This is a genomic window from Weissella cibaria KACC 11862 (assembly GCF_000193635.1).
In the GTDB taxonomy this organism is placed as follows: domain Bacteria; phylum Bacillota; class Bacilli; order Lactobacillales; family Lactobacillaceae; genus Weissella; species Weissella cibaria.
Genome location: NZ_AEKT01000028.1, coordinates 57,672 through 115,342, shown reverse-complemented (window position 1 = coordinate 115,342; position 57,671 = coordinate 57,672). Strand labels below are relative to the sequence as shown.

The following is a 57,671-nucleotide window of genomic DNA, read 5'->3' as shown; positions in this document are numbered from 1 at the left end:
TCGCGTGGGACGAAAATAATTTGACCGACTTGCAACATCGTTAAATCAACGTCTGGATTAAGCGCGATAATTGTCTCGACCGGTACACCGATTGTTGTTGCAATGTTCCCTAATGTATCACCGTCTTGAACTGTATAGCGTGTTGCATCAGCCGGACTGGCAGTTGCCGTGGTTGCTTCTGAAACCACAGCCTGCTCGGCCGGCGTGGCTGGTGCACTTGATACCATTGTGCTAGTTTCAGAGGCACTTGGTGCCGTGTAAACATATGATGCAGTCACCGGCGCCGTTGACTGCAAAACGTCATCTGCCACAGACAATGACGTTGGCGTATCTACCTCGCTAGTTGCTGCAATCTCTGCATGACTGTTGGTTTCAAGTACTGGTGCCAATGATGGTTCAACCGGAATTTCATCTGCCACAGCTTCAAATTGTGGCGTAGTTGACGTTGACTGTGCCCTAACAATATCTGACTTCTTCGTAACGCCTCGGTGCGCCGACTTTAATTTTTCAGCATCATTGGCTGTCGACACCCGCTTAACGTGCTTGGTGTCCTGCGTCATATTAGCTAGTTGATCAACGGCTGCTTGAACCATTGGTACTTGTGTCGTCGCAACCACACCTAAGGCGCCCGCGACCCCTGCGATAATTGCTTTTGTTGGTGTTTGTCCCATACAAACAACTCCTCCCGTGAAAAATGACTTTATTTACTTACTAAAAATAAAATAATTAAGAAACTCTTAAATAATTTTTGTACGTATCTATCATACCGTATTTCAAGCGCCATTTTTACGAACAAACGTTCTGTTCGGGAACTCTTCACATTTTCACCAACCAGCATTATCAAGATGCAATTTATATTGGTTAGTTCACCCTACAGTACGTAACATCTGTCACACCCAGTCGCACTCATTGCTACAATAAAAAAGCGCCTACCCAAGCAAACCTGTCACAGGATCGCTTACATGGAGACGCTTAGCAATATACCAACTACATATTAGTTAACATATTTTTGGTTATTAACAATTTACAAAAAAATCACTTTTTAAAGACTAATCCGTTACTGCAAAGGGAACATACGTGCGGCTTTTACCGCACGATGCCACCCTTGGTAAGCTGATTTCATTTCCGTTTGACGATCAGCCATTGGTTGCTTGATATCAGATGCAGTAACATCTGGCAATTGTGCCAAATTCTCCCAGAAGCCAACCCCAAGTCCAGCCAAATAAGCAGCACCAAGGGCCGTTGTTTCAAGTTGTTCTGGACGTCGCACCGGCACGTTAATTAAATCTGCTTGGAATTGATGCAAATAATCATTAGCTGCAGCGCCACCATCAATCACCAAATTAGCAACCTTCAAGTTCGTGTCTTGCTCCATGGCTTCCAACACATCACGCGTTTGATAAGCTAAGGACTCGAGTGTGGCGCGGACAACATCCCCCTTGCTCGTGGCACGGGTCAAACCAAACATGGCCCCACGTGTATTTTGGTCCCAGTAAGGCGCACCAAGGCCCGTGAAGGCCGGCACTAAGAAAATTGGTTCTGGATGTTGCTCACGTGCTAACGTCGCTAAGTCAGCCGTTTCCTTGGCACTATTAATCAATTCTAGGCCATCACGTAACCACTGAATCGCCGCCCCGGCAATAAAGACAGACCCTTCTAATGCATAGGTAACTTCTCCATTCAAGCTGTAGCCAATGGTTGTCAACAAACCATGCTGCGACGTTGAAATGTCCGTGCCAGTGTTCATCACAATAAATGAACCCGTCCCAAAGGTATTCTTCACATCCCCTGGTGTAAACGCCTTATGACCAAAGAGCGCTGCTTGTTGGTCACCGGCAATACCAGCAATTGGCACTTGAATACCGAAAAAGGCATAATCAGCCGTATACCCAAACAATCCCGAAGAGTCTTTCACATCTGGCAACATGCTTGCTGGAATATTAAACTTCTCTAACAACTCCGTATCCCATGATAGGGTGTGGATGTTAAACAGCATCGTGCGTGAGGCATTTGAATAGTCCGTTGCATGCACAGCCCCATTCGTCAGCTTATACAATAGCCAAGAATCGATTGTCCCAAACAACAAATCGCCCGCTTCAGCTCGGTCGCGAGCACCCGGCACATTGTCGAGCAACCACATAATCTTCGTGGCTGAGAAATAGGCGTCAATCCACAAACCTGTCTTCTCATAAACAAAATCAGTTAATCCGGCTGCTTTTAACGATTCAGCAATCGCATCACTTTGCTTTGATTGCCACACAACGGCTGGTGCAATTGGTTCACCCGTAAATCGATCCCAAATAACCGTTGTTTCACGTTGGTTTGTTAGACCGATACCGGCAACTTTATAAGGTGGCACATTGGCCTGAATCACCACTTCAGCCATCACTTGACGCGCATGGTCCCAAATAATCTCCGCATCGTGTTCAACCCAGCCTGGTTGCTTAAAAATTTGTGGCAACTCTTTTTGTGCTGTTGCCACGGCCTTACCATCTGCGTCAAACAAAATCGCGCGAGTACTTGTCGTCCCTTGATCCAACGCCATAATATATTGATCAGCCATACATAGCTCCTAATTATCGTTTTATATCTAACATATTCCCAACAATATGCGAAAAAAGAGGAGTGGTATTTAAATACCACTCCTCTTATTGTACGCAATTACTTTTCAGAACGCAAAGTACCACCGTCCATAAAACGGTCCGCACGCATTTCGTTCACAATCACCTTAATCGCCTCACGTGGGGCACCAGTGTTCTTTTCAACTGCTGCCGTAATATCAGCCATCATTCCCTTTAGTTGCTCATCTGAGCGACCTTCAACCAGTTCTACGTGTACAAAAGGCATTATTCTTTCCTCGTCTCTTCTTTATTACTTATTTAATAGCTTATCAGCCTCGGCATCCAAATTCAATGCATCCGTAATTTGTGCCTGTGCGGCTAACCGTTCACGCCTGATTTGGCTTTGCAAATCTTCGTTCCAGAAATTGTTCGATACGTTAACCGTGTTAACAATATTAATAAAGGCGTCTGGGTCTACTGATTTCGTCAAACGTTCCATTTCAGTCAACTCATACCGTGACAATACCATCATCAGCGTTGAGTTCGGCTCACGCGTGTAGGCACCAACAGATGGCAGAATCGTAATACCGCGAATCAAATCTTCTTGCAAGGCCTTGGTCACTTCGTCGGCTCGACGGGTGACGATAAAGGCCGTCAGCTTTTGGTGACGGGTGTGAATCGAATCAACAGCCACTGACGTCGCGTAGATACCAATGATTGTGTACATGGCATTTTGCCAACCAATGAATGAACCCGCAATAACCACGACAAACCCATTAATAAAGAGATTGATAAATCCAATCGACTTTCCGGTTGTCTTCTGTACAATCATGGCAACAATATCCATACCACCAGTTGAGAAGCCCAACTTAAAAGTGATACCAATTGCCACACCCAATAGCAATCCACCAAACAAGCCAGCCAGAATTGGCTCATGTGCCACTAACGTCTGTTTCGGTAAGACAATCTGCATAAACGACGCGAAGAAATTATTCAAAAATGATAGGATCGTAAATTCGCGTCCTGCATAAATCCATCCGGCAATTGCAAGCGGAATATTAACCGCCATGATAATCGCACCAACTTCAACATGAATGCCGAAAACTGCTTTAAAGAATAAACTAAGCAGTTGTGCAACTCCATTAAATCCACCAGAGAAGATGTTATTTGGAATGAAGAAATTATTCATTGAAATCGCCACCAATACTGATGCCGTTACAAATACAATGGCCTTCAAACCATACTCACGTACACGTGCTAATGTCACAAGTGCCGCCTCCTTTTATGTCTTTTCAAAGCGGCCGTTGGATACCCAAATTTCCACTTTATTTCGTCCCTATATTATCACACACATTTTACACTTACACCACAGCAAATGTCAGGTTTTCTCACTAGTTACGCGCAACAAGAAAGCAACCCCTAATCAACCAAAAAACTCCCCTCTATCCAGTCATAAAACCAAACAGAGGGGAGCTTATTATTTAATCATTTAATGATGCTAAGTAACGAATACTCTTTTCCTCATCAAAGTCCTTTTCAGACTTTGAAATAACGATTGATGCAGCTGAATTACCAACAACGTTAACAACCGTTCGGCCCATATCAACCAATCGGTCAATACCAGCAATGAATGCCAAGCCTTGCACCGGCACGCCAATCGTTGACACCGTGGCCAGCAAGACAACGAATGAGGCACCTGGTACACCAGCCATTCCCTTTGAGGTAATCATCAAGACCACCAGCAAAGTCAACTGATGTTCAATCGTCAAGTGAATGCCATAAGCCTGTGCCATGAATAATGCACCCAGCGCTTGATAAATAGCCGATCCATCTAGGTTAAACGTGTACCCCGTTGGCACAACGAATGATACAACACCTTGGCTAACCCCGAACTTTTCCATCTTTGACACAATACGTGGCAACGTTGCTTCTGATGAGGCCGTTGTAAAAGCCAAGATAATCTCTTCTTTTAATACCTTAATCAAGGTAAAGACGTTGACACCAAAGATGTGCAACACCGCACCCAAAACAACCAAAATAAAGAAAATCATCGTTGCATAGGCAATAAAGATAAAGAAGCCTAATGATCCAAGTGAGCTAACCCCCATCTGAGCTACCGTCGCCCCAATCAATGCACCGACACCAATTGGTGCAACTTGCATGACCCAGTTTGTGACTTTAAACATCACTTCAGCAACCGCATCCAAAAAGTCGATAATGATTTGTCCCTTTGGCCCAATGGCAGCCGTTCCTAATCCAAAGAAAACAGAGAAGAAAATAACCTGCAACATCTTATCATTGGCCAACGATCCGAAGAAGTTCGTTGGAATAATGTCCATAACTGTCGACCAGACACCATGGTCACCCGCCGCTTTGGCCGTCGACAAGTACGAACTGATGTTAGATGCTTGCAAATTATGAATATCCACATGCGCCCCTGGTTGGAACACATTTCCGGCAATCATACCAATTAAAATCGCCACAGTTGATAACAATTCAAAGTAGATAATTGTTTTACCACCGATGCGGCCTAATTTATGCATGTCACCCATCTTCGCAATTCCGGCGGTCAAACTTGTCAAAACAATTGGTAACACGACCATTTGAATTAGACCGATGAACATCGTCCCGATATTTTGCATCGCGGTAATCGCCGTCTTATTTTGATAGAAGATAACACCCAAAATAATACCAACGACAAGGCCAAACAAGATGCGCCAACCGAGACCAACACTATGCTTTTCTTTCTTGGTCTTTTTTTCAACCATGAATACTCTACCTATCCCTAACTTTTAAAAATAACACTTGTTCTAGTTTACACTATTTCATAATAAAAAAAAGACTTATTTATGAGTCGAACGCTCATAAATTAATCATTATCTAATGAAACGTTTTACCTAAATAACAGAAAAAGGCTGATTCCAAATGGAATCAGCCTTTTCGAAGCTTAATGACGAAATGTCATTAGGCACGGCGTGCTTCGCGGATACGAGCAGCCTTACCGTGCAATGCACGCAAGTAGTACAACTTAGCGCGACGTACACGACCGTGACGAGTCACTTCAATCTTATCAACACGTGGTGAGTGCAATGGGAAAGTACGCTCAACACCAACACCGTTAGAAATCTTACGAACAGTGTAAGTAGCTTGGATACCAGTACCCTTACGCTTGATAACAACACCTTCAAACAATTGCACACGCTCACGTGAACCTTCAACGATTCGAGCGTATACACGAACTGAATCACCGGCACGGAACTCAGGAATGTCCGTACGCAATTGATCAGCAACCAACTTTTCTAGCAAAGCGTTTTGACGCATATCAAATCTCCTAGTCGATAATCGATACACCACCCGGCCAGCGGATTATCGGGTTTATTTTTGGTGAATAAAACACCAGAAATAATAATATCATCTCTGGTGTTTATAAACAAGTCTTTATATTTCGTTTGCTTCTTCCGCTTTGATTTCCTTTAACAACTGACGCTCTTCTTTAGTAAAGTCATAATCAGTTAGCAAATCAGGCCGGCGCAAGTATGTCCGCCGCAATGCTTCTTTGCGCTTCCATGTCGCAATGTTAGCGTGGTGCCCTGACATCAAGACATCTGGCACCTTCATCCCCCGGAAATCAGCCGGCCGCGTATACTGTGGGTACTCCAATAAGCCCGTTGAAAACGAATCATCAACGGCTGACATTTGGTCACCCAAAGCCTCATCAAGCAAGCGCACCGTCGCATCAATCACGACCATCGCCCCCAGTTCACCACCAGTAAGCACAAAATCACCCAACGAAATTTCGTCAGTCACAAGATTACGAATTCGTTCATCATAGCCCTCGTAGTGACCAGCGATAAAGGTCAAGTGTTCTTCTTGGGCTAATTCTTCAGCCATCGCTTGATTGAAGGTTTTACCAGCCGGATCCATTAGAATCACACGCCCACGTGAACCAGCTTCCGCCTCAATCGCATCCATTGCGTCAAAGATTGGCTGTGGCATCAGCAACATGCCTTGGCCGCCACCGTAAATTTCATCATCAACCTTGTTGTGCTTATTATCAGTATAATCGCGAAAGTAAGTGACCTGAAAGTCAACTAGGCCCCGTTCAATCGTTTTACCAATAATTGATTCACGCATCGGCGTAAACATATTTGGGAATAGACTTAATACATCAATGCGCATGGTTAAATTTCCTCTAACATATCAACCTTGGCTACCCCAGCATCCAAGTCGATTTCCGTGACAACATTTTCAATATATGGAATGAACAAATCATCCTGGCCCTTAGCCTTAACCACCCACACATCATTGGCAGGCAATTCCATAATTTCAGCAACCTTGCCCAAAACTTGACCAGTTGCATTATCAATGACATCTAAGCCCACAATTTCATGGTAGTAAAATTCATCTTCTGCTAAATCTTGTAGTGCCTCTTCAGGCACCATCAAATCGTGCGTCTTGTATTGCTCAACCAAATTGATATTTTGCAAATCCTTAAATGACAACAACACAAATTGCTTGTGATTACGCACCGTTGCAATCTCAACTTCAACAGGTGACTTGCCATCAATAATCAACTTATTTCCCTTTGCAAAACGCTCTTCTGGAAAGTCAGTCGTGGCGATGACACGGACTTCACCACGAATGCCGTGGGTGTTCACAATTGTGCCTACTTTATACAAAGCCATATTTTTTGTATCCTCTTAAGTTTATTCAGTTTCACGCGTATCGTGAAAAATTTCAGTTAATTTGCTAACTTCTAGTATACCGTAAATATTGTCCCAACTAAACAAGAATTATCTGAGTAACTTTGATACACTTAAGGCATCAAGATTGGGGGATAAAAACATGAGTATTACTGTCTATATGGTTCGACACGGGCAAACCTATTTAAACAAATATCGACGCATGCAAGGCTGGACAAATGCACCGCTAACCGAAAAAGGAATAGCGGACGGCCAGGCAGCCGGCGAACGGTTACGCTATGTGCATTTTGATGGGGCCTATTCGTCTGATTTAGCGCGGGCCGCTGAGACAGCGCGGTTTGTTTTAGACGCGAACCTCACCTCAGACAGCCAAGACTTGGTCGAGTTACCCGACTTCCGAGAACAATTTTTCGGTTCGTTCGATGGTCTGACAGGGGTTGAAGCTGGTGAAGCCCTCGCCGGCGTACTTGGCTTACCTGCCGATACAACCTATGGCGATTTAATCGGATCACTTGACGGTGATCAACTGATGGATGCCTTTCGTCAAGCTGACCCAGCCGGGGACGCTGAAGATAGCCAGATGTTCTGGTCGCGCCTAAATAACGGGTTAGACACCTTGCTAACAAAGCATCAAGATGGTGATCGCGTTCTACTAGTCGTCCATGGAATCTTACTGATTAATTTGGTTAATCGCTTTGCCGGGGATGCTTACAAGGGTATTGAACCAGAAAACGGTTCCATTACGACTTGGCAACTTGATGAAAACGGTTTGCAGCTGGAAACCTTCAACGATACAACCGCTGAATGGTAACAAAAAAAGAAGCACCGCGGTGCTTCTTTTTTATGCCTAAACATCATCGTCGTCATGATGTTTGGGGTGCGCTTGGTCTGCTTTGTATGACTGATACGCTTTATAGCTCAAATAACCTACGATAATGATCGCAAGTGCTAATAAAATTCGGAAGATAAAGAAACCCATGCTTAGTTCCCCTTCGCATCAACCATCGCATCATTCGTTTGCACCGTTACCCAGCCGTGCTTCAAACGTGCTTGCGCTTCCATGTAGGCAATCGTTTGGTCATTAATTGACGCGTTAATTTTATTATTTGCTTCCGCTTCAGCATTCGCTGCTGTAATCTTGGCATCGGCGTCAGCCTTAGCCTGCGTTTCCTTCGTCTTAGCTTCTAGTTCGGCCTTCTTATTATCTTGACCAGCCTTAATAATGTCATCAATTGACTTTTGGGTTTGTTCATCAATTGACGGCGTTCCAAATGACAAATCTTCGACAACAAAGCCGTATGGTTCAGCGGCTTGTTGGAAACTCTTCAAAATACCAGCTTGCGCCTTAGTTGAATCTGTTCCAACCACTTCGAGCAACGTAAACTTTGCCATTGATTCACGTGAGGCCTTTTGCAATTTTTGCGCTAGCCAGCCGGTTTCAATGGCATGGATATCTGCAGAACCGAACTTCTTATAGATTGCCACCGCTTTCGATGGATCAACGTGGTATGAATAACTAATTTTGACGTCCGTTTTCTTACCATCCGATGTTGCCACTGCAACTCGTTGCTTAATCGATTGTGTCTTAATCGGATACTGCGTGACATAGTCTAGTCCCACGAAGTGAATCCCTTGTGACAATGCCTTATCACGGACACCGCCAGAAATCGCATACCGAATCCCGACATTTCCATTTTCCACGCGATCAAAAAACTTGAACCCACCCAAGATGGCTAAAATGACAACAACAACCCCTAATCCAATAAACTTAACCTGTTTACCCATGCAACCCCCCCGTATTATTTATGATAAAAGAAATTTTTAGTTACAAGAAACAGTTTATCGTACTTTTGCAGTCCTGAACAGAGGAAAAAAATAAGTCGTTACAACCAACTTGGCTATAACGACTTCATCTTGTTACTTTTTAAATTCACGGCGCGCTTGCACCCGCGCGACAATTATCGAGGCTGCAATCGCCACCACCAATAAACTCACAATCACAATTAACGAAGCTATGTTTGAGATTTCGAATGACCACCCAAACATATTACCACCTTCATTAATCAACATCTTCGCGCCGATAAATGCCAGCACAATTGCCAACGCATACTTAATGTAACGGAACATCGGCAATAATTTCGATAAGGCAAAGTATAGCGAACGTAGCCCCATGATGGCGAAAATGTTCGACGTCACGACGATAAACGTATCCGTCGTCACTGCTAAAACCGCTGGAATTGAATCAACAGCAAACAATAAATCTGAGGCTTCGATAAAAATCAAAGCGATTAAAAATTGTGTTGCATACCGTTTGCCATTTTCCTTCACGATAAAATGAGGCTCGGTAACGTCATCCTTAATCGGCAAAACCTTGCGTAGCCACTTAATAATTGGGCTGTCATCCAAATTTTGATTGGCCTCTTTTTCAAACAGCATTTTCAGCCCCGTATAAACCAAGAAAATACCGAAAATATACATTAGCCACTCAAAACGATGCAGCAAGGCCGCCCCACCTAAAATAAAGAGCACACGCATCACCAAGGCACCGAAGACACCCCAGAACAAAATCCGGTGTTGGTACTTTGATGCGATGCCAAAAAAGCTAAAGACCAAGATGAAGATAAACAAATTATCTACACTTAGTGATTCTTCCAATAGATATCCCGTTACGAAATCTATCGCATGATTAGCCCCTGCAAATAGCCAAATACCAACGGCAAAGACAAAGGCCAACCCTACCCAGATACCAGTCATTAATAACGACTTTTTGAATGATGGTGTCACATTTTCTTTATTAAAGACACCCAAATCCAGCGCCAGCATGACCACCACAAAGGCAAAAAATGCGACCCAGATCCATAAACTAACTTCCATGAATGTTTAGCTTCTTTCTATTAAGGTTAATAGACATAACCCGTCTACTTTCAATATGCAATGATAGTCATCTCAGTCACAAAATGCAAACACTAGCCCTAGTTCGTAACGCGACTATAACCATTTCACCGCAGAAAAAAGAGCCAACCCGGATAGGTTGGCTCTTTTAAGAAATTCAAAACTGAATACCCAAATTACTTTGAGAACTTAGCTTCGTGGAACTTCTTCATGATGCCTGCGTTAGACAACAAGTTCTTTACAGTATCTGATGGTTGAGCACCGTTGTTCAACCATGACAATACCAATTCTTCGTTCAACTTAACTTCGGCAGGCTCAACCAATGGGTTGTACGTACCAACAGTTTCGATGAATCGACCATCACGTGGTGAACGTGAGTCAGCAACTACCACACGGTAGAATGGGCGCTTCTTTGAACCCATGCGCTTCAAACGAATCTTAACAGCCATGTTTATTTTCCTCCAGTTGTTTTTCTACAAGTAATAATATACCAAATAACCAACTGCCTGTAAAGTGTTTTTCCTTTACACGTTGAAAATTATTCAAATGCAACGTTTTTAGCGGGGTTTTGGTATATTATCGCTCACATAAGTTTATATTTTAGCGCATTCCTAACAAAAACAAAACCAGAATGACGAATTCTGGTTTTGCTAAGTTAGTTTAATTTGTTCACATAGTTGTTTATAGGCCACCGTCTGATGTAAGTTTTGGTAAGCTTGACCAACATTGACTTTAGTCGTTTCTTTTGTGATTGGATTATAAACCAATCGATCGTAACCGGAAATAATGGACACGACTGCTAACACCTCATCCGTGGCTGCAATCATAACATCGGTATCACCATTTCCCTGCCCCCTTATAATCAGAGTTTGACCGATTGGTAGTTCGATATCACTCGCTAACATAATCAAAGCCATACGCTCTTCAACCGTTAAATGGGTAATAGCCGGATCAGCCGTCATCTTACTGACTTGACTCATCGTAGCTGATTGCGTCGTTTGATTTTTGGCGTGCTGGCGAGCCTGTTCAGATGCTGTACGTGATGCTGAAATTTCTTTGGCAACCGATAACGAACGGGCCACCGCCGCATCTTCAACTTGACGCTGATGTGTCCAAACTTGCATCGTCAGTGCCACACCTAATAAACCAATAATAAAACCAAAACCGGTAAACGTCAGTATCCGCTTATGTCGTTGTCTCATTAAGCGCCTACCTCCATCTTACTCAGCTACAACTGGTTCCGCAGTAACCTTCGTCGTCGACACAGTCGTGACGATATGCGTATCCCGTTGCGCGAGCGACTGTTCGGCGTTAGCTGTCGTCTCCAACGCCGTAACTAAACCTGCTAACAAAAGCAACCCAAAAACCAATACCAACAACTTTGCCGTGATGCGTGTTCGCTTCATTCTCGTTACTCGTGATTCCATACGTCATATCCTCCTTAAATGTGTCCTTTTCTTATTGTTACATTTAGTTTACAACAAGTTATCGAATATTACTTTAAACAAAAGTTAAGGTCACGTCAAGAATATATGAAGTTTTGAAAACGCTTACAGAAAAAAGAACTCACTCACTGTTCGTACCAAAGTTTTCCAACAGCAAATGAGTTCCTCTTATGGACAAAGAGCCCGAACAAGTCACCGTCGCGACTATTCAGGCTCTTTGCATATTGTGATCACAACAAGTGAAACGCCCCCGTGCACAGGCTTGTTTCGATGCTAGCAGGTGATCGATGGTTATATTATGGCGGGTTAACTTGAGGAATTTGTTAAAAATCTGTAAATTAAAAACGCCATTCACAATCGAATGACGCTTTTAAGCTTATTTTTGCTTACGCTTCGCTAACATTTGTTCACGGAGCATTGCAACTTTATCGGCCTTTGACACAGCACCTTTCTTTTCTGACTGGTACTTAACGTTCATAGCCTTTGTCTTATCATCTAGTAAATAACGACCCATAATTTTAACGACGCTTCTTCTTGTTTTTTTGAATCTTGCGAGCCATTTGCTTCATCGCCATGTTAGCCATCTTGCCTTTAATACCGCCGCCCATTCCAGGGAAGCCACCAGGCATACCGGGCATGTTGCCACCACCCATCGCATTCATCATTTGCTCCATACCGCCCATGTTACCATTCATCATCCCGCTCATCATCTTCTTCATCTCGTTGAATTGCTTGATCATGCGGTTAACTTCGACAATTGGACGTCCGGCACCCGCTGCCAAACGGCGACGGCGTGACGGATTCAGCAAATCTGGATTTTCACGTTCGGCTGGTGTCATTGACATCACAATGGCCTTCAAATGGGCCATATCCTTTGGATCAACCTTAACGTTAGCCAAGGCTGGATTATTTGCCATCCCTGGAATCATCTTCAATAAATCTTCAATTGGGCCCATATTTTGTACTTGGTCCATTTGATCAATGAAGTCATTGAAGTCAAATGTGTTTGACTTCATCTTTTCCATCGTCTCAGCAGCTTGCTTCTCATCAAAGTCCTTTTGGGCCTTCTCAATCAACGTTAGCAAGTCACCCATACCCAAGATACGGCTAGCCATACGGTCTGGATAGAAAATATCCAAATCCGTCATCTTTTCACCTTGTCCGACGAACTTAATTGGCTTACCCGTTACAGCACGAATTGACAAAGCTGCTCCACCACGGGTATCACCATCCAACTTAGTCAGGACGACACCGGTAACGTCTAACCGCTCATTAAAGCCTTCAGCCGTTTCAACAGCGTTTTGTCCAGTCATGGCATCGACAACCAGTAGGATTTCATCTGGTTGTGCAATTTCCTTAACATCAGCCAATTCTTGCATTAAGGCTTCGTCAATTTGTAGACGACCAGCCGCGTCAATGAAGACATAGTCTGACTTCAATTCCGCTGCCTTAGCTAACCCTTGGCGAACAATATCACGTGGGTCTGCATCAGTCCCCATCTCAAAGACCGGCACATCAATTTGCTCACCCAATGTCTTCAACTGATCAATGGCCGCTGGACGATAAACGTCGGCCGCAATCATCAATGGTCGGGCGTTCTGCTCAGACTTCAACTTCAAGGCCAGCTTACCAGCCGTCGTCGTCTTACCAGCACCTTGCAAACCAACCATCATGATAACCGTTGGAATCTTGTCAGAAACGTTCAATGGCACCTCTGACTCACCCATCATCGCCGTCAATTCATCGTTAACGATTGAGACGATTTGTTGGGCAGGATTCAATCCTTCCAACACCTTGGCACCAGCCGCCTTTTCACGAACGTTACGGACAAAGTCCTTAACAACCGTAAAGTTAACGTCGGCTTCCAACAATGCCAAACGAATCTCACGCATCGTCTCGCGTAAGTCCGCATCTGTCACCTTCCCCTTACGACGCAACCCGCTCAATGCGTTTTGCAATCGCTCAGTCAAACCTTCAAAGGCCATGCTTTACTCCTCTTCTAATGTCACCAGACGTTCAGCTAATCGCGTTAGCTCAGCGTCATTGGGATACTTTTCTTGAATATAATCATTTAATTGTGCGGCCACACTTTGTCGTTGCAAATAATCTGCAAACAAGTGGAGCTTTGCTTCGTAATCTTCCAATAACTGGGTACTACGCTTTAAATTATCATACACGGCTTGGCGTGATACCTCAAATTCTTCGGCAATTTCGCCAAGTGAGTAATCATCCGCGTAGTACAATTGCAAGTAATCATTTTGCTTTGACGTCAGTAACGGTTGATAGAAATCAAACAAGGCATTCAAGCGCGTGTTTTTCTCTAATTCCATTACTTGTCATCTCCAATCAATAGGCTACCAAACAAGCTCTTAGCGAAATCATCCGCATCAAATGGCTGTAAGTCACCAACCTGTTCACCCAAACCAACCCACTTAACTGGCAGGTGTAGCTCGTTACGAATTGGCAAGATAATACCACCCTTGGCAGTTCCGTCAAGTTTCGTCAAAACAATTCCCGTCACATCTGTCGAGTCCTTAAACAGACGTGCTTGTTGGAGCGCGTTCTGACCAGTAGTTGCATCCAAAGCCAACAACACTTCCTGCGGTTCGTTTGGCAGCTCACGCGTAATAATACGCTTCATCTTCGCCAATTCTTGCATCAAATTAACATTATTTTGCAAACGGCCAGCCGTATCGACGAAGAGAATATCCGCGTTAGTTTCAATCGCCGTCTTCACACCGTCATAGACCACCGATGCTGGGTCAGCGTTAGCAGCGCCAGCCACAACCGGAATACCATTGCGCTCACCCCAGGCTTGCAATTGTTGCGTGGCACCGGCACGGAACGTGTCCGCCGCCGCTAGCACAACCTGCTTACCTTCAGCCTTGTATCGTGCTGACATCTTACCGATTGTCGTTGTCTTACCAACCCCATTAACCCCAACAAACAAAATCACTGTTGGTCCCTCAGGTGCAAAATGCATTGACGCATCTTCGTTAACGCCTTGGCTACGGTAGTGTTCAACCAACTTATCAATAATGACGCGTGAAATGTCAGCCTTGCTTTTCGCATTTTGTAGCTTAACTTCATTGCGCAACTCATCCGTTAATTGCAACGCTGTTTGCGCGCCAACATCGGCACCAATCAGTGTTTCTTCAAGTTCTTCAAAGAAATCCTCATCAACTGAGCGGAAGTTCGCCATAAACGCATTCCAACGTTCAGACCACGTCTTCCGTGTTTTCGTCAAACCTTCATCCAAGTTCGTCTCTGATGTTACCGCTGTTTCTGTTTCTGTTTCTGTTTCTGTTTCTGTTTCTGTTTCTGTTTCTACAGTCTCAACAACTTCAGCAACTGGTGCAACGTCCTCGGCAGCGATATGGCTTGGTACTTGAATTTCAACTGCCTCACCAGGTGTTGGTTGTAACACTTCCGCGGCGAGAACTGTTGGTTCAACAGGTGCCTCGCTATTTTCCCATGTCTGTGGGTAAAGCACTTCCACAACAACCTTTGGCGCTGCTGGCTTTTTCTTAAAAAAATCAAACAATCCCATTGTTTTATCCCCATTAATTTTCTGATGTCATCTCATCGAGTGCCATCAAGTTTACTGAAACCATCGTTGAAACACCTGGTTCTTGCATTGTCACCCCATACAGAACGTCGGCATTTGTCATTGTTCCCTTACGGTGCGTAATTACAATAAACTGTGTCCGATCATTCACATCATGCAAATAACGTGAGAATCGATCAACGTTCGCTTCATCCAACGCCGCTTCAGTCTCATCAAGTACCGCAAATGGTACGGGCCGGACCTCCAAAATAGCAAAAAGCAAGCTGATTGCTGTCAACGCCTTTTCACCACCCGACAACAAACTCATTTGTTGGAATTTTTTGCCAGGTGGCTGGGCCTTAATATCAACCCCAGTTGTTAGCAAATTCGTCGGATCCGTCAGTTCTAACTTTGCCTGACCGCCCCCAAACATCTTAACGAAAATGCCAGCAAAATGTTCTGCAACAGCGTCAAACGTTTCCTTGAAGCGGGTTTCGACTTCTTCATCCATTTCCGACATCGTTTGGCGTAAGTTATCCCGGGCCGCAACCAGGTCATCTTGTTGCTGCGTCAAGAAATCAAAACGTTCTTTCACTTCCACATATTCATCAATCGCCGTTAAATTAACGTTGCCAATTTCTGACAAAGTCACCTTCAACGCCTGTAATTCCGTTCGGATATCTGCAATTGGCATTACCGACAGCTGCGACTTGGCGTATTCGAACGACGTATCATATGTTTCTTCCAAAGTCCGTTCACCGGCTTGAATGGCACTACGTAATTCACCCTGTCGACCGCTCAAACGGCTCAAATTTGTCATCGCTTCAGTTTGTGCTTCTTGCGCTTGCACAAGCTCGCCTTCAGCTAAGGCGATTTCTTGTCGCAATTCCTCTAACTCAGTTGCCAAATCTGTCAACTCGTCTTCGGTTGCTTCCTTATCCGCCAACGTACCAGTTAAGTCGTTAGCCAGTCGTTGTTGGACATCACCCTGATCCGCCGTCAAATCAGTCATCTGCTGCTGATAAGCTGCTAAGCGCTGTTCTTCCGCCTGAATTTGTTCCACAACATCTTCGTGACGAACAGAAGCCGCTTGCACATTAGCTTGAGCTGTGGCGAGTTGTGCTTGCAAAGCCGTCAATTCTTGATCAACTGTCGCCATTTTGTCGCTCAACGTCGTTTGCTCAGCCAATAAACTCGTTAACTGGGCCTGCTGGGCTGCTTGTTGCTCAGACAACGTCGCAATGTCGTGCTGATTGTCAGCCACCAATGACGCATGGTCAACCGTACCTGATGATGACACACTGAATTCATATGTTAAGGCCGACTTTTCTTTTTGTGCTTGGGCCAAGCGTTCTTCAGCCACCTGTAATTGTGCCGTCGCTGCCTGTGCCGCTTCATTAGCCACTAATACCTGATCTTGTGCCTCGCCAAAGGCCGTCGTTGTTGCTTTCAGTTCGTCATCTAACTCACGAACCTGTCGTTCCAACTGTTCCGTCTGCGTGTGCAACGTCGCAACCTGTGCCGTCAATGATTCTACTTCACTTTGTTGTGACAACAAACCATTACCTTGATTACGACTGGCACCACCAGTCATCGACCCACCTGCGTTCATGACTTGCCCATCAAGGGTCACAATCCGAACGCGATGTTGTAAGGCGCGCGCCATGGGCACAGCCTCATCCATGTTCGTGACAATGACAGTTGTCCCGAGCAAACTTTGTACAACAGGGCGATACGCACTATCTGTCTTCACTAAATCTGCTGCGACACCAACAAAGCCAGCTTGGCCTTGGGCAGTCTGAATTTGTGCCGGTTGCAACTCACGCTTACGAATCGTTGTTAATGGCAAAAATGTCACACGTCCCAAACGGTGCTGCGTCAAATAACTAATCGCCGTCTTACCAACTTGTTCATCCGCAACAACCACGTTTTGTAAAGCACCACCCAACGCCGTTTCGATGGCCGTTTGATGCGTTGACGCAACTGAAATTAACTCAGCCAGTACACCGTGAATGCCGGGAAAATTCTCTTTGGCCTTCATGAGGTTACGCACACCTTGGAAATAACCCTCATAATTTTCAGATAGACGACTCAACGACTGCAAACGCGTTGACAGTCGCTGATCCTCTTCCATCTTGCTAAACCATTCTTGGCGGCGGGCTTGACTTTGTTCCTCTAACTGTTTACCCAACTGTTGCAAGCGCGTAAATTCAGCTTGCGCACTCGCCAAAGTGGCCGTCGTTTCAGCTACGGCGGTTTGTGCCGTTGCGACCGTGGCTTCGGCATTAGTCATTTGTAACGTTAATTGATTCTGACGTTGCGCCAACCGCTCGCTCTCAGCGTCATTCCGCTCATTTTCTTGCGCTAAGAATTGCTGTTGATTTTTAGCGGTCGTTAACAATTGCATCGTCTCAACTAAGGTTGCCCGTAATTGTTCAATATCCGTCGTTACCTGAGTCAACTGTTGGCGGGGGTGTGACGCCTGTAACGTCGCAATGTTGGCTTCTAGTGTTGTTACCTGGTCAGCCGCCGCCGTCATCGTTTCCTGACGGTTCGCCGCCGTTACGCGTAGTTCCGTCAAGCGATCTTCAACTTGGGCCAATTGTGCTTCCAGTTCACGGGTCACATTTGATCGATTGGTAGAACGCTCAGCCTGCAATTTTTGTTCCCCAACCAATTGTTCCGCACGCGTCGTCAATCGCAATAATTCAGCTTGTGCTTGTTGCTGCTTTTCTTCAGCTTCCGTCCGAGCTTGCTTCATCGCTGCTAACGCGTCAGTATGCGTCTTAACCGATTCCGCATGTGTTTCATTCTCATCCTCAGCCCGACTTAATTGGGCCTTGATATCTGCTTGCTCAGTGTACCAGTCCGTTAATTCCAAGACTAAGCGTGATTGATCTAACTGATCAAACCGTGCTTTGGTCGTCAAATACGTCTGTGCCTTTGCCGATTGCTCAGCTAATGGGGTCACGCGATTTTCCAACTCGTACAAAATATCTTGCACCCGGTTTAAGTTATCTTGCACACCAGTCAGCTCTTTTTCAGCCTTGTCCTTATTTTGTTTATACTTATAAACCCCAGCCACATCTTCAATGATTGACCGACGCTCCTCTGGTTTCGCACTGAAGATACTTTCAACACGCCCTTGTGAAATAATTGAAAAGCTTTCGCGTCCCAACCCAGAATCCATAAACAATTCATGAATATCTTTCAAGCGAACCGTTGTCCCATTAATTTGGTACTTTGAATCGCCATTCCGATATAAGGCACGCGTAATCCGAATCTCAGAGTAGTCGGAGTTCAAATAACGATCGGTATTATCGAATGTGATTGAAACTTCAGCGCGATTCAGTGGCGCACGCTGTGATGTCCCGCCGAAAATCACGTCCGACATTTTGTCACCACGTAGCCCTTTGGCGGATTGTTCACCCATTACCCAGCGAATGGCTTCGATAATATTTGATTTACCGGAACCATTTGGTCCTACAACTCCAGTGATACCTGGCATAAATTCTATCTTGGTGCGATCAGCAAATGACTTAAAGCCGCTAATCTCCAATGTTTTTAGTTTCATACCAATTCCCTAGTTTTTCGTCAATGTTTGGTATGCTGCCCGTGCAGCTACCTTTTCTGCTTCCTTTGTTGATTTTCCTTCGCCTGTTGCCAATACTTGATCATTCACGGCAACCTGCACTGTAAAAATTTGTTCATTATTTTCGACAGGTCGCTCGCCTAACTTGGTGTACGTAATTTTGACACTACCATGACGTTGCAAGTGCTCCTGCAATTTTGATTTGTAATCCACGAAACGATCGTAGAATCCTTCATCAATCTTGTTAAACATGATGTCACCTAGGAAATGCATCACGACATCTTGACCTTGATCCAAGAATAATGCACCGATAAATGCTTCCCATAAGTCTTCTAACAGTGAATCACGATTACGGGCGCCCGATAATTCCTCACCACGGCCCAATTGCACATATTGATCGAGATGCAACTCACGTGACAAAGCTGCAAACGCCCGGGTTTGGACCATCGAAATCCGCAACTCTGTCAATCGACCTTCATCCCACTCTGGGTAACGCTTAAATAGATAGACGGCGGTTGATTGTTGCATCACGGCGTCACCTAAAAATTCAAGACGTTGGTAATCATTTCCCGTGTAGTTTGGATGTTCATTAATATAATTGGCTTGCGTTAATGCCTCCTCCAACAATGACACATCGTTAAAGTGGATATTATAGGATAATGCAAGTTCTGCTTGTAGTTGTTTAAACATAAGACTTCCTTTCTAGATATACTGTTTAATTATACCAGAGAAAACCGTGTTATATTACGGTTCTTCAGAGTTTGTTAACCAGCGCACGCAAATTTTCCCAACACACAAAAATCCCAGCAACTGCTAAACCACGATGGCTACATTGCTGGGATTTATGATTAATTTTTAACTATTAGTTAAACGCGTGCGGCAATATAATCTACCGTGTCGTTGATGGTAATCAACTTTTCAGCGTCTTCGTCAGAGATTTCTGCACCAAATTCGTCTTCCATCTCCAATACCAATTCAACAAAATCAATTGAATCGGCATCGATGTCTGTCAAAAAGTTTAATTCACCAGTCACCTTAGCTGGGTCCAACTCAAAGTGGTCCGCAACTAGTTCAATGACCTTGTTTAAGATTTCTTGTCGTTCCATGATTCCGTTTCCTATTCGAATATTTAACTCTACCTAGTTTAACGCTATTCAGCGGCGCCGTCCACATCATTCTCTGGACGTGCAGCCAAATCTTCCTTGTGATCGGCAACAAACGCTTGCACCTTGGCCACCAAATCAGCTTCTAGCATTGTGTGAATTTGCTTCATCGTGTTTGCAACTGCATCTGGTCCAGCAGAACCGTGCGTCTTAACAACCGGTGCGTTAACCCCGATAACAACGGCGCCACCGTGCTGTGAGTAGTCCAACTTTGCTTGAACGCCCTTCAACGCAGGCTTCAACATCGCACCAGCCATCTTTGTCTTAAGACTACCATTCATAATCGTATCCTTAAGCAACTTCAACAATGACAAGGCCGTTCCTTCAATTGACTTCAACGTGGCATTCCCTGAGAAACCATCGGCAATCACAACATCAGCAGGTCCTTGCAAAACTTCACGTGCTTCAACATTACCCACGAAGTTCAACAAATTGTGTTCAGAACCATAACGCAACAATTGGTGCGCTTCCTTGTGGACTTGGTCACCCTTGTCTTCTTCAGTTCCGTTGTTCAACAACCCAACACGTGGGGCATCATAACCCAAGATCTCGTGTGCGTAGAATGAACCCAAAATACCGTATTGGTACAAGTGTGCCGGACGATTTTCCGCATTGGCACCCATATCCATCATCACGAAAGCATCGTGCGGACCATCAAACGCTGGCAAAGCCGTCATCAAAGCTGGACGATCAATTCCCTTGATTCGGCCAACAATGAAGATACCGGCAGCCAACAAGGCACCCGTGTTCCCGGCTGAGAAAATGGCATCCGCGTCACCGTTCTTAACCGCTTGCGCGGCCAAAACTAATGAACTTTGCTTCTTGCGACGAATTGACTTCACTGGCTCATCAGCCATCGCAATGACTTCATCTGCTTGCACCAAAGTCAAGCGCTCTTCATTCTTAACGAAAGGCTTCACCTTGTCCAATTGACCAAACAACAAAAACTCTGTGTCAGGCATTTGGTCACGCGCTAGCTCAACACCAGCAACGATTGCTTCTGGGGCGTTATCCCCTCCCATTGCATCAATGGCAATCTTAAACATAATTACATTTCCTCTCGGATTCAAAAAATAACTTAAATAAATGCTAGAACAAATCTAACATACTTTTAGGACTGGGTAAAAGTAAAAGGCGCCAATTTTTTAATCAAAATTACGATAACGAGCCATGGTTTCTGACAGCATATCCGCCAGTGGTGCTAGCTCAGGGTCTTTGTCCCAATCCGGTTTTGACACAATTTCAATGGCTTCTTCTTGCGCCACCGTCATCATCGCCAAATCCGCAATCGGGTCACCGACGCGGAACTCTGGCACACCAGACTGACGATTGCCTAAGATGTCACCGGCACCACGTAACTCCAAATCCTTTTGTGCCAAGACAAATCCGTCCGTCGTGGCAACCATTGCTTCCATGCGATCAATACCATATTGCGTCTTTGGATCACTAATTAAGAACGTATAGGATTGGCGACTTCCTCGACCAACACGACCACGCAATTGGTGAAGTTGTGATAGTCCAAAACGATCAGCATCCAAAATAAGCATCACCGTCGAATTTGGCACATCCACACCGACTTCAATAACCGTTGTAGAAACTAACACTTGGAACTCATTTGCCTTAAAAGCCGCCATGACATCTTCTTTTTCTTGATTCGATAGCCGACCATGTAACAAACCGACCCGATACGTGGGTGCGAAATATTCCGACAACTCAGCATAGACAGCTTCGGCATTTTGGACATCGAGTGTTTCGGACTCCTCAATCAACGGCGTCACAACGTATGCCTGCGCGCCTTCCTGGAGTTGGGACCTAATAAAGGCAATTGTTTTTTCCATCTCATTACTACGCAACCAATACGTCTTAATTTGTTTACGACCGGCTGGTAATTGATCAATGATCGACACGTCCATTTCGCCGTACGCTGTGATAGCTAACGTTCGTGGAATTGGCGTGGCTGTCATCGCTAAGATATCCGGATTCATACCGATTTCTCGAAGTGTCGCGCGCTGCTGCACACCGAACCGATGCTGCTCATCGATAACCGCTAACCCAAGATTACGGAACGCAATATCAGGTTGAATCAACGCATGTGTGCCAATCAAAATATCCACTTCGCCGTTTGCAACATCTTCCAAAATTTGGCGTCGAGCCGCTGTTTTTGTTGAACCCGTTAACAACTCAACTCGCACTTTATCTGGATCAAAAAAGTTGCCAATTGTTTTAGCGTGTTGCTGGGCCAAAATTTCAGTTGGGGCCATTAAAGTTGCCTGCATCCCAGCGGTAATGGCGGCATACATGGCCAACGCAGCCACAACCGTTTTTCCAGACCCTACATCTCCTTGCAAAAGACGATTCATATGAATTGGGCGTCGCATGTCACGCACGATTTCATTCACGACGCGTTTTTGCGCATCCGTGAGTTCAAACGGCAATGTGGCAATAAACGCCTTCAATTCATCATTGTTGAAATTAATTGACCGACCACGATTATCACGATCCATTGACTTAATCACTTGCAGACGCATTTGAAAAACGAAAAATTCCTCAAACGACGCGCTACGCCGTGCTTCGGTCGCAACTTGGCCATCCGTTGGTGCATGCATCCCAAAGACTGTATCGTGGTGGTTCATCAACTTATAACGTGTTCGTAAATAAGCAGGCACGATATCCGTCCGTAACAGTTCGCCATACTTGCCCAATGCTTGAATAATTAAATCTTTAATTGTCTTTGCTTTGATTTCTTTTGAAGATGGATAAACGGCTTCCATCTCATCATCGCCATTTCGCGACATTAACTTAATGCCAGACATGCCTTGCCGTGTCTTGTCGTAGGTACCGTGGACGGCCACTTCCTGACCAAGCTCCAAGTTTTTCCCTACCCATGGTTGATTAAAAAATGACACCATAATCGTGTCATGTTCCACTGTCAACCGGAAACTAGTCCGTGTTTTCTTATACCCGAAGCGATTAACCACGGGTGGTGACGTGATAACGCCCTTAAACGTTACCTTCTCACCGTCTTGCGTTTCAGCAGGCGTTTTCATCGCTAAGTCGTTATAGCGCATTGGATAGTAGCCGAGTAAGTCATCGATTGTGTAGATACCAAGTTTATTGAGTGCTTGAACCCGCTTTGGTCCAACACCATCGAGATCATCGACTAAATCTAATAAACTAGCCAAGTTAAACACCTCCCTTTCTGAGGTATCATTATAACGCAAAATTAGGTTTTACTGAACAAAAATAACGTGTACTTTGGTTTGTGGTGGCGGTCGACGCGTTGCGTCGGGACATGGTGGGCGGGGCGTGACTACGGCAAAGATTGGTCGGGGTAAACTCCGCCGGCGCGATCACCGGCTAGCGCCCAAATAATTGTGCGAAGAGTCAAGGTCCGTAACGTCTTATCTAACCGGCGGTCGGCCAAACTTGTGAGTTCACCCCGACCAATCGCTACGTCACACCCCACCCACCATGCCAGCAATCAAGATATTCTCGGTTTGCTTGATAGTCATTGTTGGCCTTATGCCATCACACCACAGAACATTGACATTCGAAGATTATAGAGAACCACTCGGTTGCTCGTGCGATAGCACGACCCGCACTAAAAAACACCGACCAATAAGTCGGTGTTTCTATTAGCCTAGATATCGTAAAATTTCGATGTCTTGTGTATCAAAAATATCTTGGCAGGCTTTGGTTAAGTAATCTGTTTCGTTCGCATAGAGTTTGCCGTCATAGAGAAAGCTCAGGCTGACTGGTTGTTGACTGTCGCCATCATAGTTATAAAGCTTCTTCACCGACTTACCATTATTTTGGGTTAAACGAATCATGATGGTGCGCAAGCGTTCGTCACGAATCCAGCGCTTAATAACCGCTGCCCGTTCGCCAACCAAGTCAAATTGCCAGTTAGAGCCAGCCACCATGTATTTAATGGCGCGGACCGTTTGTTTCTGCCAATCGATTAATTGCAACGTGGCAATTTCTTGCCCCATATCCGTCACTCGTAACTCACCCTGTGGCGTATAAGACATGGCATAATCCGGTGCAAACGGCAACTCATTCAACGTGGTCGCTGGGCGTTGACGCGCCCCAGCGACTCGGTACAGTACGTATTCACCGGCTTGCCGTGCCACATACTGTTCATCCTCCGTGACGTTCACAATCTGCACGTGGTGGTAGCGCCGCTTCAACTGGTTAAACGTCTCAATCACATGGTCTGTTTTTTCATTAATCAGCATTATTTTCATCGCAATGCTCCAATTCTGCAATTAAGTCTGCCCACTTGGCTGTAATGTGTGGCGCATCATACTGCGTCGCCTGTTGTCGTGCTGCCTCACTAGCTTGCTCGCGCCAGTGGCGATCAGCCAGACCCATCACTAACGCATTCGCTAACAGGTCAACCCGACCATCTGATACCAACTTGCCTCCCTTACCAATCACAGCGCGCGGACCGTAATCAATATCGTATGACACAACTGGCGTGCCAGCGGCTAACGCTTCAAGTAACGTCCGACCAAAGCCTTCCGTGCGAGAAGTGAACACCGTCAATTGGCCAGTCTGGAAGGTCGCGACCGCATCCGTTGTTGGCCCATTAAATGTAATGTAATTAGACGCATGGGCATCCGTGACTTGTTTTTGCAGTTGCGTGTAATAAGCTTGGTCTGTAATTGTGCCATACAGTTGCAAATTGATATCGCGATTTTGTTGATGGGCCTGCACCACCGCTGCGATCATATCCTCAACCCGTTTAATGCGATCGAATCTAGTCACGACCACCACTGACATAGCTCGGCGGTCTGCCAGAGCCGTCACTGACTTAGGCACGTTAATCGACGCGGGGGCAATATCTGCTGTCCGACACTGCCATTCCGTCTGGACATCAACAGCCTGATTGTGGGTCCCGGTAACAATCCAATCAAATTGACGCGAACGTAGTAAATTGCGGAACCCGACTAAAATTTGATGTTGACCAACGTGATGGTCAGCATGAATATAGGCGACCTTTGCCACTGCATTGCTTACCCCAAGATAGGCTTGCGTCATTTCTTCTTCCAGCACATCGGCATAAATAACGCTCGGTTCCTGGGCCGTTATTTCCTGCAAAAACTGACGAACCAAAGCCGTGAAACTCATCACCTGCAACTGGCCGGCTTGCCAAAAATGAACTTGGGCCACTTTATTTTGTTGATATAACAGCCGGATTCGCTCGGAACCATCAGTGTTATAAAGAATGGCCACCCGCCGCGAAACCGTCTTATTATCCAGGCCATAATAAATTTCACCAACCAGGCGATCACTTTGATTAAACACACGGTCAACCAATGTCACCTGCTGATGATCATGTAGTCTTTCAACCCGCACACCGCCAGCAATTGCATCCCCCTGATAATACGCCATCATATTTAAATGGGTTGCCTCTAAATCCGGGGCAACCGCCTGCCAAATGTCATTGTATTGTGGATTGTAGTCAAACGTGACCAATCGCACATTTTTCTGCAATGCTTTGAACACACGCACGCGTTCAGTCACAGCATACGATCGGCCGCTCTGTCCTCGACCAAAAAACTCCATTAAAAATAAGTGTTGCATTAGAACCTCCCCGTTTGTTCAAACGCTTTCTTTAAGTATAACAACAAAACGTGGGCTTTTTTTGAAGGATTCCTAGTAAAAAACGAGAGTGGGTCAAATGGCGTTATATTAAGGGTTCAGCCTTTCGGAACACGTTTAAAAGCCGCCAATCCTCCGATTTTAAATCGGGAGATTGGCGGCTTTTGAGGATGAGACAGAGACTTCTGTCCCAGCCTCGTCTATTTATCTTAACTAACGATCTTCATGATGCTTCGTCGTCTCATCTGATTCATCCTTGCGCTTACGACGCTTGAACAAACCGAGGAACAAACCAAACAACATAGCCAATCCGGTTGCTTTGGCCCCTTCTTGGTCATCCTGACCTGTATAAGGCAAAACACCTGAATGCTTGGTTGGCGTTTCATTCGCCACATCTGTCGGTTCAGTCGTTGCAGCCGACGACGCTGTGTAGGCTAATGATCCACCACTCTTTGTCAATTGACTGGCTGCGCTAACTTCAGCAGTTGGCAAAACTACATCGCTATCTAGCACAACATCGTCACTAACTGGTGCTTGATGATCGACAGCAACTGCTGAATCGCTTGGCGCTGGTGTCGCATCATCTGGCGTTACCTGGTCAGTCACAATCTGAACATACGTAATTGGCGTATCTTGAGTTGGGTCTGCAACCGCAGGTGGCCAATAACCCTGACGCGGATCATTTGGATCTACCGGTTGTAATGGCTTACCATCCGGACCAACTGGGACATAACCTGGTACGTGTGGCAAAACCGGACTACCAGGTTCACCTGGTGTGAGAATACCGCTTGGGTCATTTGGATTCGTGACATAATCAACCGGTACGCCTCCTGGCACCTGTGGTACATATGAGCCAACCGCGTGATAACGAACCGTCTCGACCCAGTCACCTTGACCAGCTTGAACCGTTGCTGATGCAACCGTTGGGCGATCGACAATGTAACCCGCTAGACGTGGTGACGTAATGGCTGCCATCTCAGCTGACTGAATCGATTGCCATGGACCATACGTGACTTGTCCGGTCACCAGGTCAACTGTTGCCGTTCGTGTAAACGTAACAGTTTGCGTTTGCGCTTCTGCAACAGTCTGCCCAGCATCATTCAAGTAACGTACAATTCGCTCCACTTCATCAGTCAAGTTGGCCTTATCCGTACCTGCCGGCCACTTTGGACCGGTCGGATTATTCGGATCGATTGGCGTGCCTGGTACGCCAGGGTGATTTGGATCAACCGTTGTCGTACCGTGAGCTAGCGTTACCACAAAGGTTTGGTTATGGGCGGAATCGGCATCAAATGTCATACCGCCTGCTGGATAACCATCCCGTACTAGGACATACCCTTGTGCCAGATAACCCGCAATTTGATTAGTCGTCGTATAAGTCGACTTGCTATAACTATCACCGGTCAATTGTTCGACGTGTAGCACCTGCTTCGTATTTTGATCGATGAAGTTAACCGTTGCACGTTGCTGGTCAACCCGATAAACAATCGTTGTATCAGTCGTTGGATCATTTGGCACAGTCGGTGGCCAGTAACCCTGGCTTGGATCCTTTGGGTCAACTGGCTGTAGTGGCGTCCCATCTGGACCTTGTGGCGTAAAGCCTGGTACATATGGGATGACTGGATAACCTGGTGAATTTGGATCAGCCGTCTTCGTTGGGTCATCCGGATCATTTGGATACGTCACATCAGCCGGTGTCTTAACCCCCGGTACTTGTGGCACACTTGGTACCCAAGAACCAAGTTGACGATAAACAACTTGCTGGATGTCATCTTCACTGGTTTCATCCATATCAGCTACTTCTTCGACCACCAATCGGTCAGCGATATAGCCTGGAATAACTGGCGAGGTCTTCGCATCAAACTTATCATCGCCGTTCACTGCCTGCCAATCAGAGTAAACAATCGGACTCGCCGTGGCAGCACGTGCCAGACGGGCTTGTGGTTGCGCACTCTGCTGTGCAGCGATGACGTTAATCGTAATCGTCCGTGTGAAGACAACCTGATCAGTAACCGTCTTAGCCGCTGTTGAACCATCCTTTTCATAAATATACGTAATCGTTTGGTTCACTTCTTCACGCAAATCTGCTGCCGTTACGCCATCTGGCCAAACTGGCGGCTGTGGCCAAGTTGGTGAATCGGGATCATCCGGATCGACCGGCGTACCCGGCTCACCAAGTGGATCTGGGAACGTTGGCGAATCAGGATCGTTCGGATCAATCAAATCACCTGGTTGGTAAATTGGCTCACCTGGTACCTTTGGATCATCTGGTGTAACCGTGATTGTCGCGCCTTCGAAATGAACTTCAAAGGCCTGATCAACTGACTCATCACGATCAAACGTAAAGTGACTTGGGTACCCATTGCTTACTAACATCATACCAGCCAACTTGTAAACCATAATGCGGTTATAAGGTGAGTACGAACTCGTTTCCGCCGAACCACCCATAATCGTATCAACCGCCAAAATGCGACCAGTTTCATCATCAATATACGTAATCGTCGCCGTTTGCTTATTGGCCGTGTAGGTAATCGTCGTGTCTTCAGTTGGCGTCTCGCTTGGCGCTGGTGGCCAGTAACCTGCACTTGGGTTGTTTGGATCCACTGGTTGCAACGGACCATCTGGACCTTGCGGCGTAAAGCCGGGTACATACGGCATCGTTGGATTATCAGGTGTTCCCGGTGTGGCTGGATTATCCTCACCCGGCGTATCCGTTGTGGTTGGATCATCGGGGTTATTTGGATAATCAATTGGCGTGCTTGGCACATCCGTTACACCACTTGGGAATGCTGGTACGTACTGACCAATTGGTGCGTACACGACCTTTTCTGACATATCCGCTGACGTTGCCGTCAAATCACTCAAAGCAGCGACCGTTTGGCGATCAGCCACATAACCAGCAATTACCGGCGAATCAACGGCATCCATTGACGTTACCGTCGTTGGCTCCCACGCACTATACGTGTATGCACCGGTTACCGTATCAAGGGTCGCCGTGCGCGTAAAGTGAATGGTTTCCTTAACCGCTGTCGCCATCGCCTTGCCAGCTTGATCCACATACGTAATCGTCCGCGTCACTGACTCATTCAAATCAGTTGACTTCAAACCGTCTGGATACTTTGTTCCATCAGGGTTATCCGGATTAATTGGCGTGCCTGGCGTCTTTGGATCGTTGGGGTTAATCGTTTGCGAACCGTGCGTTAAGGTTACCGTATAAGCTTGCGTGACCGCCGTATCACGATCAAATGTGAAGTTCGTTGGGTAGCCATCTGAAACCAACTCATAACCGCTCGCCAGGTAAGCTGCCAATCGGTTAGCCGTTGTGTAGGCATGCGATTCATCCGAGCCCCCCTTAATGTGGTCGACACCTAATATCTCATTTGTCACCGCATCAACATACGTAATTGTGGCTGCTTGTTCATCCGCCGTGTAGGTGATTGTCGTGTCAGTCGTTGGGTCACTTGGCAAAGTTGGTGGCCAGTAACCTGAACTTGGGTTAGCTGGATCAACTGGTTGCAATGGGCCATCTGGTCCTTGTGGCGTAAAGCCTGGCACGAACGGCAAGGTTGGATTAGCTGGGTCACCTGGATCATTTTCATTTTCCGGTCCAGGTGCCAGAGGCTCCGTTGGATCATTTGGATCGTTTGGATACGTCATCGGATCACTTGGTACATCGGTCGTGCCCGATGGGAACGATGGTACCCATTGGCCCATCTGGTTGTACACAACCGTAATTGTTGTGTCCGCATCCTTAGCGGCAATCCCCGTCACTTCAGCAATCGTCTGCTTATCCGCAACATACCCGGTAATCACTGGTGACGTCACCGCGTCAAAGGTCGTATCACCATTGCTTGCAATCCAATCACCGTACGTCACCTCGCCCGTTACCGCATCAACTGTCGCAGTACGACTGAACGTTACCGTATCTGTTGCATCATCCGCTGCCGTTGTACCGTCCGCATACGTGTACGTGATGGTTTGGGTCACAGACTCATTCAAATCAGCTGTTTCCACACCGGCTGGGTACGTTGGCGTTGGTGTCTCACCAGGGTTAACTGGATAAGTTGGGCTCGTTGGATCATCCGGATCAACTGGACCACCCGGCGTGAAGATTGGTGAACTTGGCGTCTTTGGATCATTTGGATCAACTGTGATGACAGCGTGTTCCAAAATGACCTCATACGTTTGGTCATAATCATCTTCACGATCGAAGGTGAAGTTGGCACCTGGATAACCATCGGAAACCAAGACATAACCGGCTGCCTCGTACGCGGCAATCTTATCAGCCGTCGTGTAGGTTGATGACTCATCAGAGTGACCCGTAATCGGATCCAGTGCCAATTGCTTACCAGTTGTCTTGTCAATGTAGGCAATCGTTGCTTGCTGCTCATTCGCCACATACGTAATCGTCGTATCTTGGGTCGGATCAGTCGGCGTTGCTGGTGGCACGTAGCCCTTACTTGGGTCACTTGGATCAACCGGTTGCAATGGACCATCTGGGCCTTGTGGCGTGAAACCTGGTACATCCGGAATGACCGGATAATTTGGCGCCGTTAGATCAGCTGGTTGCGTTGGATCAGCTGGGTCATTTGGATACGTCATCGGATCCGTTGGTACATCAGTCGTACCAGCTGGATATGATGGTACCCATTGTCCCATCGCCGTGTAAATGACAACTGGATCCGTATCAGCATCAGTCGCCTTAATGCCCGTTACCTCAGCCAACGTCTGCTTATCCGCAACATAGCCAGTAATCACTGGTGAAACAACCGCATCAAACGTGGTATCACTATTTGCTGCAATCCACTCACCATACGTTACCGCTCCCGTGACCGGATCAAGCGTCGCCGTACGGCTAAACGTTACCGTGTCCGTCTTTGGATTACTTGCCTCTTGACCGTCGGCGTACACGTACGTGATGGTTTGCGTGACTGATTCATTCAAATCAGTTTCAGTCAAACCAGCTGGGTACGTTGGCGTCGCTGGCCAAGTTGGACCGCTTGGGTTATCTGGGTCGAGTGGGTCACCTGGATTGCCTGGTTCTTCTGGGTACGTTGGGCTATCTGGGTCACTCGGATCGACCGGATCACCTGGGTTGTAAATCGGCTGACTCGGCGTCTTCGGATCACTTGGCGTAATCGTAATCGTTGCGTGCTTCAAGTGCACTTCATACGCTTGCGTCTGACTGTCATCACGGTCAAACGTGAAGTCAGTTGGATAACCATCAGAAACGAGCGTGTAACCTTGGGCCAAGTAAGCTTGAATGCGCTCAGCCGTGGTATACGTTGACGTTGCATCAGATACACCCGTAATCGTGTCAACTGTCAAGTCCGTCTTCGTCGTATCATCGATAAACGTAATCGTAGCTATTTGCTCATTGGCAACGTAATTAATTGTCGTGTCTTCACCTGGATTGTCCGTCGGTGTTGCCGGTGGCACATAACCCTTGCTTGGATCAGTCGGATCAACTGGTTGCAATGGACCATCCGGTCCTGCTGGCGTAAAGCCTGGTACGTATGGGATGACTGGATAATCTGGCGCACCCGGTTCAAGCGGTTGCGTTGGATCATCCGGATTGTTTGGATACGTAATTGGATCCGTTGGCACACTTGGTGTATTCGCTGGGAACGACGGTACCCATTGTCCCATTTGCTTATACGTGACCTTAACGTTTTCATCCCCACTATCAGCTGTCAAACCTGCCGTTTCATCAACTTGGGTCAAATCTGCATAATAGCCAGTAATCACCGGCGATTCAACCGCATCAAAGGTTGTATCACCATTCGTCGCAACCCAATCACCATAGGTCACAGTTCCCGTCACTACGTCATACTCAGCCGTACGCGTGAACTGGACGTTATCCGTCACCGTCTTCGCAGCTTCACTTCCATCCTCGTAAACATACGTAATCGTCCGATCAACCGTCTCATTCAAATCAGTCGTCTTCAAACCATCAGGATACGTTGGTGTCGCTGGCCAAGTTGGGCCACTTGGGTTATTTGGATCGATTGGCTCGCCTGGCGTACCAGGTTCAGCAGGATATGTTGGACCATCTGGATCATCCGGATCAACTGGGTCACCTGGTGTGTAAACCGGTGAACTTGGTGTCTTCGGATCATCTGGGTCAACCGTAATCGTCGCGTGCTTCAAATGAACTTCGAAGGCTTGCGTCGTATCATCATCCGTGTCGAACACGAAGTCAGCTGGCCAACCATCATTCACGAGACTGTAACCTTGCGCTTGCAAAGCTGCAATCCGATCAGCCGTCGTGTATGTCGTCGTGCCATCAGATTGGCCGGTAATGTCATCCATGACAATCGTTTGTTGCGTATTGTCATCAATATACGTAATTGTTGCATGTTGCTCATTCGCAACGTAACGCACTTCAATCGACGTATCTGCATCTGTTGCCGCAACGCCGGTCGCTTCCGCAACTGACGCGCGGTTTGCCGTGTATCCAGCAATCGTTGGTGATGTCACCTCATCAAAGGTGGTATCACTATCAGCCGCAATCCATTCACCATACGTAATCTCGCCACTAACCGTATCAAGCGTCGCCGTACGCGTAAACGTCAACGTTTCCGTTGCTGTTGTCGCAGCTTCTGAACCATCACGGTCGTATACATAAGTGACTTCACGCGTAACCGTTTGATTCAAATCATCATGCGTCAAACCGGCTGGATAAGTCGGCGTGGCTGGCCAAGTTGGGCCACTTGGATTATCTGGATCAATTGGTTCACCTGGCGTACCAGGTTGTTCAGGATACGTAGGGCTTGATGGATCACTTGGGTCCACCGGATCACCCGGCGTAAAGATTGGTGAGCTTGGCGTCTTTGGATCATCTGGCGTAATCGTTTGCGTAATACGCTCAAGTTGTACGATGTACGCTTGATCAGTTGCCGTATCACGATCGAACGTGAATTTCGTACCTGGATAACCATCAGCGACCAAACGGTAACCTTGTTGCTCATACATCGCAATACGTTGTGCAGTGGTGTATGAACTTGTTTCATCAGAATGACCAGCAATCGTATCAACCGACAAATCAGTATCAGTCGTCACATCGTGGTACGTAATCGTTGCCTTTTGTTCATCCGCAACATAAGTCACAACCGTATCACCACCTGGGTTATCGGTTGGTGTTGCTGGTGGCCAATAACCACCTTCCGGCGAACCTGGTGTTACCGGTTCAAGTGGCGTGCCATCTGGACCTTGTGGCGTAAAGCCTGGTACATATGGCATTGTTGGATTATCTGGCGTTCCTGGTACATTCGTATTTGAATCACCTGGTTCAAGTGGCGTATCAGCATGAGCTGGGTCATTTGGATACGTCGTTGGATCAGATGGCACGTTTTCAGTGCCGGCTGGGAATGATGGTACCCATTGTCCCATTGGCTTGTAGACAACTTGGACGTTTTCATCCCCCGTTGTTGCCGTCAAACCAGTGGTTTCAGCAACAACTTCCTTATCAGCATAGTAACCAGTCTTAACTGGTGAGTTCACTGCGTCAAACGTTGTGTCACCACCAGTTGCAACCCACGCACCGTAAGTGACTTCACCCGTCACCGCATCAACTGTCGCCGTGCGTGTGAAGCTAACCTTGTCCGTTGCCTCTGCAAAGACCGTTTCGCCCTTGTCGTCAACATACGTAATCGTGCGGTTAACTGTCTCGTTCAAGTCGGTCGTCGTCACGCCATCTGGGTACGTTGGCACCGCTGGCCAAGTTGGCCCACTTGGATTATCCGGATCAATTGGGTCTCCAGGCGTACCTGGTTCCGCTGGATACGTTGGACTCTCTGGGTCACTTGGATCAACCGGGTCACCCGGTGTGTAAATTGGCGTTGATGGGTTCTTTGGATCATCTGGCGTCACGGTAATCGCAGCGTGCTTCAAGTGAACCTCGAACGTTTCAACGTTGCCATCGACACGGTCAAACGCAAAGTCGGCTGGATAGTCATCACTGACCAACGTGTAACCTTGGGCGTAGTAAGCAGCCAAACGGTCCGCCGTCGTATACGTCGACTTCTCATCCGAGACACCATCGATATCATCAGTTGCCAATGTCGTGCCGGTTGTATCATCAATGAAGACAATTCGCGCAGTTTGTTCATTAGCTGTATAGGTAATATCTTGGCTCTGCTTAGGATCATCCGGAATAACCGGTGGCCAGTATCCTTCGCTTGGATTGCTTGGGTTAACTGGCTCCAACGGCTGACCATCCGGTCCTTGTGGCGTAAAGCCAGGCACGTATGGCAAGGTTGGATTGTCGGTCGTGCCAGGATCGGCCGGATTATCCGGACCAGGATCCGCTGGATTCGTTGGGTCATCCGGGTTGTTTGGATAGTTGATTGGGTCACTTGGGACATTCTCGGTTCCCGGTGGGAAATGTGGCACCCATTGACCAACCGCTGTATACGTTACAACCACTGATGTTGGCTCAGTCGCACCATTGACGTCCACAAATTCAACCGACGCCTTGTCTGCCATGTAGCCGACAATCATTGGCGAATCAACTTGCTGCCAATCGACGTCATCGCCAACTGCCGTCCACTCGCCATATGTGACCGCTCCCGTCACGGCGTTAACCGTGGCCGTCCGTTCAAAGACAACATTGTCCGTCACTGTTGTCTCAGCTTCAGAACCATCCTCATAAACATACGTCACTGTCCGTGTGACCGTCTTGTTCAAATCTTGTGCCGTCACCCCAGCTGGATACGTTGGCGTCGCTGGCCACGTTGGTCCGCTTGGATTATTTGGATCAATCGGATCACCTGGCGTACCAGGTTCCTCAGGATACGTTGGGCTTGATGGATCACTTGGGTCCACCGGATCACCCGGCGTAAAGATTGGGTCACTAGGATTCTTTGGATCATCCGGCGTCACAACCACCGTTGCTTGCTTTAACGTGACCGTGAAGTCTTGTGACTTGGCCGTATCACTGTCGAACATAAAGTCAGTTGGATAGTCATCCGATACCAGAACATATCCCATCGCCTCATATTGCTTAATGCGGTCGGCAGTTACGTACGTGCCCGGCTCATCTGACTTACCAGCCAGTGAATCAACCACTAGCGTTTCACCTGTTGTCTGATCAACATACGTTACCGAACCAACTTGATCAGCTGGTACGTAGGTAATCACCGTATCGTCACCCGGATTAGTTGGGTTTGGTGGCAAGTAGCCTGACGATGGGTTGCTTGGATCAGCCGGTGTTAACGGCTCACCATCTGGCCCTTCTGGCGTGTAACCTGGCACGTAAGGTAACGTTGGGTTCTCTGGCGTACCTGGTTCGCTTGGATTCTCAGCCGGATCCGTTGGTACCGTTGGATCACTTGGATCATTTGGATAATCAATTGGATCCGTCGGTGCACTTGGCGTCGTGGCTGGGAATGATGGCACCCATTGTCCCAGCTTCTTGTACGTCACAGTCTCAGTCACATCATCGTCTGTCGCTGCAACTGTCACCGCGGTACTGTATGCCTTGTCAGCATAGTAACCATCAACAACTGGCGACTTATAGGTATCCAACAAATCGTCATCATCAACCGCTACCCAATCTGAATACGTCACCTCACCCGTCACTGTGTCTAGCGTTGCCGTGCGCGTAAAGTGCACCGCATCCCTGTGTGGGTCGTGAGCAACCGTCGTACCATCTTCGTAAACATAGTTAACCGTCAAGTTAACCGTTTGATTCAAATCTTCAGCCGTCAATCCCGCTGGGTATGTTGGTGTCTCCGGCCAAGTTGGGCCACTTGGGTTTGCCGGATCAATTGGCTCACCTGGCGTACCTGGTTCGGCTGGATACGTTGGGCTTGATGGATCACTTGGGTCCACCGGCTCACCTGGCGTAAAGATTGGGTCATTTGGCGTGCGTGGGTCATCTGGTGTAATCACCAAAACCGTGCGCTTCAAATGCACCTCGAACTTTTGTTCCGTTGCGTCATCACGATCGAATTGGAACTCATCCTCTGGGAAGTCATTTGAAACCAACGTGTATCCTTGTGCTTCGTAAGACTTAATGCGGTCAGCTGTTGTATACGTTGATGTATCGCTTGATTCACCAGCAATCGTATCAACTGCCAATTCAAGGCCTGTGTCATCATCAATATACGTAATCCGAGCTGCTTGATCGTTGGCAACATAGTGAATAACCGTGTTATCACCCGGCTTATCCGCTGGTGTCTCTGGTGGCCAGTAACCCGCACTTGGATTATCTGGATCAACCGGCGTCAACGGCGTCCCATCTGGTCCTTCCGGTGTATAACCTGGCACATATGGCAACGTTGGGTTGGCCGGCGTACCTGGATCGTTTGGATTGTCCTCACCCGGCTCTAGCGGCGCCGTTGGGTCACTTGGGTTGTTTGGATAATCAATTGGATCACTCGGCACATTCTCATCATCGGCTGATGGTGGGAATGATGGCACCCATTGACCAAGCTTGGTATACGTGATTGCAACAGTTTTATCGTCGGCCATCGCGTCAACGTTTGTCTCTTCGTCAACCAGTAGTTGACTAGCCACGTAACCCGAAATCAACGGCGAATCAACCTTATCAAGGGTTGAATCAGTCGTCTGCCAATTACCATACGTCACCGCCCCAGTCACCGCATTAACTGTCGCTGTACGACTGTACGTCAACGTTTCAGTAACCGTTTCAGATGCCTTTTCGCCATTACTTGCATACGTGTACGTAATCGTACGCGTAACTGTCTGGTTCAAATCATCCTTGGTGACACCACTTGGGTACGTTGGCGTTGCTGGCCATGTCGGACCACTTGGATTATCTGGATCAACCGGTGTCCCTGGGTCGCCTGGTGTATCAGGTACCGTCGGTCCATCTGGCTGATCCGGATAAACGGGGTCACCTGGCGTGTATGGGCTTTCTGGATATGTTGGACTGCTTGGGTCATTCGGATCAACTGGGTCACCTGGCGTAAAGATATCTGTTCCCGAGTCCTTTGGATCATTCGGCTCAACCGTAATCGTGACTTGCTTCAAGTGCACTGTGAACGGTTGGTCTTCATCATCAACACGGTCATAAACCACACCATCCATTGGATAATCATCACTCACAAGGACATATCCGGCACGTTCGTACGTCGCAATGTCAGTTGCTGTACGATAGGCATCCGTTTTGTCCGACTTACCCGTCAAATCAACAACTTGCAGCGTATCACCCGTCGTATCGTCAATGAACGTCACGGTCGCCTTTTGCTCATTCGCTGTGTAGGTAATCGTCGTGTCGCCACCCGGATTATCGGTTGGCGTTTTCGGTGGCCAGTAACCCGCACTTGGATTGTCTGGGTCAACTGGCTCCAAAGGCGTGCCATCTGGACCTTGTGGCGTAAAGCCAGGCACATATGGCACCGTTGGATTATCTGTGTCACCTGGCGTATCTGGCGTTCCTTGACCTGGTTCCAAAGGATTACCCGGATTATCTGGGTCATTTGGGTACGTAATTGGATCACTTGGCACATTTTCAGTACCTTCAGGGAATACCGGTACGTACTGTCCCATTGGGTAGTACGTCACCATGTAACTACGATCAAAATCGCCTGGTGCAATCGTTACCGCCAAAATATCTGAGATATCAGCATAGTAACCTTCCTTCACTGGACTCGGCGTCTCTGGCCAGTCATCATCACCAGCCGTCACCACCCAGTCCGTCGTTGAAATTTGCTCGCCAGTTACCGCATCCAGTGTAATTGACCGTTCGAACGTCACTGTACGTGTGACATCTGGAAAGACTTCATCCCCATTAGCATACTGATAACTAATAACGCCATTAACCGTTTGCTTAACGCCATCAATATCCGTCCCTACTGGCCAAGTGGGCGTATCTGGCACATCTGGATACATTGGGCTACCGGGGTCACCTGGGTTGTCCGGCGTTACGACAACCGTCCCGTGGTCCAGGTAAACCTTGGCAAATTGCGTCACGTTATCCGCGTTATCATACTTCCCTTCAGTTGCTGTTGCATCTTGCTTAACTAAAACGTAACCTCGCGCAGCATAATCTGACAAGGTATTTGTATAGGCCGCGTTCGTTGTACCGGTTAACGTTTGTTGGAGTTCAGTCACTTCGACTTCAGCGCCTGTTGAAATATCGACGTACACAACCACCAGCGTTTGGGGATGCGCCACGTAATAAATCGGCGTGTCTGCAGCTGCGTTATCCGGCACCGTTGGTGGGTAGTAACCCTTCGTCACATCATTTGGATCAATTTGCTCCAATGGAATGCTGCTACCGTCAGTCGTTGGTGTATACCCTGGGATATATGGTACCGGCACTTCAACATAGTTTGGATCATCACGCGTCCAAACCTTTGACGCGTCATTTGGGTCATTTGGATAGACACGCGTCTTCAACTGCTCCTCTTCAGGTAAATCAGGAACATGTGGAATCCAAGAACCCAGCTTCGTGTAGGTAACAGTTTCTTCACGGTTGGCATCGTTATAGTCCACAGCGTCACCAGCAACTGAACCTTCACTAGCAAAATAACCATCAATCACTGGCGTTTGCACATCGTCAAAGTTTTGCGACTCAGCTGGCCATACAATGGACAGCACTTCACCAGTGACTGCGTCATAGGTAACCGAGGCCGTAAAATTCTTTTCCTGTACGCTATCAGGCTTAGCTTCGGTTTGATCTGTTTCATAAACGTAATGCACTGTTGAAGTCACCGTTGATGTATAACTATCGTGGTTCGGATCGTTCTCACGACCCCCATCAACAACCACCGTACCGTGTGTCAAGTGAACCAAGTAAACCTGGGTCTTTGAATCATCACGATCATACGTTCCGGCGGACGCCCCAGCATCGGCGGAAACAAATGTATAACCAAGGGCTGCATAATCAGCGAGTGTGTTTGTATACGCCTGGTCAGTCTCTCCTGAGAATGTTTGCCGTAAATCAGGCACTTCCAAGTTGGTTGTGTCATCGATATACCGAACAATAATTTGTTGTGTATTCCGCGTGTAATTAATCGTCGTATCGCCAGTTGGATCTGTCGGTGCTGGTGGAATATAACCAGCTGATGGATTTTCTGGATCAACCGGCTTTAGTGGCGTACCATCTGGTCCTGCCGGCGTATAACCTGGTACATATGGAATCACTGGATCATCTGGTTCAGCCGGATCGTGTGGCGTTTCATTGTCCGTTGGATTATTCGGATCGTTTGGATATTGAATTGGATCACTCGGCACATTTTCAGTATTCGGTGGGAAACTTGGCGTCCAGCTTCCCATTGGCTTGTATGTCACCGTATACGTCGTGTCTGTATCAGTGTGGTCAATATTATCCGCATCGACTTGCGTCACATCTGCTACATACCCTGTAATGACCGGACTCTTAACCGTTGCAAATGTGGCCGCATCATTTGGCCATTCAACCGAAACCGGTACATTTGAGTCAACCTTATAGGTCACTGTCGCAGTGAACGTATGCCTCATAATGCGATCTGGCACAGGATCTCCGTTTGCATCGACCATCTGGTTACCAGCTTGGTCGACGTAATGAATCGTGCGCGTCACTGTCTTCGTATAATCGCTTTGGTTTGGATCATCGTCCTTACCACCTGGGACAGATTCAGTTCCAATTGCCAAAATAACATTAAAGACTTGCGTCTCGTCATCGTCAGCATCAAATACACCACTTTCAGCACCCGCATCCTTAGACACCAGCACATATGATTGGTCTGGATTATTTTCGTAATCCCACAATTCATGCGTATAAGCTGCATTCGATTTACCCGTGAACGATTCTGACTTAACCGTTGTACGAGTTCCGTCGTCAGCGACATAAATATAGTTAACTGTCACCGTCTGTTCGTTGGCATGATAAACAATGGTTGTATCAGCCGTCGGATCTGTTGGCACATCTGGTGGCAAATAACCACCGCTTGGGTCATTTGGATTGACTGGCGTCAGTGGTCCATTTGGTCCTTCTGGTGTATAACCTGGCACATATGGTACAACCGGCACCGATGGATTTGACCGATCAGGTTGCGTTGGATCGTTAGGATCATTGGGATACGTAATATCTGATGGTGGATTATCTGGTGTCGTATCTGGGAAGCTTGGCGTCCAAGCTCCCAATGCCTTATACGTCACAATTGCCGCAATTCCTGCGGATGTGTAGGTGACGGTTGCCGCCCCGGCCTCTAGTTTGTCCGCAATATACCCCTGAATAACCGGTGACTCTACGTCATCAAACGTGTACGTCTCCGTCTCCCACGTAACCGCCAGTTCCTCACCGGTTACGGCATCATACGTAACAGTGGCCAAGAATTCCGTCGTGCGTACATTAGCGCTCGCGGCATTGGTACCATCCTCAAAGCGATAACGCACTGTTGACCTAACCGTCCAGCGCGCATTGCCTTCCTTACCACCTTCTACATCTACGGTGTTGTGCTTCAAGTAAACATAGTAAGTTTGATCCGTGGCTGTATCATTATCAAATGTTCCTGCCGTTGCTCCGGCATCTTGCGCCACAATGACATATCCACTTTGTGAAACAGACCCGAGCGCATTTGTATAGGTCTTACCTGTCGCACCGTTAACGGTTTGCACCCAATCCGTGATTTCAGTACCATCGGCCGCTGTCCAACCCGTTTCCTTGGTTGACCCGTTGACGTCGATATAACGTACCTTAACCGTTTGTGTGTCCGCGACTAAGGTAATTGTCATCGTCTGCAAACTGCTATCTGTCGCACTCAAACTGTTGTTCGTCGTATCATACGTTCCCGAAACAGTTGTACCAGAAAGTGTCATTGCCGGCGAACCGGTAGTCGTCGTTTTTGTTGTGTCGATATGGTAACCAGCAGGAATACTACTTGCAATATCGCTTGATAATGATTCACCTGTTTTACCTGTCAGATTAACATTAGCCGGCGCTGTTGTACCATCCGCCATCACAAACTTAATTTGCGCCTGCTGCGTGTCCTTCACATAGTACAGGACAATCGCATCAGCAGCAGAATCGGTCAATGCCGTACCGCTTTTTGATGTACCCGCCGTGGCATTGTACTTTGTTGCCGCACTTTCACTTGGCAAAGCATAAGTACCATCGGTCTTCTTGGCCGACTGTAAAGCACCACCGTTCAGGGTAAATCCGACGTATGTATACCCTGGCACGTTTGTATTTATTTTGCTCCAATCGTTATTTGGCGATGCCGTCGTTTTCACACCAATCTGTCCACCGGTCACACCTTGTAGGGCTGAATTAGTTTGACCGGCAGTCGCATTATTATAATTTGAGATACCAGCCGTATTGGCAATCGCTGTTGAATTAGCTAACGAGAACGTTCCATCGGCATTTTGCACCGCAGTTTGGAGACCAACTGTGGCCAATTGTGGCGCCGCGACATAGTAAAATTTAACGCCTGATTCACTAGGCAGCAACGGTTGAATATAACCGCCCAAATTACCAAGTCCCGTACCACCAAATCCTAAGAAACTACCGCCGTCAATCGAACCATTTCGATCTTCATCGGCCCAATCTGGTGTTGAAATAACTGCGTTCGCATTGCCAAAAGCGTCTGTAGCTGACAATGTGTACTTACCATCACTTGTCTTGTACAAATCACCGGTGATTTTAGCGTACGACATCCCACTCGTAGTTGGCTGCGATGTTGCTGCCACAACACTTGTTGCCCCAGTTGTCGCGTTTGTCGCCAAATAGAATGTCAACGGTTTATCAGGAATGGTGTACGTATTCACCAAATTAGGTGAGACGGTCGTTGCACCGGCCGTCTGCATCGTAAATGTGATGACATTCGTGTTCCCACTCCACGTAATTTGGGTCATTGACGTGACATTACCATTGGCATCCACCGCCGGCCAATAAATGATTACCGTGTAATTAGCTGGATTAGTTTGGTTGGTAAATTTACGAATAACTGCATCTTTTGGCACTGCAGATACGTCAAATCCATAGGCCCGGACCAGTGCCAAATTGAATGGATTATTCGGGTCCATAATGGCTGACTTAGAACGCGAATCAGCAATCGTATAGACATCCGTACTCATGTTGGTAAACGCACCCGTAACCGTCTGCTTCGTAGTCGTCCCACTGCCACTCGTTGTTGTACTTTTTTGCGATGATACTTGTGTTAATGATGGTACCAGTTGGTAGCCAGGTAGGACATCTGATGTGATGGTAAATTCATCATCATAACCGCCACCAGTTCCACCAATTAATTGGTTAACCTTGGCATCTGCCCCTTCGCCTGCACTTGGATTTTCCGGAATACGATCTGTCGTACGCGTATATGTCCCATCGCCGTTATCAATGGCATAGTAATAGTTTGCATCCGCTGCTTTCGCAAAGACATTGATACCGGTCATTCGCCAATTCGTATTTGTTGTTGACCCATCTCTTCGACCACTCGTAACCTCGTAGTCTCCAGTACCATTGGTTATATTGTTTTTAAATGTTGTTCCCCCAACAATCAACGTGCCACCGCTGGCAACATACTGACGACCCGTAATCCCGCTATCGTTATAACTCGTCAACATCACAGTACTTCCAGAAACGACCTTTTGGCTCCACGGATCACTAGTAACGTTTCGTGCCACACCAACTAACCACTTCGTTCCTGTCGTATCGGTGAAACCACCTGCATAGTAATAGAACGTCAACAAATTCGTATCTTTTTGGAAATATGTTGGCAAGTTTGAACTATTTGCGACTGAATCTCCGGCTGGTAAAGTCTGTCCCTGCGTACGACGCCATGCTTCAGAAGCAACCGCCCAATCCAAGCCGTTTGTTTCAGCCCACACCCGAATGTCATCGTGATCAACTGAATCAAACGTTGCACTAGCCTCGGTTGAATCGGGCCAATAGACAATCACCGTACCGTTATCATTCATCACTTCAGTTGCAGGTAGCAAATTGAACGCATCTTTGTTAAACATGTCAAACGTCGCTTGCTGCGCCTCAGTTAATCCCGTCGTGGTGTCTTTCGCTTGTTCACCAGCTTGCAGGAATGAAATCACCATTCTGTTACGCACAGCATAGGCTTTCAGGGCATCCATATCAATACTGTTCAAATTATAAACAGCTGGTAAATTAATCCACAAATACTTGTCGGCATACGTGACTGTGACCGTACTACTCAAGCCATAATCTGCGCCTGTAAAACTTTCCTTGTTAGGCACCGTAATCGGCGTGTCAATTGACACGGTCACACCCGCTGGCGCCGTGGTCGTTGCTTCTGGTTCATCACCTAAAACAGTCGCCGTTGGGGCGTTCGTTTCTCCTAATACAGTCGCATTTTGATCACTGGCCGTCTCAGATGACCCTGTGGCAACTGACGTGGCCTCTGAAGACGCTTCACTAGTTGCCTGCCCTGCATCGGTCGACGAAGCATCGCTATCCGTCGCTTCAGTCGTAACGTCGACGCTGGTTGCTTCATCTTGATCCCCCGTTGTTTCATCAGTCACGTCACCCGTTGTCGATTCAGTCGGCGTCACCGTATTTTCATCTTGGTTTGAAACTGTTTCAGTTGGTAGTACCTCATCAGTTTGAACCGCATCCGAATCTGACACAGAATCGACTGTTGCTTCTGCAGTTTCGGCTGGTTGATTCTCATCATTAATTGCTGTTGTCGTCGCTGTACTAGGTGTTGACGTCGCTGATTCCGCCACCTCTGAAACTGTCGATGGAGTAAGCGTAGTGTCACTATCGGCAACCGATTCAGCTTCTGTAACTGGCGCTTCTGCAACCACCGTCGTCGGCGTCACTGTCGTTGAAACTGTCTCCGTTGGCGTCTCAACCACATTGTCAGTTGACGATTCAACCGTTGCCGTCTCCTCAGCAGGTACAACAATTGGGTCAGCCGGCGTTTCTGCCACGGCGGTTGTCTCTTCACCTTCAGTTGGGCTTGACGTCGTACCACTATCGTTAACCATCGTTGGATCACTTGGATTAGTTGGTATTGGTTGGTATTGGTTGGCCCGTTTCATCATCTAGGCCATCACCGTCAACATCTCGATTATCTGAATCTGTATTTTGACTGTCATCTTCGCCTGTTTTCGTTGATGTTGGATCAATATCCGTCGTCGTTGGATCTTCTGCTGCCATGGCTTGGCCGGTTGCACCAGCACCTAAGCCCATCGCCACAATTAAAGAGGTTGTGCCGTACCGCAACCATTGCTTATTCTTCTTCTTTTTATACGTTGTATTTTCTATCGCCATAGACTTTTATCCTCACTTCCAGTCTACTTCTCTGTGTTTCCCCGTTACGTACAACCAAAATGCATACTCTGGCCATCTTCTGCATTGTATCGATAAAATGCACCCAATCCACGGCAACGTTACGATTAATCCCCCAACATTTTCCGACGAACTATTTGTGCTTTTGCTTAAATTTTAACCATTTACTCATTTTTATGCTCGAATAAGCCCTCATTTGGGGATAGGTGTGATTTTTGTGCAAAAAAACGCCAACACATTCGAACTAGCGAACGTGTTGGCGTTTTTCATATTTACATTAAATTATTCAACTGACATCAAGATTGGGTAAAGTGGTTGGCCACCATCGTGGATTTCAAATTCCAAATCCTCATCAAGTACCAAGCCAGCTTCTTCAAGCTTGTTTGCGTCATCCTCAGTTGCTTCTTGACCGTAGTAAACCGTCACAAGCTCTGAATCGTCGTCAATCATCTTGCCCAGCAATTCAACCGCAGCTTGATGGATATCAGCATCTGGTACTGCCACGACGATTTCACCATCGAACAAACCAATTGCATCACCAGCATGAATCTCCAAGCCATTAAGCGTCGTGTCACGAACAGACGTCGTCACGGCACCAGACTTAACATCACCCAAGGCTGCTGTCATCGCTTCAGCATTGTCGTCAAGCGTTCCTTCTGGGTTGTAGCCCAAAACCAACGCCGTCAAACCTTGTTGAATCGTACGCGTACGAACAACCTTAACTGGCACGTCTGCGATTTCAACTGCTTGATCTGCTGCCATAAAGATATTGCTATCGTTTGGCAAAATCAACGCTTCCTTCGCACCGCTATCCTTAACCGCATTAACCAAGTCTTGCGTTGAAGGTGCTTGCTCAGAATCAATCACAACCGTTGCTCCTGAAGAAGCAAACAATTCCTTAATTCCTGCACCAGCCGCCGTTGTGATAACTGCCAAATCTACAGCAGGCTTTTCAGCCGCTGCTGCAGCATCAGCTTCACGTTGGGCTTCAGCTGCGGCAGCCGCCTCAGCTTGTTGGTCACGCATGTTATCAACCTTAACCTTACGCAATGAACCGAAGTGCGTTCCCCAGTTAATCACTTCACCAGGGTCTTCAGTGTGCACGTGCACCTTAACAACTTCGTCATCGTTGATAACCAACAATGAGTCACCCATTTCAGCTAGGTGTTGGTAGAATGTATCATAATCAAATTCCTGATCATAGGTCGTTCCCTTGGCGATATCCACCATGATTTCCGTGCAGTAACCATAAGTGATATCTTCAGGGTTCAAATCACCTTGTACACCGGCATTGTGCAAAGCCATTACCATGGCATCCAAAGCCGCATTATCAATTTCAGTCGTCACTTCTTCACCAGACAAAACTGTGTAGAAGGCTTCCAAAACAATTACAAGACCCTGTCCACCTGAATCAACAACCCCCACTTCTTTCAAAACGGGCAATAAGTCAGGTGTTGATGCCAAAGCCTTTTCCGCTGCATCCAACGTTGCCTTCATCACAACAACTGCATCGTCAGACTCCTTAGCCGTCCGATTAGCGGCCGCAGCGGCTTCACGGATAACAGTTAGGATAGTTCCTTCGGTTGGCTTCATAACGGCCTTATACGCCGTCTCAGCACCGCCCATCAAGGCGTCAGCCAAATCACGGGCTGTCAAAGTTTCCTTATCAGCAATCTTTCCGGCAAAACCGCGGAAAATTTGAGACAAGATAACACCTGAGTTACCACGAGCACCCATCAACAAGCCCTTCGACGTTGCTTGCGCCAAAGCACCCAAGTGGGTATCCGTTTCATTACGTTCGTACTCGGCACCACTGGCCATTGACAACGTCATGTTTGTTCCCGTATCACCATCAGGTACTGGGAACACATTTAATTTATTAATCTTTTCCGCGTTATTCTTCAGCGCATCGGCTGCCGCGTTGATCATCTTACCAAACTCGACGTTGGTAATCGTCGTTACAACTTCCACAGTTCTCAACTCCTTATAACTAGGTTTTAGTCGCCTAGCATGCGCACACCTTGTACCGTCACATTTACTTCACTAGCCACGATACCGAGCATGACATTCAAATCGTTTTTTACACGCGCTTGCACGCTCTTTGAAATTTCAGAAATCTTCATACCATACCCGACAATAATGTGAACATCAACTGCCACACCATTCTCTTGTTGGCGAACGACAACTCCCTTAGCGAAGTTATCGCCATTCAAAATTTGGTTGACCCCATCGCGAAGTGGGTTTTGGCTGGCCATACCAACAACACCATAGTTATCAGTAGCTGCACCCCCAACAATCGTCGCAATGACATCATTTTCGATCTCAATCGCACCTTGCGTTGTTTGAATCTTAACTGCCATCTGTATGACCTCCGTATAAAACTATTTCTATTTTACCATAGGATAGGCCAGAAACAGTTTTTTTGAAGAACTTGTTTACTTTTCAACAAGTCCCGTAAAAAAGAAAAAAGCCACCGTAGACGGTAGCTTTATCTATTAAACACGCTCAATTGAACCGTTCTTCAAACCAGCCTTCAAAGTACGAGCTGACAAGTACACCTTCTTAGGTGCTGAACCGTTAATCTTAACCGTCACCTTTTGCAAGTTTGGCTTCCAGCTACGACGGCTTGAGTTAAGGGCGTGTGAACGTTGGTTACCGAAGCGAGTACGCTTTCCGTTGACTGCATCAACTGCCATATGTTTACCCTCCAATCTTAAGCTCTTTAATTCAGTGCTTTTATTTACTTGAACAATAATATCAAACCCTTACCAGTTGTGCAAGGGTTTTGTGTAAAGTATTTTTACTTTACACGAATATCACAAGGTGATATTTTGGCAAACCCCCGACTTAGTCGCTTGTCTGCCCATTTAAGTCACGACTTTGAATCACCGCAACCATGCCGGAAGTAAATTCGAAATGATTCACCTCACCCGCAAATTCGTTTGACGAAAATGAAAAGGGGTTCCCTGACCAATCCGTCAAACGATATTTTTCATCAACTAACGTTAGCCCCGTGACTGGTGTCAGTGGCATAAACCCTAGATAGGTCATCCCCAGTGTATGCGTAATTGTGTGCTGGCCTGGCAGATAAAACGAAATTTCATTTGTCCGATCAATGAGCACAATTTTGGTTGCTAACGTTTGAAAACGTGGTTGCGTAAAAATCCAAATATTTGACAGTAACTGATCGATCCGGCCACCAGTGGCCCCGTATATTTCAATGCGGTCCGGCTGATAGTCTTGTTCAATCAGTGATAGTAACAGCTCTGTGTCCGTCTCATCCTTTTCAGGTTGTGCACTCACGACCCGTGGCAACTTCGCCAAGGTCGTTTCACGTTCAGTCGCTGTCATCGAATCAAAGTCGCCCACTGTTAGTAGTGGCACTTGATTCATGGCTAATAATCGTAATGCGCCTCGGTCAGCCGCTGCCCATGGGCCGTCTAACTGACCTGCGTGCAACGCATCCGGCCACTCAGATAGTGGGCCCCCGACTAACACACGCATCCGTTTCATTAGTCTGACGTTACTTCCTTCAAACGCGCAATCTTAGCCGCTGGGTCAACCTTGTCAAAGACATATGAACCAGCAACTGCAACGGTTGCACCGGCTTCATAAGCTAACTTGGTCGTCTCATCATTAGCACCACCATCGATTTCAATATCGAAGTCGTAGCCCTTTTCACGCTTAATTTCAGCCAAACGGGCAATCTTCTCCAACGTCTCTGGCAAGAACTTTTGACCACCGAAACCAGGGTTAACCGTCATGACCAAAACTTGATCAACCATGTGCAAAACCGGCTCAATTGCCGCAACTGAAGTACCAGGGTTAATAACAACCTCAGCCTTAATACCGTGGTTCTTAATTTGTTGCAAAGCACGGTGAATGTGTGGCGTGGCCTCATAGTGGACACCAATAATGTCTGAACCAGCCTCTGCAAATACGTCAATGTAACGTTCTGGTTGTTCTACCATCAAGTGAACATCCAAAACCATGTTGGTCACTGGGCGCAAGGCTTTTACCCAAGCTGGACCGTATGAGATAGATGGCACAAACATCCCATCCATCACGTCGATGTGAACAAATTCCGCACCTGCAGCTTCAATCAACTCAATATCCTTTTGCAAGTTGATGTAATCTGCAGACAAAATTGAAGGTGCTACCTTAATCGTCATGTCTAAACCTCTTTTGTCTAATCTCAAAAATTAGTGTTTCTTGTCATGTTTATTATAAACCGGGCGTCGGCCTTCAATCAAATCGTAAAATAGCTTGTAGTTATCATAACGAGATTGCATGATTGTACCGGCTTCCAAAGCATCCTTCACAGCGCAACCTGGCTCGTTTAAGTGCACGCACCCACGGAAGCGGCAGTTAGGGGCTAAGGCATTAAATTCACGGAAGTAATGTGTTAAATCACGCGCTTCCATGTCAAAGACTTCAAAAGCTGAGAATCCTGGCGTATCCGCGACAAAGCCACCAAACAGTTGCACAAGCCCAACCTGGCGGGTTGTGTGGCGACCACGGCTCAAAGCTTGCGACACCTCACCAGTGGCTAAATCTAGCTCTGGGGCCAAATGATTCAACAGGGTGCTTTTTCCAGCCCCAGTTTGTCCCATCACGACCGATAATTTATCAGCTAACAAGTCCTTCACTGCCAGCAAACTTGGTTCATCAAACGCAACCGCTGGCAAAATCACTTGGTAACCAGCCGCACGGTACCCGTCTGCAACTTTAATCATGTCAGCCATTTCTGTGGCGTTTAACAAATCCGTTTTTGTGAAGTAAATGACCGGTTCAATGTCTTTCTCTTCCAACGCAACCAATTGACGATCAAGCAAATTGCTTGACCAATCGGGCATTTTGACCGCCGTCACCACAATTGCTTGATCAACGTTTGCAACTGGTGGCCGTACTAAACTGTTTTCACGTTCATCGATATCCAAGATATAACCTTCATCCTTGGTCTCGGCACTGAACGTTACCCAATCACCAACGAGGGGCTTCATATCGCGCTTGCGGAAATTACCACGTGCACGAGTTCGAAAAAGTTCACCCTCGTCAGTCAGGACATCATAAAAGCCAGCCAAGGCTAATTGAATTTGTCCATGATAATCTGCCATATTTTCTCCTATTTAATTTGAGCTACTCTTGCTACTTGTCGCTGATGACTTGCTACTTGAACTGCTTGCTGGCGTACTCGTAGAGCTGCTTGGCACACTATCGTCACCGTCAACAGATGAGGCTGGCGTATTAGAGGTGTCCTTGGCAGCTTCTTTTGCGGCCTCTGAGGCAGCTTTAGATGATTCCTTTGCAGACAATGAGGCTGCTTCAGAATCGGCAATTGATTGCGACTCCGCTATCGATGCAGAGACACTTGATTCACGGGCTGCTTCGCTAGCAGCCTTTGCTTCAGGATTTTCACCCTTTGATAGGGTGACCATCAGCATATCGTTCGTCGTAATTTTTGATCCCGGCGTAATCGATTGTGATACCACTTCATCTACCGCAATGCTATCTGAATACACTGAATTGTACGTCACGGAAATACCGTTTTCAGCAGCCCAGGAAGCCACTTCTGAGCGGTCCTTGCCACTAAAATCAGGTACCGCATAGCGTTTTGGTCCAGTCGACACCTTAAAGCGAACTGTTGTCTCGCCTGGAATAACCCGGTCTTCAGCATCTAGATTCTGCGAAATAATATATCCCGCCGGAATTGAACTATTAGCTGTTTCAGTCTGTTCAACCGTAAAGCCCTTCGCCTTCAACTTGTCAGCCACCGTCGTATACTTCTCGTTGACGTAATCGCCGAAGCGGACTTTCGCAGGCCCTTTGGACACAATCAGGTCAACTTCGGCACCTGCCTTGATACTTTTGCCACGGGCTGGCGTTGTTCGAACCACCTTACCGCGATCAATTGTGCTCGAGCTGGTCGTTGTCACATCCCCGACTTCCAATTTAAGACGTTCCAAAGCCTGTGAAGCATTGGCTTGCGTCATCCCACTAACATCTGGCACCCGCACCAATGCTGGTCGCGTTGCCCCGTAGACACCTAACCCAATCACTAAGGCTGCGACAATGCCCAAGGTTACCCAGATCCACCGCCACTTCGACTTAGGATTATCGGGGGTTACAGCCGTTGGTTCAGCTGTAACCGCTGATGACGTCGCCGCCTCACTAGCAGCTTCCGTACTTGCCATCTCATGAATCGGCGCCAATGGAATAACCTTTGTCACCGTATCATCAACGGCTTCATTCGGATCTTCCCACCGCGCTTCATTAACCCGATTGGGAGATAATGCGGTTGCTAAATCAGCTGCCATCTCATGCGCCGAGGCATACCGACTCATCGGATTTTTTGCTGTCGCTTTCAAAATAACATTTTCAAGCGCTTGTGGCATGCGTGGATCGATATCCCGGATTGACGGCATCGGCTCTTGCGTATGCTTAACCGCAACGGCAACCGCTGTTTCCCCATCAAATGGCACATGCCCAGTCAGCATCTCAAACAGCATAACCCCCAATGAATAAATGTCACTGCGGACAGTTGCTACCTCACCCTTAACTTGCTCTGGCGCCATGTAGTGAACCGAACCAATCGCTGTGTTCGTTTGCGTCATACCAAATGACGTTTGCGCACGTGCAATCCCGAAATCAGTAATTTTAGCCTCACCATTTTGATTAATCAAAATATTTTGCGGCTTTAAATCTCGGTGGACAATGCCAGCTTTGTGCGCTTCACCAACCCCTGCCAGAATTTCACTCATGATGTCGATGACACGTGTCACTGGAATTGGTTGTCGTTCAGCAATATACCGCTTCAAATCCATACCGGAAACGTATTCACTCACCAAATATTGCGACCCGCCATCTTCACCATAGTCATAAACCTGAATGATATTCGGATGGATTAACGCCGACGTTGCCGCAATTTCATTTTCAAACCGTCTGCGCACTGACTCGTTATCACGCATATCTAAGCGCATTAACTTCAATGACACATCCCGATCCAAAATAATATCGTGTGCCCGATAAACATTGGCCATACCACCTTCACCCAGTGGTTCAATAATGCGGTAACGATCGCCAATTAGTTGATTAATCTGCATTTAGCGATCCTCACTTTCTTGTTGGCCAATTAGAACAGTCACATTATCAGACCCACCCGCGTCATTCGTTTGGGCAATAAGTGACGCCACCGCATCTGTCAAATTATCAGATGCTAAAATTGTTGCCAATACTTTGGCATCCGAGACGTGTTTCGGCATGCCATCTGTTGTTAATACTAATAAATCACCTGGCCGAGTTGCAAATTCAAATACATCCGGATTCGCTTCTTCAGTCACACCCAATTGTCGTGTAATCACATGACGCCCCGGGTGTGCAACTGCCTCATCGGCTGTAATGGCACCACGTTGCAATAGTTCGCTAGCTAAATTGTGATCAACCGTGAGTTGTCGCATTTCGTCATCACGAATTAAGTAGGCACGTGAGTCACCTAAATTCGCAATCACAACTTGTTCAGCCAAGATAACGGCCACAACCAGTGTTGTCGCCATACCACGCAGTGTCCGGTAACGATTTGCTTTTTTTAAAATTGTTTCATTCTCTTGTGCCGTTTGCTGGAGCATCCAATCTTTGGCCGCCCAAATATCGTGAACATCAGTTTGTTGCCATTCATTACCAATATGTGAAACCGCCATTGTCGCCGCAACATCTCCACCGTTTTCACCACCAACACCGTCTGCGACAATCGCTAATTGCGCCCCTGTTTGGTTAATAAAAACACCCACGTAATCCTGATTGTCGGCACGAACACGTCCAGTATCGGACGCATACGCAATTTTCATAAGGTTGCCTTCCTTTCAGTTGTTACCGTCTGATTTTTAAGCTTTCTTTTGCAACGTTGCAATAAAGAAACCATCTGACTCGAAATCATCTGGGAACATGTGCACCATCCCACGATCATCTTGCGCCTCAAGATCATACGCCGTGTACGTTGGTACTAACTCAAAGTCAGGGTGTTCAGCCAAGAATTGATCAACCACATCTTCGTTTTCTGATTGCAGAATCGTGCAAGTACCATAGACCATGCGGCCACCAGCCTTCAACTTAGGTGCGGCCGCTTCCAGGATACCTAATTGAATCTTCTGCAAGCTTAAACTATCTGCCATTGTTTTGTCATAGCGAATTTCAGGCTTACGACGTAGCAAGCCAAATCCCGAACAAGGCGCATCAACCAAAATGCGATCAAATTGTTCATCCGCAAAGGCTTCATCTACCTTGCGAGCATCCAATGTGCGCGCATGAACACGGTCGGCCACATGAAGGCGTTCTGCGTTCTGATTAATCAAACCAACCTTATGATCATGAATATCTAAAGCCTCGACAATACCACCTTCAGTTGCGTTCAAGTATGTCGCAATTTGCGTCGTCTTACCACCAGGTGCAGCGGCAGCATCAAGCACTTGCATGTCAGGATGGATATCCAAACTTGGCGCCATCAGCATGGCTGATTCATCTTGTAAGGTAACCAAGCCATCTTTAAATGCTTGCGAGCTTGCAACGTGACCGCCCGACAACAACAAGGCATCTGGCGTAACCTTAGACGGCGTAACCGTAAAGCCTTCTGCCTCCAAAATGTCCGTGGCTTCAGCGACTGTTGTGACAGCCAAATTAACCCGGGCGGATTGGGCTGGCGCATCGTTAATCGCCATTGCAATCCGTGATGCCTTTTCCCAACCTAATTCCGTCGTTAATTGATTAATCAACCACTCTGGCAATGATGCCTCGATTGACAAACGTTCAACCTTATCAGTAATTTCATCAAATGAGCGGACACCTTCACGATCGATTGCGTGTAGGACACCTGTCACAAACTTGCGGACGCCATCGTGACCACGACGCTTAGCGATATTGATTGCCTCATCAAAGATTGCATGTGTCGGAACCTTGTCCAAGAACTTCATTTGGAAAAGTGAGATGTATAGCAACTCACGTACCCAGGCGTCCAACTTTTCAGGCTTTTTCACGAATGGCGTCAACCAGTATTCCAACGTCATCCGGCGCTGAATTACCCCGTAAACCATCGTGGTCATCAAGTGCACATCGCGCTCATCTAATTCCGCTTGCTTGACCGTATTATTTAATTGCAAATTTGAGTACGCGCCATTGCGAATTTTTTCCAACGTGCGGACTGCCATGGCACGCGCATTATGTAGTTCCCATTCAGCGACCTTATTGCTAGTTCCCTTGCTCATCGGTAATCACCATCTCTCCTTCTTCAAACTTAGCGTGACCATTCAAGTACGCCGTCACGGTCATCTTAGGCTTACCCGCCGGTTGTAACTCATCAATCGCAATAATGTGACCATCACCAGCTGCCAACCACAAATCATGCTTGCCCTTTTTAACAACTGTTCCGGCAGGCGCATCGGTCGTTTCATCAACCAAGTGTGTTTGTTGAATCTTTGTCCGGACCCCGTTAATCGTCGTGTGCGCGATTGGGAATGGATACAAGCCACGCACGTGATTATGAATCTCGCGCGCAGAACGAGTAAAGTCTAACACCTCTTGTTCTGGCGTAATGTTTGGTGAGAACGTGACATCATCCTCATTCTGTGGCTCAGGCGTCACGTTCCCAGCAATTAAGTCTGGCAACGTTTGCAACAACAAATCACGTCCCAACAGGCTTAACTTATCGAACAACGTTCCTGTATTATCATCATCCAAAATCGGCAACGTCGCCCGCGAAATAACATCGCCGGCGTCCATGGCCTTAATCATATACATAATTGAGACACCTGTTTCAGCATCACCATTCAAGACAGCGTAGTGAATTGGTGCGCCACCGCGGTACTTTGGTAGCAATGACGCGTGCACATTGATGGCTGCAATTTGCGCTGCTTGCAACAACTTGGTTGGCAAGAACTGCCCATAAGCTGCCGTAATCAACAAATCCGGCGCCATCGCAATAACCTCGGCCATTTCTTCTGAACCAGATAACTTTTCTGGTTGCAACACGCGAATACCTGCAGCAACTGCCGCTTCCTTAACCGGTGTTGGCGTCAATACACGCTTACGACCAACCGGCCGGTCAGGCTGTGTCATAACCGCCAAGACATCATAGTTATCGTCGGCAATCAACGCATTCAAAATTGGTACTGAAAAATTCGGTGTTCCCATAAATACAATTTTCGTTGTCATGTTCCTGCTCCTCTTTTTTGCCTATGTATGGTCGCTATCGCTAGCGACCGTTAGTTTAAATAAAGTTGACTGGGTCACGATCAATTGTCAGCACAACCCCTTGCTTTTGCAAACGTTGACCGGCTGAAACTAGCTCTGTTAACGCCGCTTCCAAACCATCATCGTGCTTAAATTTAATGACCATTCGATAATAGTACTTGTTTTTCAAACGGGTAATCGCACCCGTTGACGGTCCCAACAACACAGAATCAGACGCAAGATGCTTCTTCAACCAGTTAGCGGTTTGATACGCAACTTTAGCAGCCTCATCCTGGCGTTCATGCGCGATTTTAATCTGAACTGTGTAATAATATGGGGCATATTGCCATGTGTGGCGCAAGTTCATTTCTTGCCGGTAAAATGCTTCGTAATCTTGGGTTTTCGCTAATTGAATAGCGTAGTGATCTGGATTGAAGGTCTGAATCACCACTTCCCCTTCTTTATCAGCACGACCGGCACGACCAGCCACCTGCGTTAGCAACTGGAACGTTCGTTCAGAAGCGCGATAATCCGGTAGGCCCAAGGTTGTATCGGCATTCAGTACACCCACCAACGTGACATCTGGAAAATCAAGTCCCTTCGCAATCATCTGCGTTCCCAGCAAGATATCAGCTTTTTTGTCGCCAAAATCTGCCAACATCTTGTCCGTTGCTCCTTTACGACGAGTCGTATCAACATCCATACGAATAATGCGCGCATCCGGCATCATACGTTGTAACTCTTCTTCAACCTTTTGCGTCCCCGTTCCATAAGGGCGAATGCGGTCAGAACCACAGTTTGCACAAGTTGTTGGAATAGGTTCGCTATAGCCGCAGTAGTGGCACTCCAACCGTCCCGTGTCTTTGTGAACCGTCATCGCCAAGTCACAGTTCACGCAACGTGGCACGTAACCACAATTGCGACACATCATAAAATTAGCGTACCCACGCCGGTTAAGCATCAAGACACTCTGCTCATTCTTATCAAGTCGGTCACGCAATTGATCAAGCATCTGTGGTGAGAAAATATCATCACCTCCCGCCTTCATCGCTTCACGCATATCAACGACTTCTGCTTTAGGCAGTGGATTATGCAGCGCACGCTCTGTCAATGTTAGTAGCGTATACACTCCCCGTTGTGCACGGGCACGACTTTCAAGTGACGGGGTGGCTGATCCCAACACAAGTGTTGCCCCATGTCGTTCTGCCCGCCATTGTGCAACGTCACGGGCGTGGTAACGTGGATTTTCATCCTGCTTGTAGGTCGGCTCGTGCTCCTCATCAATTACAATTAGGCCAATGTTTTCCAAGGGTGCGAAAATAGCTGACCGCGCCCCAACCACAACATTAACCTCGTGCCGTTCAACGCGACGCCACTCATCATAACGTTCACCTTCGGACAAGCCTGAATGCATAACAGCAACATCATCTCCAAACCGGCCTTTGACGCGACGCACCATTTGCGGTGTTAACGTTATTTCCGGTACCAGCATAATTGCCGTCTTTCCCTGTTGCAGGGTCCGCGCAATCGCTTGCAAATACACTTCTGTTTTACCAGACCCCGTAATCCCTTCGAGCAAGAACGTCTTCGTCTGGGCCTCACCTAAACTAGCCGCAATTGCGGTATAAGCTGTTTCCTGTTCTGGATTCAACGTCAATGGTGATGTTGGTTCAATCGGACTGCTCAATCGTGGCAACCGATACTCTTCAATCTCCGCCCGTTCAATCCAACCTTGTTCAGCAGCTTTTTTGATCGTTGGATAGTCCAATCCCTGGCTATCCAATACCGTTTTTATTGGGACAAATTCCTGAGGCGCTGTCATCAAATAAGTCAAAAAACGGGCTTGTTTAACCGCTGTCTTCCGCAAATTTTGACGTAAGTCATCATACTCACTGGCTGACAATAGTGGCTTCATCGCCAAAACAGTTTTGGCGGTCGCTCGATTATCAACCACGTACCCGACTTGTAAAACACCCGCTCGTTGCAGACGTTGTAATTTCGGCAATAATTCTGGCGCGATTTCCGTTTCGTTGAACGGTATCTCTGAGCGATCAGCAAACAGCACTTGCACATCCGGCTCGTTAGCTAGGCCATTTGGCGCAACTAACTGGAAGGTCTTTGAGTACTTAGCACGCATGACGTTTGGTAACATGGTTTGCAAGACACTGATGCGAAATGCAAAATTGGTTTCAGCCAACCACTGGCCTAAATCAAGTAATTCTTCGTTTAAAACTGGTTCAAGTTCGACAACACTTTCAATTGTCTTCAACTCAGTTGCTTCTTTAACAGCCGTAACAAAGCCAACTACAAAACCTTGAATCAAACGATTACCACGACCAAACGGTACAACCACGCGCATCCCCACGGCTAAAACCTCGGTCAATGCTTCTGGGACAGCATACGTGTATGGTTGATTCGTTTGCATCGTTGGCACATCAACAATCACTTGTGCATACATTTAAATATTTCCTTTCGTTAGACTCTATGTTCAAAAAGTATAAATTCGTACACTTTATTTTACCAAACTTAGGCAAATACCCCTAATTATGCCAGTAACGTTTTAAAGTTCCTTTGTGATTGTCGCAGCCAACACCGATAAATAAAAAAAGTTACGTACGATTCCTCATACGTAACTTTTGTATCGTTTCATTTGTTTACTTGTTATTCTTCAACAATTCAACGTCGCGTGCAATCATAATTTCTTCATCGGTTGCAACCTTCAACACCTTAACGGCTGAATCATCAGTAGAAATAATCATTTCATCATCACGTTGCTTGTTTTGTTCTTCATTCATCTTAATACCCATGAAGTTCAAACGGCTGATGATTTCTGAACGCAAGTCATCGGCATTTTCACCGATACCAGCAGTAAAGACGATTGCATCAATACCTTCAAGCTCCATGTAGTATTGACCGATGTAACGAACAACACGATCAACGAACATTTGGATAGCCAATTCAGCGTGTTCGTTTGTCTCACGAACAGCCTTCAAGTCACGCATGTCAGCTGACAACGTTGAGACACCAAGCAAACCTGACTTCTTGTTCAAGATGTTCAACATTTCATCGTTCGTCAAACCTTCACGCTCTTGGATGTAGTAAACCAAAGATGGGTCCACATCACCTGAACGAGTTGCCATCATAACACCAGCCAATGGCGTGAAGCCCATTGAAGTATCGTATGACTTACCATTCTTGATGGCCGTAATTGAAGCACCAGCTCCCAAGTGAAGCGTGATAATCTTCAAGTCTTCAAGAGGCTTGTTCAAAATTTCTGCCGTGCGGGCAGCCACGTAACGGTGTGATGTTCCGTGGGCACCATACTTACGAGCACCGTACTTCGTGTAGTACTCATATGGCAAACCGTACAAGTAGTTCTTGCGTGGCATTGTTTGGTGGAACGCTGTGTCGAACACAGCGACTGAAGTTGCGTTAGGCAACAACTTTTGGAAGACACGGATTCCCATAGCGTTAGCTGGGTTGTGCAAAGGCGCATAAGCAGCCAAACGGTCAATCTTTTCCAAAACATCATCGTCAACAACGACTGAGTGGTTAAACCATTCTCCACCCGCAACCACACGGTGACCAACACCTGTGATTTCGCTCAAGTCAGCAATAACGTTGTTTTCCTTCAATTGTTCCAACAACAAGTTAATGGCAGCCTCGTGGTTGTCGATGTCTTGAATCAATTCAATCTTTTCACCATTGTACTTCAACGTAAAGATT

At 46.9% G+C, this 57,671-nt stretch carries 39 protein-coding genes (2 of these 39 cut by a window edge); 1 reads left to right on the top strand and 38 read right to left on the bottom strand.

Features of this window, described 5'->3' with window-relative positions; all coding sequences use genetic code 11:
• From ESE_RS11895 to rimM, 8 genes are all read right to left on the bottom strand, one after another.
• Positions 1 to 671: the start of a C40 family peptidase gene (locus ESE_RS11895; protein ID WP_010372870.1), read on the bottom strand. Its footprint begins 778 nt before the window's first position; 671 of the gene's 1,449 nt are visible here — the first part of the coding sequence; it begins with the start codon at positions 669 to 671; its stop codon lies beyond the left edge, outside the window.
• Positions 672 to 1,057: 386 nt separating this feature from the next.
• Positions 1,058 to 2,563, bottom strand: a complete 1,506-nt coding sequence (gene glpK / locus ESE_RS0106160; protein WP_010372868.1) for a glycerol kinase GlpK — start codon at positions 2,561 to 2,563, stop codon at positions 1,058 to 1,060.
• Positions 2,564 to 2,661: 98 nt separating this feature from the next.
• Positions 2,662 to 2,847, bottom strand: a complete 186-nt coding sequence (locus tag ESE_RS0106155) for a 2-hydroxymuconate tautomerase (RefSeq protein WP_003609051.1) — start codon at positions 2,845 to 2,847, stop codon at positions 2,662 to 2,664.
• Positions 2,848 to 2,871: 24 nt separating this feature from the next.
• The gene (locus ESE_RS0106150) at positions 2,872 to 3,828 is read right to left on the bottom strand and encodes a YitT family protein (protein WP_010372864.1); all 957 of its coding nucleotides are present in this window, start codon (positions 3,826 to 3,828) and stop codon (positions 2,872 to 2,874) included.
• 214 nt (positions 3,829 to 4,042) lie between these two features.
• On the bottom strand, positions 4,043 to 5,329 hold the full coding sequence (locus tag ESE_RS0106145; RefSeq protein WP_010372861.1) for a dicarboxylate/amino acid:cation symporter: 1,287 nt from the start codon (positions 5,327 to 5,329) through the stop codon (positions 4,043 to 4,045).
• A 196-nt stretch (positions 5,330 to 5,525) separates the two neighbouring features.
• Positions 5,526 to 5,882 carry a 50S ribosomal protein L19 gene (rplS, locus tag ESE_RS0106140; protein ID WP_010372859.1) on the bottom strand — a complete coding sequence of 119 codons (357 nt, stop codon included), beginning with the start codon at positions 5,880 to 5,882 and terminating at the stop codon, positions 5,526 to 5,528.
• A gap of 117 nt (positions 5,883 to 5,999) precedes the next feature.
• Positions 6,000 to 6,740 (bottom strand): tRNA (guanosine(37)-N1)-methyltransferase TrmD, encoded by a 741-nt coding sequence (gene trmD / locus ESE_RS0106135; protein ID WP_010372857.1) that lies wholly within the window; start codon positions 6,738 to 6,740, stop codon positions 6,000 to 6,002.
• 2 nt (positions 6,741 to 6,742) lie between these two features.
• Positions 6,743 to 7,246, bottom strand: a complete 504-nt coding sequence (gene rimM / locus ESE_RS0106130; protein WP_010372854.1) for a ribosome maturation factor RimM — start codon at positions 7,244 to 7,246, stop codon at positions 6,743 to 6,745.
• A 160-nt stretch (positions 7,247 to 7,406) separates the two neighbouring features.
• On the opposite strand from rimM, the gene ESE_RS0106125 reads away from it, so the two are divergent.
• Complete coding sequence (locus ESE_RS0106125; RefSeq protein ID WP_010372852.1) at positions 7,407 to 8,075, top strand: histidine phosphatase family protein; 669 nt, start codon at positions 7,407 to 7,409, stop codon at positions 8,073 to 8,075.
• 170 nt (positions 8,076 to 8,245) lie between these two features.
• Here the strand turns inward: ESE_RS0106125 and ESE_RS0106115 are convergent, their stop codons facing one another.
• The 30 genes from ESE_RS0106115 to ESE_RS0105970 form a co-directional block, all read right to left on the bottom strand.
• Positions 8,246 to 9,049, bottom strand: a complete 804-nt coding sequence (locus ESE_RS0106115; protein WP_010372845.1) for an SPFH domain-containing protein — start codon at positions 9,047 to 9,049, stop codon at positions 8,246 to 8,248.
• A gap of 132 nt (positions 9,050 to 9,181) precedes the next feature.
• Positions 9,182 to 10,138 (bottom strand): TerC family protein, encoded by a 957-nt coding sequence (locus tag ESE_RS0106110; RefSeq protein WP_010372842.1) that lies wholly within the window; start codon positions 10,136 to 10,138, stop codon positions 9,182 to 9,184.
• Positions 10,139 to 10,332: 194 nt separating this feature from the next.
• Positions 10,333 to 10,605 (bottom strand): 30S ribosomal protein S16, encoded by a 273-nt coding sequence (gene rpsP, locus ESE_RS0106105; protein ID WP_003609072.1) that lies wholly within the window; start codon positions 10,603 to 10,605, stop codon positions 10,333 to 10,335.
• 201 nt (positions 10,606 to 10,806) lie between these two features.
• The gene (locus ESE_RS0106100) at positions 10,807 to 11,358 is read right to left on the bottom strand and encodes a hypothetical protein (protein WP_010372836.1); all 552 of its coding nucleotides are present in this window, start codon (positions 11,356 to 11,358) and stop codon (positions 10,807 to 10,809) included.
• Positions 11,359 to 11,376: 18 nt separating this feature from the next.
• On the bottom strand, positions 11,377 to 11,583 hold the full coding sequence (locus ESE_RS0106095; RefSeq protein ID WP_010372832.1) for a hypothetical protein: 207 nt from the start codon (positions 11,581 to 11,583) through the stop codon (positions 11,377 to 11,379).
• A gap of 394 nt (positions 11,584 to 11,977) precedes the next feature.
• Complete coding sequence (locus tag ESE_RS12355) at positions 11,978 to 12,115, bottom strand: hypothetical protein (protein ID WP_010372829.1); 138 nt, start codon at positions 12,113 to 12,115, stop codon at positions 11,978 to 11,980.
• A 4-nt stretch (positions 12,116 to 12,119) separates the two neighbouring features.
• Positions 12,120 to 13,586, bottom strand: coding sequence for a signal recognition particle protein (gene ffh / locus ESE_RS0106085; RefSeq protein WP_010372827.1), 1,467 nt, complete (start codon positions 13,584 to 13,586; stop codon positions 12,120 to 12,122).
• 3 nt (positions 13,587 to 13,589) lie between these two features.
• The gene (locus tag ESE_RS0106080; protein ID WP_010372824.1) at positions 13,590 to 13,931 is read right to left on the bottom strand and encodes a putative DNA-binding protein; all 342 of its coding nucleotides are present in this window, start codon (positions 13,929 to 13,931) and stop codon (positions 13,590 to 13,592) included.
• The gene (ftsY, locus tag ESE_RS11520) at positions 13,931 to 15,151 is read right to left on the bottom strand and encodes a signal recognition particle-docking protein FtsY (RefSeq protein WP_010372822.1); all 1,221 of its coding nucleotides are present in this window, start codon (positions 15,149 to 15,151) and stop codon (positions 13,931 to 13,933) included. The genes ESE_RS0106080 and ftsY overlap by 1 nt, the downstream gene beginning before the upstream one ends.
• A gap of 13 nt (positions 15,152 to 15,164) precedes the next feature.
• Complete coding sequence (gene smc, locus ESE_RS0106070; protein ID WP_010372819.1) at positions 15,165 to 18,722, bottom strand: chromosome segregation protein SMC; 3,558 nt, start codon at positions 18,720 to 18,722, stop codon at positions 15,165 to 15,167.
• Positions 18,723 to 18,731: 9 nt separating this feature from the next.
• Positions 18,732 to 19,430, bottom strand: a complete 699-nt coding sequence (gene rnc / locus ESE_RS0106065; protein WP_010372817.1) for a ribonuclease III — start codon at positions 19,428 to 19,430, stop codon at positions 18,732 to 18,734.
• Positions 19,431 to 19,606: 176 nt separating this feature from the next.
• On the bottom strand, positions 19,607 to 19,846 hold the full coding sequence (gene acpP / locus ESE_RS0106060) for an acyl carrier protein (protein WP_010372814.1): 240 nt from the start codon (positions 19,844 to 19,846) through the stop codon (positions 19,607 to 19,609).
• 44 nt (positions 19,847 to 19,890) lie between these two features.
• A complete protein-coding gene (plsX, locus tag ESE_RS0106055) occupies positions 19,891 to 20,949 on the bottom strand; it encodes a phosphate acyltransferase PlsX (protein WP_010372809.1) in 1,059 nt (352 codons plus the stop codon).
• 99 nt (positions 20,950 to 21,048) lie between these two features.
• Entirely contained in the window at positions 21,049 to 23,085 is a 2,037-nt protein-coding gene (gene recG / locus ESE_RS0106050) for an ATP-dependent DNA helicase RecG (RefSeq protein ID WP_010372806.1), read from the bottom strand.
• 453 nt (positions 23,086 to 23,538) lie between these two features.
• Positions 23,539 to 24,150 (bottom strand): hypothetical protein, encoded by a 612-nt coding sequence (locus tag ESE_RS0106045; RefSeq protein ID WP_029237467.1) that lies wholly within the window; start codon positions 24,148 to 24,150, stop codon positions 23,539 to 23,541.
• The gene (locus ESE_RS0106040; protein WP_010372800.1) at positions 24,131 to 25,492 is read right to left on the bottom strand and encodes a glycosyltransferase; all 1,362 of its coding nucleotides are present in this window, start codon (positions 25,490 to 25,492) and stop codon (positions 24,131 to 24,133) included. The genes ESE_RS0106045 and ESE_RS0106040 overlap by 20 nt, the downstream gene beginning before the upstream one ends.
• Before the next feature lie 231 nt (positions 25,493 to 25,723).
• Positions 25,724 to 43,480: a mucin-binding protein gene (locus tag ESE_RS0106035; RefSeq protein WP_094241480.1), complete on the bottom strand. Its 17,757-nt coding sequence runs from the start codon at positions 43,478 to 43,480 to the stop codon at positions 25,724 to 25,726.
• Positions 43,440 to 43,709, bottom strand: a complete 270-nt coding sequence (locus ESE_RS0106030; protein ID WP_010372794.1) for a hypothetical protein — start codon at positions 43,707 to 43,709, stop codon at positions 43,440 to 43,442. The genes ESE_RS0106035 and ESE_RS0106030 overlap by 41 nt, the downstream gene beginning before the upstream one ends.
• A 300-nt stretch (positions 43,710 to 44,009) precedes the next feature.
• Complete coding sequence (locus tag ESE_RS0106025; RefSeq protein WP_010372789.1) at positions 44,010 to 45,698, bottom strand: DAK2 domain-containing protein; 1,689 nt, start codon at positions 45,696 to 45,698, stop codon at positions 44,010 to 44,012.
• Positions 45,699 to 45,724: 26 nt separating this feature from the next.
• Complete coding sequence (locus tag ESE_RS0106020; protein ID WP_010372786.1) at positions 45,725 to 46,087, bottom strand: Asp23/Gls24 family envelope stress response protein; 363 nt, start codon at positions 46,085 to 46,087, stop codon at positions 45,725 to 45,727.
• Between the two features lie 135 nt (positions 46,088 to 46,222).
• Positions 46,223 to 46,423 (bottom strand): 50S ribosomal protein L28, encoded by a 201-nt coding sequence (gene rpmB / locus ESE_RS0106015; RefSeq protein ID WP_003609111.1) that lies wholly within the window; start codon positions 46,421 to 46,423, stop codon positions 46,223 to 46,225.
• Positions 46,424 to 46,574: 151 nt separating this feature from the next.
• Positions 46,575 to 47,240 carry a thiamine diphosphokinase gene (locus ESE_RS0106010; RefSeq protein WP_010372784.1) on the bottom strand — a complete coding sequence of 222 codons (666 nt, stop codon included), beginning with the start codon at positions 47,238 to 47,240 and terminating at the stop codon, positions 46,575 to 46,577.
• Positions 47,240 to 47,899: a ribulose-phosphate 3-epimerase gene (gene rpe / locus ESE_RS0106005; protein WP_010372782.1), complete on the bottom strand. Its 660-nt coding sequence runs from the start codon at positions 47,897 to 47,899 to the stop codon at positions 47,240 to 47,242. Before rpe ends, ESE_RS0106010 begins: the two co-directional genes overlap by 1 nt.
• A gap of 30 nt (positions 47,900 to 47,929) precedes the next feature.
• Positions 47,930 to 48,844: a ribosome small subunit-dependent GTPase A gene (gene rsgA / locus ESE_RS0106000; protein ID WP_010372779.1), complete on the bottom strand. Its 915-nt coding sequence runs from the start codon at positions 48,842 to 48,844 to the stop codon at positions 47,930 to 47,932.
• Positions 48,845 to 48,856: 12 nt separating this feature from the next.
• Positions 48,857 to 50,830 (bottom strand): Stk1 family PASTA domain-containing Ser/Thr kinase, encoded by a 1,974-nt coding sequence (gene pknB / locus ESE_RS0105995; RefSeq protein WP_010372776.1) that lies wholly within the window; start codon positions 50,828 to 50,830, stop codon positions 48,857 to 48,859.
• Positions 50,831 to 51,571 carry a Stp1/IreP family PP2C-type Ser/Thr phosphatase gene (locus ESE_RS0105990; RefSeq protein ID WP_010372773.1) on the bottom strand — a complete coding sequence of 247 codons (741 nt, stop codon included), beginning with the start codon at positions 51,569 to 51,571 and terminating at the stop codon, positions 50,831 to 50,833. It abuts the gene before it with no gap.
• 36 nt (positions 51,572 to 51,607) lie between these two features.
• Complete coding sequence (gene rsmB / locus ESE_RS0105985) at positions 51,608 to 52,981, bottom strand: 16S rRNA (cytosine(967)-C(5))-methyltransferase RsmB (RefSeq protein ID WP_010372770.1); 1,374 nt, start codon at positions 52,979 to 52,981, stop codon at positions 51,608 to 51,610.
• A complete protein-coding gene (gene fmt / locus ESE_RS0105980; RefSeq protein ID WP_010372767.1) occupies positions 52,965 to 53,927 on the bottom strand; it encodes a methionyl-tRNA formyltransferase in 963 nt (320 codons plus the stop codon). The genes rsmB and fmt overlap by 17 nt, the downstream gene beginning before the upstream one ends.
• Before the next feature lie 55 nt (positions 53,928 to 53,982).
• The gene (gene priA / locus ESE_RS0105975; protein WP_010372763.1) at positions 53,983 to 56,403 is read right to left on the bottom strand and encodes a primosomal protein N'; all 2,421 of its coding nucleotides are present in this window, start codon (positions 56,401 to 56,403) and stop codon (positions 53,983 to 53,985) included.
• 196 nt (positions 56,404 to 56,599) lie between these two features.
• A protein-coding gene (locus ESE_RS0105970; RefSeq protein ID WP_010372759.1) for an acetate/propionate family kinase crosses the window boundary here: on the bottom strand, positions 56,600 to 57,671 show its 3' portion. 119 nt of this gene lie beyond the right edge of the window; 1,072 of the gene's 1,191 nt are visible here — the last part of the coding sequence; the start codon falls outside the window, past its right edge; it ends in the stop codon at positions 56,600 to 56,602.

Bases quoted from the DNA above. Each gene is read 5' to 3' on its own strand.
- glpK (WP_010372868.1), bottom strand. From the start codon at position 2,563: ATGGCTGATCAATATATTATGGCGTTGGATCAAGGGACGACAAGTACT.
- ESE_RS0106155 (WP_003609051.1), bottom strand. From the start codon at position 2,847: ATGCCTTTTGTACACGTAGAACTGGTTGAAGGTCGCTCAGATGAGCAA.
- ESE_RS0106145 (WP_010372861.1), bottom strand. From the start codon at position 5,329: ATGGTTGAAAAAAAGACCAAGAAAGAAAAGCATAGTGTTGGTCTCGGT.
- rplS (WP_010372859.1), bottom strand. From the start codon at position 5,882: ATGCGTCAAAACGCTTTGCTAGAAAAGTTGGTTGCTGATCAATTGCGT.
- trmD (WP_010372857.1), bottom strand. From the start codon at position 6,740: ATGCGCATTGATGTATTAAGTCTATTCCCAAATATGTTTACGCCGATG.
- rimM (WP_010372854.1), bottom strand. From the start codon at position 7,246: ATGGCTTTGTATAAAGTAGGCACAATTGTGAACACCCACGGCATTCGT.
- ESE_RS0106125 (WP_010372852.1), top strand. From the start codon at position 7,407: ATGAGTATTACTGTCTATATGGTTCGACACGGGCAAACCTATTTAAAC.
- ESE_RS0106115 (WP_010372845.1), bottom strand. From the start codon at position 9,049: ATGGGTAAACAGGTTAAGTTTATTGGATTAGGGGTTGTTGTTGTCATT.
- ESE_RS0106110 (WP_010372842.1), bottom strand. From the start codon at position 10,138: ATGGAAGTTAGTTTATGGATCTGGGTCGCATTTTTTGCCTTTGTGGTG.
- rpsP (WP_003609072.1), bottom strand. From the start codon at position 10,605: ATGGCTGTTAAGATTCGTTTGAAGCGCATGGGTTCAAAGAAGCGCCCA.
- ESE_RS0106100 (WP_010372836.1), bottom strand. From the start codon at position 11,358: ATGAGACAACGACATAAGCGGATACTGACGTTTACCGGTTTTGGTTTT.
- ESE_RS0106095 (WP_010372832.1), bottom strand. From the start codon at position 11,583: ATGGAATCACGAGTAACGAGAATGAAGCGAACACGCATCACGGCAAAG.
- ESE_RS12355 (WP_010372829.1), bottom strand. From the start codon at position 12,115: ATGGGTCGTTATTTACTAGATGATAAGACAAAGGCTATGAACGTTAAG.
- ffh (WP_010372827.1), bottom strand. From the start codon at position 13,586: ATGGCCTTTGAAGGTTTGACTGAGCGATTGCAAAACGCATTGAGCGGG.
- ESE_RS0106080 (WP_010372824.1), bottom strand. From the start codon at position 13,931: ATGGAATTAGAGAAAAACACGCGCTTGAATGCCTTGTTTGATTTCTAT.
- ftsY (WP_010372822.1), bottom strand. From the start codon at position 15,151: ATGGGATTGTTTGATTTTTTTAAGAAAAAGCCAGCAGCGCCAAAGGTT.
- smc (WP_010372819.1), bottom strand. From the start codon at position 18,722: ATGAAACTAAAAACATTGGAGATTAGCGGCTTTAAGTCATTTGCTGAT.
- rnc (WP_010372817.1), bottom strand. From the start codon at position 19,430: ATGTTTAAACAACTACAAGCAGAACTTGCATTATCCTATAATATCCAC.
- acpP (WP_010372814.1), bottom strand. From the start codon at position 19,846: ATGGAACGACAAGAAATCTTAAACAAGGTCATTGAACTAGTTGCGGAC.
- plsX (WP_010372809.1), bottom strand. From the start codon at position 20,949: ATGTTTAAGATTGCCATTGATGCAATGGGAGGGGATAACGCCCCAGAA.
- ESE_RS0106045 (WP_029237467.1), bottom strand. From the start codon at position 24,150: ATGAAAATAATGCTGATTAATGAAAAAACAGACCATGTGATTGAGACG.
- ESE_RS0106040 (WP_010372800.1), bottom strand. From the start codon at position 25,492: ATGCAACACTTATTTTTAATGGAGTTTTTTGGTCGAGGACAGAGCGGC.
- ESE_RS0106035 (WP_094241480.1), bottom strand. From the start codon at position 43,480: ATGATGAAACGGGCCAACCAATACCAACCAATACCAACTAATCCAAGT.
- ESE_RS0106030 (WP_010372794.1), bottom strand. From the start codon at position 43,709: ATGGCGATAGAAAATACAACGTATAAAAAGAAGAAGAATAAGCAATGG.
- ESE_RS0106020 (WP_010372786.1), bottom strand. From the start codon at position 46,087: ATGGCAGTTAAGATTCAAACAACGCAAGGTGCGATTGAGATCGAAAAT.
- rpmB (WP_003609111.1), bottom strand. From the start codon at position 46,423: ATGGCAGTTGATGCAGTCAACGGAAAGCGTACTCGCTTCGGTAACCAA.
- ESE_RS0106010 (WP_010372784.1), bottom strand. From the start codon at position 47,240: ATGAAACGGATGCGTGTGTTAGTCGGGGGCCCACTATCTGAGTGGCCG.
- rpe (WP_010372782.1), bottom strand. From the start codon at position 47,899: ATGACGATTAAGGTAGCACCTTCAATTTTGTCTGCAGATTACATCAAC.
- rsgA (WP_010372779.1), bottom strand. From the start codon at position 48,844: ATGGCAGATTATCATGGACAAATTCAATTAGCCTTGGCTGGCTTTTAT.
- pknB (WP_010372776.1), bottom strand. From the start codon at position 50,830: ATGCAGATTAATCAACTAATTGGCGATCGTTACCGCATTATTGAACCA.
- ESE_RS0105990 (WP_010372773.1), bottom strand. From the start codon at position 51,571: ATGAAAATTGCGTATGCGTCCGATACTGGACGTGTTCGTGCCGACAAT.
- rsmB (WP_010372770.1), bottom strand. From the start codon at position 52,981: ATGAGCAAGGGAACTAGCAATAAGGTCGCTGAATGGGAACTACATAAT.
- fmt (WP_010372767.1), bottom strand. From the start codon at position 53,927: ATGACAACGAAAATTGTATTTATGGGAACACCGAATTTTTCAGTACCA.
- priA (WP_010372763.1), bottom strand. From the start codon at position 56,403: ATGTATGCACAAGTGATTGTTGATGTGCCAACGATGCAAACGAATCAA.